At 69.6% G+C, this 56,651-nt stretch carries 49 protein-coding genes and 1 pseudogene (2 of these 50 only partly in view); 28 read left to right on the plus strand and 22 right to left on the minus strand.

The annotated features are described in order from the left end of the window. Positions 1–422: the 3' portion of a DNA-3-methyladenine glycosylase gene (locus tag Q5H91_RS14435; protein ID WP_305174145.1), read on the plus strand. Its footprint begins 133 nt before the window's first position; the window shows 422 of its 555 coding nt (coding positions 134–555); the start codon falls outside the window, past its left edge; it ends in the stop codon at positions 420–422. Positions 423–531: 109 nt separating this feature from the next. Beyond that, positions 532–1,002 carry an NUDIX domain-containing protein gene (locus Q5H91_RS14440; protein WP_305174146.1) on the plus strand — a complete coding sequence of 157 codons (471 nt, stop codon included), beginning with the start codon at positions 532–534 and terminating at the stop codon, positions 1,000–1,002. Between the two features lie 313 nt (positions 1,003–1,315). Here Q5H91_RS14440 and Q5H91_RS14445 read toward each other — a convergent pair whose 3' ends face one another. The 3 genes from Q5H91_RS14445 to Q5H91_RS14455 form a co-directional block, all read right to left on the minus strand. After that, positions 1,316–1,516 (minus strand): DUF1289 domain-containing protein, encoded by a 201-nt coding sequence (locus tag Q5H91_RS14445; RefSeq protein WP_305174147.1) that lies wholly within the window; start codon positions 1,514–1,516, stop codon positions 1,316–1,318. Beyond that, on the minus strand, positions 1,513–2,886 hold the full coding sequence (locus Q5H91_RS14450; RefSeq protein ID WP_305174148.1) for a DEAD/DEAH box helicase: 1,374 nt from the start codon (positions 2,884–2,886) through the stop codon (positions 1,513–1,515). Before Q5H91_RS14450 ends, Q5H91_RS14445 begins: the two co-directional genes overlap by 4 nt. Positions 2,887–3,022: 136 nt before the next feature. Then, complete coding sequence (locus tag Q5H91_RS14455; RefSeq protein WP_305174149.1) at positions 3,023–4,909, minus strand: gamma-glutamyltransferase family protein; 1,887 nt, start codon at positions 4,907–4,909, stop codon at positions 3,023–3,025. Between the two features lie 185 nt (positions 4,910–5,094). Here Q5H91_RS14455 and Q5H91_RS14460 point away from each other — a divergent pair, with 185 nt between their 5' ends. The 5 genes from Q5H91_RS14460 (at position 5,095) to Q5H91_RS14480 (ending at position 13,528) form a co-directional block, all read left to right on the plus strand. Further along, a complete protein-coding gene (locus Q5H91_RS14460) occupies positions 5,095–8,535 on the plus strand; it encodes an amidohydrolase family protein (RefSeq protein WP_305174150.1) in 3,441 nt (1,146 codons plus the stop codon). A gap of 73 nt (positions 8,536–8,608) precedes the next feature. Beyond that, positions 8,609–9,367 carry a FadR/GntR family transcriptional regulator gene (locus tag Q5H91_RS14465; RefSeq protein ID WP_305174152.1) on the plus strand — a complete coding sequence of 253 codons (759 nt, stop codon included), beginning with the start codon at positions 8,609–8,611 and terminating at the stop codon, positions 9,365–9,367. Between the two features lie 98 nt (positions 9,368–9,465). After that, positions 9,466–11,052, plus strand: coding sequence for a DUF5597 domain-containing protein (locus Q5H91_RS14470; RefSeq protein ID WP_305174154.1), 1,587 nt, complete (start codon positions 9,466–9,468; stop codon positions 11,050–11,052). After that, entirely contained in the window at positions 11,049–12,512 is a 1,464-nt protein-coding gene (locus Q5H91_RS14475; protein WP_305174155.1) for a glycoside hydrolase, read from the plus strand. Before Q5H91_RS14470 ends, Q5H91_RS14475 begins: the two co-directional genes overlap by 4 nt. Continuing rightward, entirely contained in the window at positions 12,497–13,528 is a 1,032-nt protein-coding gene (locus Q5H91_RS14480; RefSeq protein WP_305174156.1) for a glycoside hydrolase family 43 protein, read from the plus strand. Before Q5H91_RS14475 ends, Q5H91_RS14480 begins: the two co-directional genes overlap by 16 nt. Here the strand turns inward: Q5H91_RS14480 and asd are convergent. Next, positions 13,518–14,387, minus strand: a complete 870-nt coding sequence (gene asd / locus Q5H91_RS14485) for an archaetidylserine decarboxylase (protein ID WP_305174157.1) — start codon at positions 14,385–14,387, stop codon at positions 13,518–13,520. The genes Q5H91_RS14480 and asd overlap by 11 nt on opposite strands. Positions 14,388–14,419: 32 nt before the next feature. On the opposite strand from asd, the gene Q5H91_RS14490 reads away from it, so the two are divergent. Continuing rightward, positions 14,420–16,072, plus strand: a complete 1,653-nt coding sequence (locus tag Q5H91_RS14490) for an aminotransferase class III-fold pyridoxal phosphate-dependent enzyme (RefSeq protein WP_305174158.1) — start codon at positions 14,420–14,422, stop codon at positions 16,070–16,072. Between the two features lie 3 nt (positions 16,073–16,075). On the opposite strand, the gene Q5H91_RS14495 is transcribed toward Q5H91_RS14490, so the two are convergent. Next, positions 16,076–16,675 (minus strand): hypothetical protein, encoded by a 600-nt coding sequence (locus Q5H91_RS14495; protein WP_305174159.1) that lies wholly within the window; start codon positions 16,673–16,675, stop codon positions 16,076–16,078. Further along, positions 16,672–17,331 carry a class I SAM-dependent methyltransferase gene (locus tag Q5H91_RS14500; RefSeq protein WP_305174160.1) on the minus strand — a complete coding sequence of 220 codons (660 nt, stop codon included), beginning with the start codon at positions 17,329–17,331 and terminating at the stop codon, positions 16,672–16,674. The genes Q5H91_RS14495 and Q5H91_RS14500 overlap by 4 nt, the downstream gene beginning before the upstream one ends. Before the next feature lie 196 nt (positions 17,332–17,527). Here Q5H91_RS14500 and Q5H91_RS14505 point away from each other — a divergent pair, with 196 nt between their 5' ends. Next, entirely contained in the window at positions 17,528–18,463 is a 936-nt protein-coding gene (locus Q5H91_RS14505) for a UDP-2,3-diacylglucosamine diphosphatase (protein WP_305174161.1), read from the plus strand. Next, positions 18,460–19,482 (plus strand): glycosyltransferase family 4 protein, encoded by a 1,023-nt coding sequence (locus Q5H91_RS14510; protein WP_305174163.1) that lies wholly within the window; start codon positions 18,460–18,462, stop codon positions 19,480–19,482. Before Q5H91_RS14505 ends, Q5H91_RS14510 begins: the two co-directional genes overlap by 4 nt. A gap of 207 nt (positions 19,483–19,689) precedes the next feature. Here Q5H91_RS14510 and Q5H91_RS14515 read toward each other — a convergent pair whose 3' ends face one another. Genes Q5H91_RS14515 through Q5H91_RS14525 form a run of 3 tightly spaced genes read right to left on the minus strand, consistent with a single transcriptional unit; the run spans position 19,690 to position 24,048 of the window. Then, complete coding sequence (locus Q5H91_RS14515) at positions 19,690–20,817, minus strand: glycoside hydrolase family 43 protein (protein WP_305174164.1); 1,128 nt, start codon at positions 20,815–20,817, stop codon at positions 19,690–19,692. A 50-nt stretch (positions 20,818–20,867) separates the two neighbouring features. Then, positions 20,868–22,505: an inorganic phosphate transporter gene (locus Q5H91_RS14520; RefSeq protein ID WP_305174165.1), complete on the minus strand. Its 1,638-nt coding sequence runs from the start codon at positions 22,503–22,505 to the stop codon at positions 20,868–20,870. 43 nt (positions 22,506–22,548) lie between these two features. After that, positions 22,549–24,048, minus strand: a complete 1,500-nt coding sequence (locus tag Q5H91_RS14525; RefSeq protein ID WP_305174166.1) for a glycerol-3-phosphate dehydrogenase — start codon at positions 24,046–24,048, stop codon at positions 22,549–22,551. A 75-nt stretch (positions 24,049–24,123) separates the two neighbouring features. On the opposite strand from Q5H91_RS14525, the gene glpK reads away from it, so the two are divergent. Beyond that, positions 24,124–25,623, plus strand: a complete 1,500-nt coding sequence (gene glpK, locus Q5H91_RS14530; RefSeq protein ID WP_305174167.1) for a glycerol kinase GlpK — start codon at positions 24,124–24,126, stop codon at positions 25,621–25,623. Positions 25,624–25,762: 139 nt separating this feature from the next. Here the strand turns inward: glpK and Q5H91_RS14535 are convergent, their stop codons facing one another. Both Q5H91_RS14535 and Q5H91_RS14540 read right to left on the minus strand, forming a co-directional pair. Beyond that, a complete protein-coding gene (locus tag Q5H91_RS14535; protein WP_305174168.1) occupies positions 25,763–26,890 on the minus strand; it encodes a sensor histidine kinase in 1,128 nt (375 codons plus the stop codon). Then, a complete protein-coding gene (locus Q5H91_RS14540) occupies positions 26,880–28,055 on the minus strand; it encodes a sigma-54-dependent transcriptional regulator (RefSeq protein WP_305174169.1) in 1,176 nt (391 codons plus the stop codon). The genes Q5H91_RS14535 and Q5H91_RS14540 overlap by 11 nt, the downstream gene beginning before the upstream one ends. Before the next feature lie 141 nt (positions 28,056–28,196). On the opposite strand from Q5H91_RS14540, the gene Q5H91_RS14545 reads away from it, so the two are divergent. From Q5H91_RS14545 to Q5H91_RS14560, 4 genes are read left to right on the plus strand one after another with little or no spacing between them, the layout of a single operon-like run. After that, entirely contained in the window at positions 28,197–29,477 is a 1,281-nt protein-coding gene (locus Q5H91_RS14545) for an efflux RND transporter periplasmic adaptor subunit (RefSeq protein ID WP_305174170.1), read from the plus strand. A gap of 9 nt (positions 29,478–29,486) precedes the next feature. Next, on the plus strand, positions 29,487–30,164 hold the full coding sequence (locus Q5H91_RS14550; RefSeq protein ID WP_305174171.1) for an ABC transporter ATP-binding protein: 678 nt from the start codon (positions 29,487–29,489) through the stop codon (positions 30,162–30,164). A 13-nt stretch (positions 30,165–30,177) separates the two neighbouring features. Then, positions 30,178–32,586, plus strand: coding sequence for an ABC transporter permease (locus tag Q5H91_RS14555; protein WP_305174172.1), 2,409 nt, complete (start codon positions 30,178–30,180; stop codon positions 32,584–32,586). Next, positions 32,579–33,991, plus strand: coding sequence for a TolC family outer membrane protein (locus Q5H91_RS14560; RefSeq protein ID WP_305174173.1), 1,413 nt, complete (start codon positions 32,579–32,581; stop codon positions 33,989–33,991). The genes Q5H91_RS14555 and Q5H91_RS14560 overlap by 8 nt, the downstream gene beginning before the upstream one ends. Here Q5H91_RS14560 and Q5H91_RS14565 read toward each other — a convergent pair. Continuing rightward, positions 33,901–34,824, minus strand: a pseudogene (locus Q5H91_RS14565) (LacI family DNA-binding transcriptional regulator); the annotation flags it as partial. The gene Q5H91_RS14560 and the pseudogene Q5H91_RS14565 sit on opposite strands and share 91 nt — an antisense overlap. 116 nt (positions 34,825–34,940) lie before the next feature. Here Q5H91_RS14565 and Q5H91_RS14570 point away from each other — a divergent pair. From Q5H91_RS14570 to Q5H91_RS14610, 9 genes are read left to right on the plus strand one after another with little or no spacing between them, the layout of a single operon-like run. After that, on the plus strand, positions 34,941–36,191 hold the full coding sequence (locus tag Q5H91_RS14570) for an MFS transporter (protein ID WP_305174174.1): 1,251 nt from the start codon (positions 34,941–34,943) through the stop codon (positions 36,189–36,191). Then, complete coding sequence (locus Q5H91_RS14575) at positions 36,188–37,255, plus strand: sugar phosphate isomerase/epimerase family protein (RefSeq protein ID WP_305174175.1); 1,068 nt, start codon at positions 36,188–36,190, stop codon at positions 37,253–37,255. Before Q5H91_RS14570 ends, Q5H91_RS14575 begins: the two co-directional genes overlap by 4 nt. After that, a complete protein-coding gene (locus Q5H91_RS14580; protein ID WP_305174176.1) occupies positions 37,242–38,414 on the plus strand; it encodes a Gfo/Idh/MocA family protein in 1,173 nt (390 codons plus the stop codon). The genes Q5H91_RS14575 and Q5H91_RS14580 overlap by 14 nt, the downstream gene beginning before the upstream one ends. Continuing rightward, on the plus strand, positions 38,411–38,797 hold the full coding sequence (locus Q5H91_RS14585; protein WP_305174177.1) for a c-type cytochrome: 387 nt from the start codon (positions 38,411–38,413) through the stop codon (positions 38,795–38,797). Before Q5H91_RS14580 ends, Q5H91_RS14585 begins: the two co-directional genes overlap by 4 nt. A gap of 13 nt (positions 38,798–38,810) precedes the next feature. Continuing rightward, entirely contained in the window at positions 38,811–39,746 is a 936-nt protein-coding gene (locus tag Q5H91_RS14590; protein WP_305174178.1) for a hydroxypyruvate isomerase family protein, read from the plus strand. A gap of 11 nt (positions 39,747–39,757) precedes the next feature. Next, positions 39,758–40,600, plus strand: coding sequence for a 3-keto-disaccharide hydrolase (locus Q5H91_RS14595; protein WP_305174179.1), 843 nt, complete (start codon positions 39,758–39,760; stop codon positions 40,598–40,600). Beyond that, entirely contained in the window at positions 40,597–41,166 is a 570-nt protein-coding gene (locus tag Q5H91_RS14600) for a gluconate 2-dehydrogenase subunit 3 family protein (RefSeq protein WP_305174180.1), read from the plus strand. The genes Q5H91_RS14595 and Q5H91_RS14600 overlap by 4 nt, the downstream gene beginning before the upstream one ends. After that, complete coding sequence (locus Q5H91_RS14605) at positions 41,163–41,996, plus strand: sugar phosphate isomerase/epimerase family protein (RefSeq protein ID WP_305174181.1); 834 nt, start codon at positions 41,163–41,165, stop codon at positions 41,994–41,996. Before Q5H91_RS14600 ends, Q5H91_RS14605 begins: the two co-directional genes overlap by 4 nt. A gap of 25 nt (positions 41,997–42,021) precedes the next feature. Continuing rightward, on the plus strand, positions 42,022–43,701 hold the full coding sequence (locus Q5H91_RS14610) for a GMC family oxidoreductase (RefSeq protein ID WP_305174182.1): 1,680 nt from the start codon (positions 42,022–42,024) through the stop codon (positions 43,699–43,701). 55 nt (positions 43,702–43,756) lie between these two features. Here Q5H91_RS14610 and Q5H91_RS16560 read toward each other — a convergent pair whose 3' ends face one another. Both Q5H91_RS16560 and Q5H91_RS14620 read right to left on the minus strand, forming a co-directional pair. Beyond that, complete coding sequence (locus tag Q5H91_RS16560; RefSeq protein WP_370655270.1) at positions 43,757–44,422, minus strand: cell wall hydrolase; 666 nt, start codon at positions 44,420–44,422, stop codon at positions 43,757–43,759. 22 nt (positions 44,423–44,444) lie between these two features. Continuing rightward, positions 44,445–45,536, minus strand: coding sequence for an alpha/beta fold hydrolase (locus Q5H91_RS14620; protein WP_305174183.1), 1,092 nt, complete (start codon positions 45,534–45,536; stop codon positions 44,445–44,447). An 89-nt stretch (positions 45,537–45,625) separates the two neighbouring features. Between Q5H91_RS14620 and Q5H91_RS14625 the strand changes: the two genes are divergently transcribed. After that, entirely contained in the window at positions 45,626–46,183 is a 558-nt protein-coding gene (locus tag Q5H91_RS14625; RefSeq protein WP_305174184.1) for a 3'-5' exonuclease, read from the plus strand. A 1-nt stretch (position 46,184) separates the two neighbouring features. Here Q5H91_RS14625 and Q5H91_RS14630 read toward each other — a convergent pair whose 3' ends face one another. The 3 genes from Q5H91_RS14630 to Q5H91_RS14640 all read right to left on the minus strand — a co-directional run bounded on the left by Q5H91_RS14630 (position 46,185) and on the right by Q5H91_RS14640 (position 47,677). After that, complete coding sequence (locus Q5H91_RS14630; RefSeq protein ID WP_305174185.1) at positions 46,185–46,511, minus strand: Rap1a/Tai family immunity protein; 327 nt, start codon at positions 46,509–46,511, stop codon at positions 46,185–46,187. Between the two features lie 33 nt (positions 46,512–46,544). Then, positions 46,545–47,270, minus strand: a complete 726-nt coding sequence (locus tag Q5H91_RS14635; protein WP_305174186.1) for a hypothetical protein — start codon at positions 47,268–47,270, stop codon at positions 46,545–46,547. 95 nt (positions 47,271–47,365) lie between these two features. After that, complete coding sequence (locus tag Q5H91_RS14640; RefSeq protein WP_305174187.1) at positions 47,366–47,677, minus strand: hypothetical protein; 312 nt, start codon at positions 47,675–47,677, stop codon at positions 47,366–47,368. 344 nt (positions 47,678–48,021) lie between these two features. On the opposite strand from Q5H91_RS14640, the gene Q5H91_RS14645 reads away from it, so the two are divergent. From Q5H91_RS14645 to Q5H91_RS14655, 3 genes are read left to right on the plus strand one after another with little or no spacing between them, the layout of a single operon-like run. Next, positions 48,022–48,780: a hypothetical protein gene (locus Q5H91_RS14645; RefSeq protein ID WP_305174211.1), complete on the plus strand. Its 759-nt coding sequence runs from the start codon at positions 48,022–48,024 to the stop codon at positions 48,778–48,780. After that, the gene (locus Q5H91_RS14650; protein WP_305174188.1) at positions 48,777–49,961 is read left to right on the plus strand and encodes a M48 family metallopeptidase; all 1,185 of its coding nucleotides are present in this window, start codon (positions 48,777–48,779) and stop codon (positions 49,959–49,961) included. The genes Q5H91_RS14645 and Q5H91_RS14650 overlap by 4 nt, the downstream gene beginning before the upstream one ends. 2 nt (positions 49,962–49,963) lie before the next feature. Next, positions 49,964–50,566: a hypothetical protein gene (locus Q5H91_RS14655; protein WP_305174189.1), complete on the plus strand. Its 603-nt coding sequence runs from the start codon at positions 49,964–49,966 to the stop codon at positions 50,564–50,566. 83 nt (positions 50,567–50,649) lie between these two features. Here the strand turns inward: Q5H91_RS14655 and Q5H91_RS14660 are convergent, their stop codons facing one another. The 5 genes in view from Q5H91_RS14660 to Q5H91_RS14680 are tightly spaced (at most 55 nt apart) and all read right to left on the minus strand, a layout consistent with a single transcriptional unit that may run on beyond the window. Beyond that, the gene (locus Q5H91_RS14660; protein WP_305174190.1) at positions 50,650–52,335 is read right to left on the minus strand and encodes an alpha-L-fucosidase; all 1,686 of its coding nucleotides are present in this window, start codon (positions 52,333–52,335) and stop codon (positions 50,650–50,652) included. Between the two features lie 26 nt (positions 52,336–52,361). Further along, complete coding sequence (locus Q5H91_RS14665) at positions 52,362–52,727, minus strand: L-rhamnose mutarotase (RefSeq protein ID WP_305174191.1); 366 nt, start codon at positions 52,725–52,727, stop codon at positions 52,362–52,364. Continuing rightward, positions 52,727–54,001, minus strand: a complete 1,275-nt coding sequence (gene fucP, locus Q5H91_RS14670; RefSeq protein ID WP_305174192.1) for an L-fucose:H+ symporter permease — start codon at positions 53,999–54,001, stop codon at positions 52,727–52,729. The genes Q5H91_RS14665 and fucP overlap by 1 nt, the downstream gene beginning before the upstream one ends. Before the next feature lie 55 nt (positions 54,002–54,056). Beyond that, a complete protein-coding gene (locus tag Q5H91_RS14675; RefSeq protein WP_305174193.1) occupies positions 54,057–55,550 on the minus strand; it encodes a UxaA family hydrolase in 1,494 nt (497 codons plus the stop codon). Next, a protein-coding gene (locus Q5H91_RS14680; RefSeq protein WP_305174194.1) for a mannitol dehydrogenase family protein crosses the window boundary here: on the minus strand, positions 55,547–56,651 show its 3' portion. 17 nt of this gene lie beyond the right edge of the window; 1,105 of the gene's 1,122 nt are visible here — the last part of the coding sequence; its start codon lies beyond the right edge, outside the window — the gene reads right to left on this strand; the stop codon is at positions 55,547–55,549. Before Q5H91_RS14680 ends, Q5H91_RS14675 begins: the two co-directional genes overlap by 4 nt.

Genomic DNA, 56,651 nt, shown 5'->3' on the forward strand with positions numbered 1-56,651 from the left:
ACAGCTTCGCCGGCCCGCGGCCACGCACGGCGGCGATGTTCGGGGCGAAGGGACGCGCCTACGTCTATCGCAGCTATGGCCTGCACTGGTGCATGAACGTGGTCGGCGGGGCGGAGATGGCGGCAGCGGTGCTGCTGCGGGCGATCGAACCGACCGATGGGGTGGCGGCGATGATCGCGCGGCGGGGCCTGTCTGATCCGCGGCTGCTGTGCGCCGGGCCGGGGCGGCTGTGCCAGGCGCTGGGCATCACCGACGCGCTCGACGGCGCGGCGCTGGACGCACCGCCCTTTTCTCTGCTGCCGTGCGAGGGCGAGGCGCCGGCGGTGCTGGTCGGTCCGCGGATCGGGATCACCAAGGCGGTGGCGGAGCCGTGGCGGTTCGGACTGGCGGGATCGCGGTTCCTCAGCAAGCCGTTTCGGTAACGCGATCCCTTTCCGTGTTCCCGCGAAGGCGGGAGCACAAGGTGGGGGACGCGATTGCTCCCCTGCCCACCGCCGTGCATCATTCTCCAGAGAAACAGGAGGACACTGCGTGGCTCTACATCATCGGCTGATCGGCAGGGCGGCGCGGCTGGTGTGGCGGGTCACACGGCCGCGGACGATCGGGGTGCGCGCGGTGCTGCTCGATCAGGACGACCGCGTCGCGCTGGTGCGGCACACCTATACCGACGCCTGGTACCTGCCCGGTGGCGGCGTGAAGAAGGGCGAAAGCGTCGAGGCCGCACTGTTCCGCGAATTGCGCGAAGAGGTCGCGGTCGCCGATGCGGCGATCGAGCGGGTGCTTGGCATCTATCACAGTCGGGCCGAGGGGAAGGACGACCATGTCGTCATCTACGTCTGCCGCACGCGATCGCGCGGCGATGACCTGGCGCGCGCCGACCTGATGGAGATCGCGCAGGCCGGCTGGTTCCCGCTCGACACGCTGCCCGCCTCCCTGTCGGCGGCGACCGGACGGCGGGTGGCGGAGTATCGCCGCGGCGCGACCGGCAGCGGCGCCTGGTAGCGTTCGGACGCTTGATCCACGCGGTTCGAACCAGCCACTTTGCCTCCCCGACGAAGGCCGGCGTGACGAAGGGCGATGCTCATCATCAACGCCCCCAACTGGACCCTGACCGGCTCGGGAGCTTTGCAAAACTCACCTCGTCATGCCGGGCCTGTCCCGGCATCCACCGAGCCACACTCCCTCAAGCCGCGGTCTTTGCGAAACAGTGGATGCCGGGACGAGCCCGGCATGACGGGAGGAGAGGCACGGGCACGGACTTTTGCAAAGCTCCCGCCTGCCTCGGCGAGGTGCTTCGATTTCGCGGGATCACGCTCTACCCGCGCATCGCCTTCAGCCGCGCGGGCAGTTGCGCACGGATCGCGCGCTTCTCGTCGGCGGGGCGGGCGCCCCAGCCCGCGATCTCGTCGATCGTGCGCGCGCAGCCGCGGCACCAGCCGGTAGCGGGGTCGACCTCGCAGATGTTGACGCAGGGGCTCGCCGTGTCGGCGGGCTCGACCTGGACATATTCGATCACGGCTGGATGACGAGCTTCACGGTCAGGAAGTCGGGGATCGGGCCGTTCCAGCCCTCGTCCGGGCCGTCCTGCGGCACGTCGCGGCGGGGGCGGCGGTCGTCGCGCGGCGGACGTGCCTCCTCGCGGCGGGCTGCCTCCTCGCGGCGGGGCACGGGCTGCGCGGCAGGCGCCTCGGCGCGGGCGGGACGACGGTCGCGCCGTTCGCGACGGGGGCGCTGCTCGGGCTCGGCCGCGTCCGCAGCGGGCGTGGGCGCCGCCTCGAGCCGGGGGATCTTCTGGCCGGTCAGCTTCTCGATATTGTCGATATTCTCGACATCGTCGGGAGCGACGAAGGTATAGGCGGTGCCGGTCGCGCCCGCCCGGCCGGTCCGGCCGATCCGGTGGACATAGTCGTCCGGGTGCCAGGGCGCGTCGAAGTTGAAGACGTGGCTGACGCCCTTGATGTCCAGCCCGCGCGCCGCAACGTCGGAGGCGACCAGAATGGTCACGTCGCCACGCTTGAACAGGTCCAGCTCGGCCAGGCGCTGCGGCTGTTCCATGTCGCCATGGATCTCGCCCGACTTGAACCCGTGGCTCTTCAGCGACTTGTTCAGCTCGCGCACCGTCGTCTTGCGGTTGCAGAAGATGATCGCGTTGGTCACCTCGGGCTGGGCAAGCAGCTGCCGCAGCCGATCACGCTTCTCGAACGCCGATGCCTTTACCGGCACCAGCCACTGGGTGATGTTGGTGTTGGTCGAGGCGGGGCGCGCGACCTCGATCTGCTTGGGATTGTCGAGGAACTTGTCGGCCAGCTTCTTGATCGGCGGCGGCATCGTCGCCGAGAACAGCAGGGTCTGGCGCTGCTTGGGCAGCTTGGTGCAGATCTCCTCGATATCGGGGATGAACCCCATGTCGAGCATCCGGTCCGCCTCGTCGATCACCAGCAGCGAGCAGCCGGTGAGCAGGATATTGCCGCGCCCGAACAGGTCCATCAGCCGGCCCGGCGTCGCGATCAGGACGTCGACGCCCTTTTCCAGCGCCTTGATCTGGTCGCCCATCGACACGCCGCCGATCAGGAGGGCCATCGAGAGCTTGTGCCGCTTGCCGTACTTCTCGAAATTCTCGGCGACCTGCGCGGCGAGTTCGCGCGTCGGCTCAAGGATCAGGCTGCGCGGCATGCGTGCGCGGCTGCGCCCGTGCGCCAGGATGTCGATCATCGGCAGCACGAAGCTGGCGGTCTTGCCCGTCCCCGTCTGGGCGATGCCGATGATGTCGCGCATCATCAGCACCGGCGGGATCGCGGCGGCCTGGATCGGCGTCGGCTCGGTATAGCCAGCGTCGGTGACCGCCTGCAGGAGTTCGTCGGAAAGGCCGAGATCGGCGAAGGGCATGCAGTTGTCCGAAAACGAGGCGCACCCATGCGCGCGCGGGCTCTCCGGCGCTTGCCCATGAGGGGCGAAAAGTCAAGCGATCACGCCTACGCAATCACCTCAACTCCCCTCTCCGGAAAGGAACGGGCCCGGTACATCAATACGCCAGCGCACACCCGTCGGCGCGCATCTCGCTGGCGGCGGCGTAGACGCGGGTGGCGCCGTCCATGCGGTGCTCGACGCACTCGTACCTGCCGAAACCGCCGTCCGGGTCGCCGATCGTCCAGCCGATCTCCGCCAGCTGCCGGCGCGTCGCCATCGGCACGCCGCTCTCCAGCCGAAGCAGACCAGTGGCGCCCAAGCCCGGCGAGTCCTCGCCCATCGACTGCGACGATCCCTCATGGTGCCAGCGCGGCGCGTCGCCGGCGGACTGGATCTCCAGCCCGTAATCGACGCGGTTGACGATGATCTGGGTCTGCCCCTGCGGCTGCATGTCGCCGCCCATCACGCCGAAGCTCATCCACGGATCGGCCCCGCGCGTCGCGAAACCGGGGATGATCGTCTGGAACGGGCGCTTGCCCGGCGCATAGATGTTGGGATGGCCGTCCTTCAGGCTGAACAGCTGGCCGCGATCCTGGAACATGAAGCCCAGCCCGTCTGCGACCAGCCCCGATCCCATGCCGCGGAAGTTCGACTGGATCATCGACACCATCATCCCATCGGCGTCGGCGCAGGAGAAATAGGTGGTGTCGCCCTTCGACGGGGCCTGCCCCGGATGGACCGGGGTCAGGATGCGGTCGGGCCGGATCAGCTTCGCGCGCTGGGCGGCATAGTCCTTCGACACCAGCCACTCGACCGGCACCTTTGCGAAATGCGAGTCGGCATAGTAGCGGGCGCGATCCTCGTACGCGAGGCGCTTGGCCTCCGCCTGGAGGTGGATCGAGCGGGCGGACTGGAAGCCGGCGGCACCCAGGTCGAAATGCTCGAGGATGTTGAGCATCTGGAGCGTCGCGATGCCCTGCGTATTGGCGCCAAGCGCGTGGACGGTGGTTCCGCGATAGTCGGTGCGGTTCGGCTCGATCCACTCCGACCGGTGTGCGGCCAGATCCTCGCGGCGCAGCCAGCCGCCGATCTTCTTGAAATAGCGGTCGATCGTGGCGGCGATCTCGCCGGTGTAGAAGGCGTCGCGCCCACCCGCGGCGATGGCGCGATAGGTGCGCGCGAGGTCGGGGTTGCGGAATACCTGCCCTGCCTGCGGCCCCTTGCCATCGGCCATGCCCCAGGTGCGGATGGCGTTGGCGGTTTCCTCGACGCCGTTGCCGGGCCGGGCGAAGGCGGCCATGCTGCGGCGGATGTAATAGGCGATCATGTCGGGCACCGGCGTCCCCGCCTCGGCCATCGCGATCGCCGGCTCGAACAGCGTCGCCCAGGGCAGCTTGCCGTAGCGCTTGTGCATCGTCCACCAGCCGTCGACCGCGCCCGGCACCGACACGGTGACCGCGCCGAGCGGCGGCAGCGCGCCGTTCTTCGCCCGCGCCCGCACCGTCTCCAGCGACAGACCGCGGGGGCTCGCGCCCGAGCCGGCGAGGCCGACAACCTTGCGCGCCTTGGGGTCCCAGATCATCGCGTAGACGTCGCCGCCGATGCCGCTGCTCGTCGGCTCCAGCAGGCCGAGGCACGCGTTGATCGCGATCGCCGCATCGACCGCGGAGCCGCCGCGGCGGAGGATGTCGATGCCCGCCTGCGTCGCCAGCGGGTGCGCGGTGCCGGCGGCGCCGTTCAGGCCGTAGACCGCGGTGCGCGAGGCGAAGCTGGCGCCGACCGGGCGGTCGCCGGCATGGACGTCGGGACGGATGAAGCGGTCGGCGCCGGGTGCCCAGCGGCCGGGCAGCGGGGCCTCCGTCGCGGTGGCGGGCTGCGGCGCGCCGCCCTGGCCGGGGCCGGCGGTGCCGCGCTCGGGTGCCGTCGTGCCCTGCTGCGCGGCGGCGAGCGAGGGTGCGAGGGCGGCGGCGGGCAGGCTGGCGAGGAAGGTGCGGCGGCGCATGGGCTTGGTTCTCCGGAGATGCGCCATAGTCGCGGCAAAGCGGGCGGGCGGCAAGCGTCTGGCGGGGAGCGGTTTTTGCGAGGCGCCTGTACCCCGGCGAAGGCCGGCTCCGTTTTCACGCCGCGCTTTTCCCGTGCGTCCCCCGTTGCTTCGGCTACAGTCCGCGCCAGACCAAGGGGATATTCATGATCGCTCGCACGGCCACGGCCATCGCACTCTGCCTCTACGCCACTGCCACGACCGCGCAGGTCACGCCGCCGGTCGACAAGCCGGTCGAGCAGACCCAGGCGCCGGAGAACGAGGCGACCCAGCCGCAGCCCGACGTCGGCTCGCCACTGCCCCCGACCGCGCCGCCCGCCACGCCACCCACGACGCCCTCTGCCCCCGCCGCCACGCCGACTGCCGCAGCCAAGCCGCCGAAATGGGACGTGTCGGCACCGCCGGGCATGCGCACGCGCGAGATCCGGATCGACACGGACGAGGGCAGCTGGATGAACGTCGACGTCTCGCCGGACGGGCGGATGCTGGCGTTCGACCTGCTCGGCGACATCTACACCATGCCCGTAGCCGGCGGCACGCCGACACGGATCGCGGAGGGGCTGCCCTACGAGCATCAGCCGCGCTTCTCTCCGGATGGCAGGCGGATCGCCTTCACCAGTGATCGGGGCGGCGGCGACAATATCTGGGTGATGAACGCCGACGGCAGCGACAAAAGGCAGGTGACCAAGGAGGATTTCCGCCTGCTCAACCAGCCGAGCTGGAGCCCGGACGGCCGCTTCATCGCCGCCAAGAAGCACTTCACCACCGGCCGCAGCCTGGGGACGGGCGAGGTGTGGCTGTATCACGTCACCGGCGGCGACGGCGTCCAGCTGGTCAAGCGCGCCAGCGAGCAGCTGCAGAAGGAGCTGGGCGAGCCGATCTACGCGCCGGACGGCAAGAGCATCTTCTATACCCGCAACGTCACGCCCGGCCCGATCTTCGAATATGCGCAGAACTCGCGCACCGACCTGTTCGATATCGAGCGGTACGACATGGAGTCCGGCGAGGTGGAGACGGCGGTCACCGGCGTCGGCGGATCGGTGCGGCCGACCCCCTCGCGCGACGGCAAGCGCATCGCCTTCGTCCGGCGCGAGGCGAACAAGACCAAGTTGTGGGTCAAGGATTTCGCCACCGGTGTCGAGCGGGTCGTCTATGACGATCTCGACCGCGACGTGCAGGAAACCTGGGCGATCACCGGCGTCTATCCCGACATGGCCTGGACCGGTGACGACAAGGCGATCGTGTTCTGGGCGGGCGGCAAGCTGCGCCGGGTCGGCGCGGACGGGTCGGGCGCGGCGGTGATCCCGTTCCGCGTCGCCGACACCCGCGTGGTGATCGACGCGACGCACCCGGCAGTCGAGGTCGCGCCGGCCACGGTGGTGACGAAGATGCCGCGCTGGGCAAGCGTGTCGCCCGACGGCCGGCAGGTGGTGTTCGAGACGCTGGGCAAATTGTGGGTCAAGCCGATGGCGGGCGGCACCGCACGGCGGCTGACCCGCGGGACCGACGAGATGGAATTGTGGCCGAGCTGGTCGCGCGACGGACGCCAGGTCGTCTTCATCGGCTGGACCGACGCCGGCCTGGGCCAGGTGAAGACGGTCGCGGCGGGCGGCGGTGCGGCCAAGGCGGTGACGACGGTGCCAGGCCATTACCGCCGCCCGCGCTTCTCGCCCGACGCCAGGACGATCGTGTTCGAGCAGGGCCAGGGCGGCGAGCTGACCGCCGCGCGCGGCAATCCCGGCAGCGGCGCGTACCGCGTAGCCGCATCGGGCGGCGCGCCGGTCAGGATCGCCAAGGATGCGGCGGCCCCGCAGTTCGGCGCGACGTCGGACCGCGTCTTCCTCATCACCACCGACAAGGACAAGCGCCAGCTGGTCAGCACCGACCTGAACGGCGAGGCGCAGCGGGTGCACGCGGCCGGCGAGCTGGTCAGCGATTACCAGCTGTCTCCGCGCGGCGACTATGTCGCGTTCCGCCAGAACTACGAGGCGTTCGTGATGCCGCTGCTGCCCGGAAAGCAGTCGGTCGAGGTCGACAAGAAGGGTGGCCCCCTGCCCGTCACGCGGGTCAGCGCGGAGGGCGCGGACTTCATCAACTGGTCCGACGACGGCAAGCGGTTGCACTGGAGCATGGGGCCGACGCTCTATTCCGCCGACACCGCGCAGCTGTTCGCGTCCGCGCCGGTCAAGGTCGCCGAGGGGCAGGAGGCGCCGACCTTCCCGACTCCGCGCAGCGGCGTGTCGCTGTCGATGACCGTGCCCGCGGCGAAGCCGACCGCCACCGTGGCGCTGACCGGCGCGCGGGTGGTGACGATGGCGAGCGCCGATGGCGGCATCGTCGACGACGCGACGATCCTGATCCGCGGCGACCGCATCGTCGCGGTCGGCCCGCGCGCGCAGGTCGCGATCCCGGCGGGGGCGATCCGGGTCGATGCGACGGGCAAGACGATCATCCCCGGCCTGGTCGACGCGCACGCGCACGGCAGCCAGGGCGAGGACGAGCTGGTGCCCGAGCAGAACTGGAACGCGATGTCCAACCTGGCCTTTGGCACCACCACGATCCACGATCCGTCCGCACGCTCGGCGGAGATCTTCCCGGCGGCAGAGATGCAGCGCGCCGGCATGCGCCTGCAACCGCGCACCTTCTCGACCGGCGAGATCATCTACGGCGCCAAGGCGGCGGACGTGTACGCCGAGATCAACAAGTACGAGGACGCGCTGTCCGACGTCCGCCGGCTGAAGGCGCAGGGCGCGCATTCGGTGAAGAACTACAACCAGCCGCGCCGCGAGCAGCGCCAGATGGTCGTCGCCGCCGCGCAGGCCGAGGGGATGGAGGTCGTGCCGGAGGGCGGCTCGCTCTACACCATGGACGTCACGCTGGTGCAGGACGGCAATTCGACCGTCGAGCATAATGTCCCGCTCGAGCATTTCTACGGCGACCTCGTCCAGTTCTGGACCCAGACCAAGACTAACTACACGCCGACTCTGGTCGTCACCTATGGCGGGCCGGCAGGCGATCCGTACTGGCGGGCGCATACCGACGTGTGGCGCCACCCGCTCCTCACCCGCCACGCCCCGCCCGCCGCACTGGCGGCGCAGAACGCCCGCCGCGAGATCGCGCCCGAGGGCGACTATGTCGACGGCGAGAGCGCGCGCGAGGCCAAGAAGCTGGTCGACAAGGGCGTGCAGGTGTCGATCGGCGCGCACGGCCAGCAGCCGGGGCTGGGCGCGCACTGGGAGATGTGGAGCTTCGTGCGCGGCGGCTGGTCGCCGGTCGAGGCACTGCGCGCGGGCACGATCATGCCGGCGACCTCGCTCGGCTATGCCAGGGACGTGGGCTCGCTGGAGGTCGGCAAGCTCGCCGACCTGGTCGTGCTCGACGCCGATCCGACTACCGACATCCGCAATACCGAGAAGGTGCATCAGGTGATGCTGGGCGGGCGGCTGTACGACGCGGCGACGCTGAACGAGGTCGCGACCGGCAGCTTCAAGCGCAAGCCCTATTGGTGGGAGGGTGCGAATGGCGGGCGCAGCACCGGCGCGACGCTGACCACCGGCCACGGGCATGGCGACTGGGCACGCGATTGAGCCAGCCCCGAGCCGGCGGACATTGCCCGCGCCTGTTCGTCGCCCTAGTCTCTTCCGATCAGGAGAGAATAGCATGACGACGGCCAAGCGCGGGCAGCCCGCGCATGTCGCGCTGGCGGAGCAGTTGGGCGTGGCGATCGTCACCGGGCAGCGGGCACCCGGATCCACCCTGCCCGGCGAGATCGAACTGGCAGAGACGTTCGGCGTGTCGCGCAGCGTGATCCGGGAATCGTTGCGCATGCTGTCCGCCAAGGGGCTGGTCGAGAGCCGACCCAAGGCGGGCACGAAGATCCGCGACCGGCAGGCGTGGAACATGCTCGATCCGCAGCTGCTGAAATGGATGTTCGAGGGCGCACCGCCGCTCGACTTCGTCCACAGCCTGTTCCAGTTGCGTCTGATCGTCGAGCCGGCCGCCGCCGAACTCGCCGCCGCCGGCCGCACCGCGCGGCAATTGTCGCGCATGGGCCACGCGCTGGAGGAGATGGGCAAGCACGGCCTGACCAGCGAACTGGGCCGCGCCGCCGACCAGCGTTTCCACGCGCTGATCCTGGAGGCGACGGGCAACGAGCTGCTCGTCAGCCTGTCGGCGAGCATCTCGGCGGCGGTACGCTGGACCACCTTCTTCAAGTATCGCAGCACCCGCAAGCCGCGCGACCCGATGCCACAACATCAGGCGCTGTTCGAGGCGATCGCCAACAGCAACGCGAACGCCGCCCGCGACGCCACCGCCGCGCTGGTCCGCCAGGCGCAGATCGATACAGAGGCAGTGCTGGCGGCCGAGGCGCATCGTGCCGGCGCACGCCCGGTCGAGGACGCGGCGGCCACAAGATAATCCTAAATCCAACGCGCGTTGACCACCGATTAATCGGCATATAAGTCAGACTTAATAATCGGCCGGATCGATCGGCCGAGCGCGTCTGGAGAGTGTGGATGGACCGTCGTCGTGCCCGTTGCATGATGTTCGCGCTGTTGCTGGGCGCGGCGGCATCGCCACTCGCCGCGCAGGACAGCCGCTTCGTGCCGACGCCCGCGGGCAAGCCTGCGCTGCAGGTCGACGGCAAACCGTTCCTGGTGCTCGGCATTCAGCTGAACAACTCCAGCGGCTTTCCCACCGAATTACGCCGCCTGGCCCCCGCAATCGCGCGCAGCCACGCCAATGTCGTGATGGCGCCGATCGGTTGGGAGACGATCGAACCCGAGGAGGGGCGGTTCGACTGGGCGGTGGTCGATGGGCTGATCGCGGAGGCGCGCGCGCAGAAGGTGCGGCTGGCGCTGCTGTGGTTCGGCACCTGGAAGAACGCGAACATGAGCTACACCCCCGCCTGGGTGAAGCGCGACACCGCGCGCTTCCCACGGGTGATGACGGCCGAGGGCAAGCCGATCGAGGTGCTGAGCCCGATCGCAGCCGCCAGCCGCGATGCCGACGCCCGCGCCTTCGCCGCGCTGATGGCGCACCTGAAGGCGATTGACGGGCGCCAGCGCACGGTGGTGATGGTGCAGGTGCAGAATGAGGCGGGCACGCTGGGTGCCGACCGCGATCATTCTCCCGCCGCGGAGGCGCTGTTCCGGGCGGCGGTGCCGGCCGACATGCCGGGTGCGAAGCCGGGCAGCTGGACCGCCAGTTATGGCGCCGACGCCCCCGAGGCGTTCATGGCGTACCACACCGCACGCTATATCGGTGCGGTCGCGGCGGCGGGGAAGCGGGCATACGACCTGCCGCTCTACGCCAATGTCTGGCCGCGCGAGCAGCCGGGGCTGCTGCGCCCCGGCGACAGCTCGCCCTCGGGCGGGGCGGTGTCGTGGCTGTTGCCGCAGTGGCGGGCGCTGGCGCCGGCGATCGACGTGATCGGGGTCGACAATTACGATACCAACGTCGCGCCCTATACCGCGATCGCCGAGGCGTATGACGTGCCCGGCAACCCGCTGTTCGTGCCGGAAACCGGGGGCAGCATGGCGCATGCCCGCCACGCGTTCTGGACGATCGCCCGCCCGCACGCGCTGGGCATCGCCAAGTTCGGGATCGGCGAGGATTTCGGAATGCGCGACGGGAAGGAGGCCGAGGAGCCGATTGCGCTCGATTACCGCCTGCTGGCCGGTGCCGCACCCGTCCTGATCCCCCTGCGCGACGCCGGCAAGGTGCGTGCGGCGGTGGAGGAGGACGGCATGGCGAACGTGCCGATGGCGTTCGACGGCGTCGATCTGGTCGCCCGCTTCGGCGACGTGCGCGACGGCTATGGCGGCCCGCGCGGCCAAGGCAATCGCGACCTGTCGGGGCGGGTGATCGTGGCGCAGGCGGCGCCGGACCGGTTCCTGCTGACCGGCGCATCGGCCAATCTGAAGTTCGCGACCAAGCTGGGCCAGCCCGGATCGGTGCAGCTGGTCACGGTCGAGCAGGGCCATTTCGAGGACGGGCGCTGGGTGCGCGAGCGGCTGCTGAACGGGGACGAGACCGCGTTCGGGCTGATCCTGCCGGGCGAGGGCCGCTCGCTGATGGTGACTGTGCAGGTGAACAAGTGAAGGCGCTGCTCACCCTGGCCCTCGCCGCCTCCCCGGTCGCAGCGCAGGAACCTGCGGTCGAGGTGACGCTGCGTCCCGCGATCGACCGCCCCTCGACGGCGTTCGAGGGCTGGGGCACCGCGCTCGCCTGGTTCGCCGACGTGACCGGCGGCTGGCCGGCGGCAGAACGCGAGCGGCTGGCCGACCTGTTCTATGGCCGGCGCGGACTGGGCTGGACGATCGCACGCTACAATATCGGCGGCGGCAACGCGGCGGGCACCCCGCCCTATCTGCGGGTCGGCGGCGCGGTGCCGGGGTTCTGGCGGCAGCCGCCGGGCACCACCGGGCGCGACTGGTGGCGTGCCGACGATGCAGGCATGTGGGACTGGTCGCAGGACGCCAACCAGCGCTGGTGGCTGGATGCGGTGCGCGACCGCGTGTCGCGCCCGATCTTCGAGGCGTTCTCCAACTCGCCGCCCTGGTTCATGACCGTGTCGGGCCGGGTATCGGGCGCGGAGAAGGCGACCGACGACAACCTCCGCCCCGGCTTCGAGGCACCGTTCGCGGCCTATCTGGCGCGCAGCGTCGAGGAGTTGCAGCGGCGCCACCGCATCACCTTCCGCACCCTGTCGCCGGTGAACGAGCCGAACACCGATTACTGGTACGCTGCGAACAAGCAGGAGGGCGCGCACTGGTCGCCGGCGCGGCAGGCGGCGATGATCGACGCGACCGACGCGGCGCTGAAGGCGCGTGGGCTGAAGACGGTGATCGCGGCGCCGGATGAAACCAACTCTCAGATCTTCGCCCTCGACTGGGCCGGGTATCCGGCGGCGACACGGGCGCGGATCGGGCAGCTGAACGTTCACAGCTACGGCACGCTGCACCAGACCGGCGTGCGCGACATCGCGCGCGCCGCGGGCATCCGGCTGTGGATGAGCGAGAACGACACGCCGCTCGACAAGGACCCGGAGGATTTCGCGGCCATGCCCTCCGCCCTCGCCTTTGCCGAGCATGTCGTGGCCGACCTGAAGCGGCTGGAGCCCGCCGCCTGGGTGTTCTGGCAGGCGGTCGAGGACCTGAGCGCGCGCGACGGTAGCAAGGGATCGAACTGGGGGCTGGTCAAGGCGGACCTGCGCAGCCCGGCGGCGGGGCCGCATGCGATCCACGTCACCGCCAAATACTGGGCGATGGCGCAGTTCAGCCGCTACATCCGTCCTGGTTACCGGCTGGTGCCGGTCGACGACATGGACACCGCCGGCGCGCTGTCGGCGGACGGGCGGACGCTGGCACTGGTCCATGTCAATGGCGGCATCACCCCGCGCCGGCTGGTGCTGCCGGCCGGGTGGCGCGCGCAGCTGGTGGTCACCGACGCCGCGCACCAGGCCGCCTGCGTGCCCGGCACCACCGTGCCGTCGCGATCGATCGCGACGATCGTGCTGACCCGCGGACCTGCGAAGGAGAGCCCATGTTCCGTCGACTGATCGCGCTCGCCGCAGCGCTGCTCGCGCCCGTCGCCGTCGCCGCGAAGCCGGCGCCGCCGACGCCGCCCGCGCCGCTGCTGATGCCCGACATGCCGCTCCACGATCCGTGGATCGTCACCGACCGGGCGACCGGCACTTATCACCTGTTCACCCGCAACGAGCGGGCGATGACCAAGGACGCGCGGCTGGGCATCATGGCCTATACCAGCCGCGACCTGAAGCATTGGACGCGGCCGCGCATCGTCTTCGCGCTGCCGCCGGGCACCTGGGCGAATGACGGTGCCTGGGCGCCGGAGGTGCATCGCTGGCGCGGGCGCTGGTACCTGTTCGCGACCTTCTACAACGACGCGGCGAAGCTGTCCCCGGTCAGCGGGCGGCAGGCGGTACGGCGCGGCACGATCCTGGCGGTAGCGGACACGCTGGGCGGGCCGTTCGAGGTGGTGCGAAATGCCGCGCCGGTGGTCGATCCGGGCACGATGACGCTCGACGGGACGCTCCATGTCGATCCCGCCGGCAAGCCGTGGATGGTCTATGCGCATGAGTGGGTGCAGATCGGCGACGGCACGATCGAGGCCGTGCCGCTGACCGATACGCTCGCCGCCGCCGGCCCGCCGCGCCTGCTGTTCAGGGCGTCCGACGCGGACTGGGCCAAGCACGAGGATCTGACCGATCCCAAGGCGGGCAACGTCACCGACGGGCCGGAGCTGTTCCGGACCCGGACCGGTACGCTGCTGATGCTCTGGTCGAGCTATGACAAGGACGGGTACGTCCAGGCGCAGGCGCGATCGCGGAGCGGCCGGATCGAGGGGCCGTGGGAGCAGCTGCCACCGTTGGTGCGCGCCGACAGCGGGCACGGCATGCTGTTCCGCCGGCTCGATGGCGCGCTGATGATGGTGCTGCACCGCCCGTTCAACAATGCGCGCGGCAAGCTCTATGCAATGCGCGACCTGGGCGACCGGGTCGAGGTGGTGCGCGAGGCGACCGAACTGGACGGCGAGACGCGGCCTACGCACTGACCGTCCGTGCTAGCGCCTGCCCCGCCCGGATCGCCTGCCCCTCGATCAGCGCCGGGTTCAGCGTCGCAGCCGGCGGCAGGAAGACGATGATCGTCGAGCCGTGCTCGAACCAGCCCATCTCGGCGCCGCGTGCCAAGGCGACGTCGCAGCGCCGCTTCGCCGGCCCCTGTTCGCGCAGCAGCGCGGGGGTATCGAGAAAGGTGAGCCGGATGCTCGCCACCAGGATCGCGGCAACCGGCACCAGCATCAGCGGGGTGCCGTCCGCCAGATGCGCGGCGATCACCGCGCGCTCGTTGCGGCAGAACAGCCGCTCGACCCGCTTCAGCGCGATCGGGTTCACGTTCCAGCAGTCGCCCGACAGATAGGTGACACTGTCGACGATCAGGTCGGCGGGCGCGTGGAAGCGGTGGTACATGCCCGCGGTCAGCCGCAGCGTGACGAACGATCCGTCGACGAAGGGCGCCGCCAGGGCCGGATCCGGGACCAGCTCGTCCAGCCGGTACGGAAACCCCTTCACCTGATAGAGCGCGCCGTCCTCCACCCGGCCATGCGCGCCGACGATCGCGTCGCACGGGGCGGCGATCACATCGGGACCGGCGGCGAAGGATCGCGCTCCGGGCACCAGCGCGCGGGTGAAGCCGTCGCGCAGGCTGCGGAACCGGGTGGTTGCCGCGTCCGACAGGTCGACGCCTGCGAAGAACCGCCACAATGCCACCGCCGGGCGCGCGACCAGCGGATGTTCGACCGCGGCGATGTGGCCGACCAGCCGCGTCGCGAAACGCCGCGGCAGGCGGTTGGTCAGGAGGAAGTTCAGGTCCTCCTGCATCAGCACGCGCATCAGTGCCTTGGCGACTGTCATGACGGCGTCACCCGCGCGCGGTGAGAAGCGGCATGAACCCGATACTGACTGGCGCGCTCGGCGCCTCTGCCGCCTTGCTGGTCGCCGCCAAAGGCCATCAGCGGCTGACCCTGTCGCGCGCCAAGCACCCGTCGCTCGGCGGGCATGTCCGCATGGCGAAACGGGTGGCGGGGCAGATCCCGGCGCTGGCGCATGCCGCGGACCGTTTCTTTCAGGTCGACGGCGCCGACGACACAGTCGCGGCGCGGCGCGCGGCGGGCTTCGCGCGGCTGGAGGCGCTGTATGCAGGGCGCTTCGCAAAGACGCTGGCGATGACGCGCGAGGCGCGCACGCTGCTGTCCGACCTGCAATTCACCGGCGCCTACCGCGTCCCCTTCCCCTTCGCAGGCCGGGTGCGGCAGACGCTGGGCACCGGGGCGTTCCTCCAGCGGTCGGAGGGGCCGGTGGTGATCGATCTCGACGGCAACCAGCTGATCGACCTGACCGGATCCTACGGCGTCAACCTGTTCGGGTACGAGGCGTACAAGGCGATGATCGCCGAGGGCGCGGCGGCGGTCGGCGAGCTGGGGCCGGTGCTGGGCAGCTATCACCCGCTCGTCCTGGGCAACGCGCGGCGGCTCTGCGCGCTGTCGGGGATGGACGAGGTCAGCTTCCACATGTCGGGCACCGAGGCGGTGATGCAGGCGGTCCGGCTGGCCCGCTATCACACGCGGCGCAAGCGGATCGTGCGTTTCGCCGGCGCGTACCACGGCTGGTGGGGCGAGGTGCAGCCCGGCATCGGCAACCCCGTGCCCGCCGACCGCACGCTGACGCTGGCCGACCAGTCGGAGCGGACGTTGAAGGTGCTGGCCAGCCGCAAGGACATCGCCTGCGTGCTGGTCAACCCGCTCCAGGCGCTGCATCCCAATGGCGGCGCGCCGTCGGACAGCCAGCTGGTCGACAGCAGCCGCCGCGCGGGTACCGACCTGGCCGCCTATCGCGACTGGCTGCACCGGCTGGCGGATACGTGCCGCAAGGCCGGCATCGTCCTGATCATGGACGAGGTGTTCGTCGGCTTCCGCCTCGCGCCCGGCGGGGCGGCGGAGTATTTCGGGGTGCGGCCGGACCTCGTCACCTATGGGAAGACATTGGGCGGCGGGCTGCCGGTCGGGGTGCTGGCGGGACGCGCGGAGCTGATGAAGCGGTGGCGCGACGACCGGCCGCTGGACATCTGCTTCGCGCGCGGCACCTTCAACGCGCACCCCTATGTCATGGGCGCGATGGACGCGTTCCTGCGTCGGCTGGAGACGCGAGAAACGCGCGCGCTGTACGACGGGCTCGACGCGCGCTGGGATGCACGCGCCGCGCAGTTGAACACCGCGCTGGACGCGGCTGGCGTGCCGGTTCGCGTCGCGCATCTCCAGACGATCTGGACGATCCTCTACACCCGGCCCGCGGCCTATAACTGGATGCTGCAATATTATCTCCGCGCGGAGGGGCTGGCGCTCAGCTGGGTGGGGACCGGGCGGCTGATCTTCAGTTTGGACATCGATGACATGCTGTTCGCCGAGATCGTCCGCCGCTTCGCCGCCGCAGCCAGCGCGATGAAGGCGGACGGCTGGTGGGACACGCCGGCCGGGCTGACCGACAAGGCGCTGCGCCGCGCGATGCTGCGCGGCGCGATACGGATGCGGCTGGGACGGTAAGCGTCAGGCGGTGGCGTGGTCGTCCATCCGCTCGCCCTTCAGCAACCGGCGCGGCGCGCCCTTGTAGAGGCGAAAGTCGCTGAACGGGTCGGTCATGATCTTGGTCGCCCAGACCAGCCCGGTCTCCACGTCGCGGATGAAGAACAGCTGGATCGACCGGAACGCGATCGCGCCCAGACCCAGGACCAGCCAGCCGATGCCGACATGGCGCAGATACGCCTCCCACCCGTCCGGCCGGACCAGCGTGCCGAATAATGTCGGCTCAATCAGCAGCACGACCGGCACCGACGCCCACAGGCTCATCAGCACCCATTTGCGGAACAGGTTATAGCCGATCTTGATGTCTTCCTTGTGCGCGTGGGTCGCGTCGTTGACATGGTCGTAGCCTTTGGGCTCGAAGAAGAAATGCCCCGCCTGCCGGCTGGTCATCGCCACGCCCCATGCCAGCAGGCTGGCGACCGCCGGGTCGATCCACACGATCAGATAGGCGGTGATGAAGGTGCAGGCGCTGACGAAGTGCAGGCTCTGGTTGACCAGGCTGTGGTGATAGAAACGGTGATCGTCCCACCGTTGTTCGGCGAGCTGGGCGCGAAAGGCGGTCATCGGGCGGTTACCTCTGCACTGATCTTTGCATAACGGACGAGTGAGAAATGGCCGAGCGGCGGCAGCGGGCGGTGCTCGACCAGCCGCACGTCGCCGCGGGTCGCCGCCCAATCGGTGTAGCGGCTCCACGGGAATTCGACGCGGAAGCCCAGCCGGCTGGTCACCGGCATCAGCGCCCGCTCGATCGCGCCGCGCAGGCCCTGCCCCGCACCGACGCGGGTGGTGATGATGATCTCGCCGCCCGGCCGACAGACGCGGACGAACTCGTCGAGCGCCCGTTCCGGGTGCGGGCAGGCGGTGACGACATATTGCGCGACGACCACGTCGAAACTGTCGGTGGCGAATTGCAGGTTTTCCGCGTCGCCGACCGCGATCAGCTCGACATGGTCCAGCCGCTGTTCGCGGACGCGGGCGCGCGCCTTGTCGAGCATCGCGTCGGACAGGTCGACCGCGACGATGCGGTTGCCGGGCGCATATTGGGGCAGCGAGATGCCGGTGCCGACCCCGACCTCGATGATCCGCCCGCCGATCCGCTCCGCCGCGGTGATCGCCGCCGATCGCCCGCGTTTGAACACCGGGCCGAACACCAGGTCGTAGACCGGCGCCCATCGGTCATAGGCACGGGTCACCCCGGCCGTACTCATCTGCGTTGCCATCGCGCTCCGCTCCGCCACGTTTCGGATATCGCCCGTATTCGCAGCGGCTGATTGCAGTTTCGGGTCGCCACGATGACGGGGTGACACACTATTGCCACCGATCCGTCACGTACATTTTGCCGTACTGACTTGATCGTCGTTTAATGGGCACCGGCAGTCGAGGAAGCGCATCCCGCTCTGATGGGGAGAAGAGTTCATGGCTTCGCTGCCGATACTGCCGACCGCGCGGCTGCGCGGGTCCGATCCGGTCCACCGTCTTGCCCGGCAGTTGCCGGCATGGCTGCAGCACGATGGCGACGACGGCACCGCACCGGTGGAGCGGACCCGTTACCGCACCATCTTCATCTCGGACTCGCACCTGGGCACGGCGGGCGCCAACGCGCAGCTGCTGCTCGATTTCCTGAAGCGGCACGAGTGCGAGACGCTGTACCTGGTCGGCGACATTGTCGACGGGTGGCAGCTGCGCAAGGGCTGGTACTGGCCGCAGGCGCACAACGATGTCGTCCGCGCCGTGCTGAAGATGGCCAAGCACGGCACCCGCGTGATCTATGTCCCCGGCAACCATGACGAGCATTTCCGGGACTATGTCGGGCTGGATTTTGGCGGGATCGAGCTGATCGACAGCGACGTCCACGTCACCGCCGACGGACGGCGGCTGCTGGTGATCCATGGCGACCAGTTCGACAATGTCGTCCTCTACCACCGCTGGCTCGCCTTTCTGGGCGATGGTGCCTACACGCTGCTGCTCAGGAGCAATCGCTGGGTGAACCGCTGCCGGCGGCTGTTCGGCCTGCCCTATTGGTCGCTCGCCGCGCACATGAAGAAGCGGGTGAAGAACGCCGTCCAGTTCATCTCGCGCTTCGAGGAGGTCGTCGCCCACGCCGCCGCCGAGCGCGGCGTCGACGGGGTCGTTTGCGGCCACATCCATTCCGCCGAGATCCGCCAGTTCGGCGACGTCACCTATTACAATGACGGCGACTGGGTGGAGAGCTGCACCGCGCTGGTCGAGGAAGCGTGCGGCGCGATGCGGATCATCGATTGGGCAGAGACGGTGCGCGCCGAACAGATGCAGGAGCGCGCCCGCCCCCGGCTGGTGGTGACAGAGCCCCTGTCGGCGAGTGAGCCGGCGTGAGGATCGCGCTGGTCAGCGATGCGTGGAGCCCGCAGGTCAACGGCGTCGTCCGCACGCTGACCACCACCGTCGCCGAGCTGCGCCGGCAGGAGCATGCGGTCGAGACGATCACGCCCGACGGTTTCACCACCGTCCCCTGCCCCAGCTATCCCGAGATCCGGCTGGCGATCGCGGCCGGGCGCGGCGTGCGACGGCGGCTGGAGGCGTTCGCGCCCGACGCGGTGCACATCGCGACCGAGGGGCCGCTCGGCTGGGCGGCGCGGCGCTGGTGCACGGGCGCGGGTCTGCCCTTCACCACCTCGTTCCACACCCGCTTTCCTGATTACCTGGCGGTGCGAACCGGGCTGCCGGCCGACCTGTTCTGGGCGTCGCTGCGGCGGTTTCACGGGCGGGCGGCGCGGGTGTTCGTCGCGACGCCGATGCTGGCGGCAGAGCTGCGCGCGCGCGGGTTGCCGCACACGCATCTTTGGGGTCGCGGCGTCGACCTGGCGCTGTTCCGGCCAGAGGGCGAGCGGTTGCCCGAACTGGCCGGAGTGGCGGGGCCGATCCTCCTCCATGTCGGCCGGATCGCACCGGAGAAGAATATCGAGGCGTTCCTGACCACCAACGTTTCCGGCACCAAGGTGATCGTCGGCGACGGACCCGCGCTGGCGACGCTGCGCCGGCGCTACCCCGACGCGCTGTTCCTCGGCGCGCTGCATGGTGAGCGACTGGCGGCTGCGTATCGCAGCGCGGACGCGTTCGTCTTCCCCAGCCGCACCGACACGTTCGGACTGGTGATGGCCGAGGCGATCGCCAGCGGCACGGCCGTCGCCGCCTATCCGGTGGCGGGGCCCCTCGACGTCGTGGAGGCGGACAGCGGCGTGCTGGACGCGGATCTGGCCGTGGCCATCGCGGGCGCGCTGCGGCTCGATCGCGCCAGGGTGGCGGAGGCGGGTCGGCAGTTCGACTGGGCGCGCTGCACCGGCCAGTTCCTCGACGGGCTGACGCCGTTCAGCGCACTGGCGCAGGCGGCCTGAGCGAAGGGTCAGAGCGGGTGGGGCACACCGAGCGTCACCCGCATGACCCTGGTCTACTTCGCTCGCTGGACGGTTGGTTGCCAGGATCCATGTCTTGCCACCTTCGTCATGCCGGGCTTGTCCCGGCATCCACCGTGCCGCAGGAGCATCCGATTGGGTGTTAGCGGAGCCGTGGATGCCGGGACGAGCCCGGCATGACGAATCGCGTTATTCCTTCTGCCCGAACCATCCCTCCAGCTTCGTCGCCTCGTCCGGGGTGATCGCCATCACCGCGCCGTGCTTGGGCCGCTCGAAATTGGTGGCCTTCATCCGCGATCCCGCCTCGTTGAAGCGGCCGATGTTGCGGAAGGTCTTGAAGTCGCTCGTCTCGGCGAAGCCCATATTGTTGGGCGTGATCCCGAACACGTCGTACATCAGCACCCAGGTCTTCGTGCCGTGGCGGTGCCACAGGTTCGGTGCTTCGGCCGCCTTCGTTTCCGGATCGACCTTGGCCGGCTGGGGAACGTAGCCGCTCGTCAGCGTGGTCGACACGGCTTGGCGGATATTGCCCGGCTTCTCGTGCGCGACGTAGAACATGCGGTACTTGCCGCCGACGCGGGTGATGTCGGCGTCGAGTACGTTCACCTTGGGATCGGGATGATGGAGCAGCTGGCGCGGCGTCGCGGTCAGGCGGCGGAACGCCGGGTCGGCATGGGAATAGACCATGAAGTTCGGACCCGCGCCGTGGCGGGTGGTGAAATAGACCATCGGCGCCTTCTTCGCCGCATCCCAGATCACCTCTGGCGCCCAGGCGCAGCCGGCATCGGCAAAGGCGGGGAACTCGGCCGAGATCGCGACTTTGGCATGGGTCCAGTGGACCAAGTCCCAGGACTTCATGAAGATCATGTTGCGGTTGTTGCCCCAGCTATACTGGTCGCCCGGCCGCTCCCACTCGGTGGCGCGCAGCCCCTCGCGCTGGGCGAAGATGTGGAGGTCGGTCATCGCCATGTAGAAGGCGCCGTCGGGCCCGCGCATGATGTATGGATCGCGAATGCCCTTCTGGTCGGCGAGGTCGCGGCCCAGTGCGATCGGCTGGCCACCATTCACGTCGGTGAAGCTGTACCCGTCGCGCGAGGTCGCGAAATAGAGCGAGTGGGTCTCGTCCTTGAAATAGACCAGCAGATAGGCGCTCCGCTTCGCCTCTGCCGGAACGCGCGCGTCGCGGGGGCGAACGGCGTCGGCGACGATGGCGATCCGGCGGGCGGCGGCCGGCGCCTGCACCATGTCCGCCACGGCTGGGGCGCCGCCGGCAGCCGCCAATGCCAGTAACGCCAACGCCTTGATAGCCTTCATCATTCCGCTCCCGATCGTTATCGGGAGAGGGTTAGCGGCCACCGATCTATTTGTCAGTCAAAACCCGCCATGCGCAGGACGGTGAGCAGCAGCAGGTACAGCCCGCCTGACAGCAGCATCGCCACCGGCAGCGTCATCACCCAGGCGAGCGCCATGTTGCGCACCGTGCGCGCCTGCAATCCGGCGCCGTTGGCGACGGAGGCGCCGGCGACGCCCGAGGACAGGATGTGCGTGGTCGACACCGGCATGCCGAACCGCACCGCCAGCAGGATCGTGCCCGCCGCGACCAGCTCGGCCGAGGCGCCCATGCCATAGGTCAGGTGGGTCTTGCCGATCCGCTCGCCGACGGTCACGACGATGCGCCGCCAGCCGACCATGGTGCCGAGGCCGAGCGCCAGCGCGACGGTCAGCTTGACCCAGCCGGGGATATAGCGGGTGCCATCCTCCAGCCGGCCGGCATAGGCGTCGACCGCGTCGATCTCGGTCGCGGTCAGCCGCGCCCGCACCGCCTCGTCCTCCTTGGCCAGCCGGGCGGCGTCGAGCACCAGGTACATGTCGTTGCGCAGGTTCGGCGTCTCGGCGGCGGGCACCGCGCGCAGCGAACCATAATCGTCGATCCGCGCCGCGACATTGCCGGTCAGTGCCGCGAGCGCGGCGAAGTCGCGCGGCCGCTCGACCCGGCGGACGCGGATCGCGTCGGTCAGGGCGGTGCGCGCCTCCGCAGGCGTCACCCTGACCGATCCGGCCTGCCGCGCAAAGGCGCTGCCCGCCGCCTGCGCCGATGCGACGAAGGCGGGGGTCGCGGCATCGGGCACGGTGCGATTGAGCGCGTAGGCGGTGGGCGCGCAGCCGATCAGGATCAGCATGATGAGACCCATGCCCTTCTGCCCGTCGTTGCTGCCATGCGCGAAGCTGACCGCGGTGCAGGTGAAGACCAAGAGCGCGCGGATGCCGCGCGGCGGCGGCTGGTTGCCGCGCGGCTCGCGGTAGAGCGCGGGGTCGGGGGCCAGCCGCTTCATGACGAGCAGCAGCACGAATGCGGCGGCGAAGCCGACCAGCGGGCTGAACAGCAGCGCGGCCAGCACCTTTTCCGCCTGCGTCCAGTCGACGCCGGCGGTCCCGCCGCGGCCCGACAGCAGCTGGTTGGCGACACCGACGCCTAGGATCGATCCGATCAGCGCGTGGCTCGACGAATTGGGCAGACCGACCCACCAGGTCGCCAGATTCCACGTCACCGCCGCCAGCAACAGCGCGAAGATCATCGCATAGCCGCCGGCGCTGCCGACGTGCAGGACCAGGTCGACGGGCAGCAGCGTGACGATCGCATAGGCGACCGTCCCCGACGACAGCAGCACGCCCAGGAAGTTGAACGCCCCCGACCACACCACCGCCAGCGGCGCCGGCATCGAGTGGGTATAGATCACCGTCGCCACCGCGTTGGCGGTATCGTGGAAGCCGTTGACGAACTCGAACCCCAGCGCGATCAGCAGTGCGAGGCCCAGGAACAGGAAGACGCCGGTCGCCAGCTGCTCGCCGACCTGCGCGGTGTCGGCAACGATGCTGATCCCGGCATAGGCGAGGCCGCCGACGATCAGCGCCGCGAACAGCCAGCGGCCGGCCGGATGCGTCGGCGCGTCGAGCGCCGGTCCTTTCGAAAGGGGTGCATCAGCGATCACCGCGGTACTGGACATCGTTCCTCCGGCCCGACCCCGACCGCCATCGGTCGCAAGTCGGTCAGCTCGCGGATATGTCGGATTTATGATGACTCGATGACAGTGGATAGGTGGCGAGGCAGTCGGCGAGCCGCTCGGCGGTGCCGGGCGGGACATGCAGTCCCAATTTGCTACGCCGCCACAGCACATCCTCCGCGGTCCGCGCCCACTCTTTCGCGACGAGATAGTCCAGTTCGGCGGTGTGCAGCCCGCCGCCGAGGTCCGGCCCCAGATCGCCGTCGAGGATCGCCGAAACCCGCGTGCCATAGGCGCGGCACAGGCGGCGGAGCAGCGGGCGTGGCACGTCCGGATGCTCCGCCTCCACGCCGCGCAGGAAGGCGTCGAAATCCGCCATGTCGCCGCCCGGCAGCGCCGCGCCCGCGGTCCATGCCGGCGCCATCGGCACGAGCGGCGCCAGCTCCGCCAGCGCATGTTCGGCGAGCCGGCGATAGGTGGTGATCTTGCCGCCATAGATGCTCAGCAGCGGCGCGCGGCCCACGCCGGCATCCAGGTCGAGCACATAGTCGCGCGTCACCGCCGACGCGCTCTTCGCCTTGTCGTCGTGGAGCGGGCGGATGCCGGCATAGCTCCAGACGATGTCGGCCGCGGTTAGGTCGCGGGTGAAATAGCGGGCGATGGTGGCGAGCAGATACTCGGTCTCGCCCGCGTCGATCGCGGCCGGGCCGGGCGCGGCGGTCCAGGGCTGGTCGGTGGTGCCGACCAGCGTGAACGCGCCCTCATAGGGGATGGCGAACACGATGCGCCGGTCCGGGTTCTGGAGCATGAAGGCGTGATCGCCCGGATAGAGGCGCGGCACGACGATGTGGCTGCCCTTCACCAGCCTTATGCCATGATCGTGCGCCGCGCCGCCGCTGCGCCCCAGCACGTCCGCGACCCAGGGGCCGGCGGCGTTGACCAGCGCGCGGGCGGCGACGGCATGGGTGCCGGCCGCATCCTCGATCGTGACGGTCCAGCCCTCGCCTTCGCGCCGCGCGGCGATCAATCGCGTGCGGGTGCGGATCGTGGCGCCCCGCTCCGCCGCGTCGAGCGCGTTCAGCACGACGAGCCGGCTGTCCTCGACCCAGCAGTCCGAATAGACGAACGCCCTGCCCGCGCGATCCGCCAGCCCCTCGCCCAGACCGGCCGACAGCGGCACCGTCTCGGTACCCGGCAGCCGCCTGCGCCCGCCGAGATGATCGTAGAGGAACAGCCCCAGCCGCACCATCCAGGCCGGGCGCGGCGAGCGGGTCTGCGGCAGGACGAAGCGCAGCGGCCAGATGATGTGCGGTGCCATCGCCCACAGCCGCTCGCGCTCGGCCAGCGCCTCGTGGACCAGCCGGAACTCGCCATATTCCAGATAGCGCAGCCCGCCATGGATCAGCTTGGTCGACGCCGAGGAGGTGTGGCCGGCCAGATCGTCCTGCTCGACCAGCAGCACCGACAGCCACCGCCCGGCCGCGTCGCGCGCGATCCCGGCGCCGTTGATGCCGCCGCCGACGATCAGCAGGTCGTACCGGTCCATGCTGTGCGCTGCTCCTGTCATTGACGCCGACGCAAAAACGCATGAGCCTCACGATCGGAACAGCGAGGGAGCGTCATGGCGGCCAAGCATATCCTGGTCGTCGACCAGGGCACCACCTCGACGCGCAGCATCGTCTTCGACGGGCACGCGCACCGCGTGGCCATGGCCCAGACCGAATTCGCCCAGCATTATCCCCGCCCCGGCTGGGTCGAGCACGACCCGGAGGATATCTGGCGCGACACGCTGGCCACCGCGCGCGAGGCGCTGGCGAAGAGCGGCGTCGCGGCGCGCGACATCGCCGCGATCGGCATTACCAACCAGCGCGAGACGGCGGTGGTGTGGGACCGCGCCACCGGCGATCCGATCCACCGCGCGATCGTGTGGCAGGACCGGCGCGGTGCAGGGCGCTGCGCCGAACTGCGCAGCGACGGCGCGGAGGAGCTGGTGCGGGCGCGAACCGGGCTGCTCCTCGATCCCTATTTCTCCGCCACCAAGATCGCCTGGATATTGGACGAGGTCGCTGGCGCCCGCGCGCGGGCGGAGCGGGGCGAGCTGGCGTTCGGCACGATCGACAGCTTCCTGCTGTGGCGGCTGACCGGTGGCGCGGTCCACGCGACCGATGTGACCAATGCGTCGCGTACCTTGCTCTACGACATCCACCGACAGTGCTGGGACGCGGAGCTGTGCCGGCTGCTGCGCGTGCCGATGGCGATGCTGCCACAGGTGCACGACAATGCCCATGTCTATGGCACGACGCTGCCCGACCTGCTCGGCGCGGCGATCCCGGTGGCGGGGATCGCGGGCGACCAGCAGGCGGCGCTGTTCGGGCAGGCGTGCTTCGCGGCGGGCAGCGCGAAGTCGACCTATGGCACCGGCTGTTTCCTGCTGCTCAACACCGGCGAGACGCCGATCGCCTCGGCCAACCGGCTGCTGACCACGCCCGCCTACCGGCAGGATGGGCGGATGACCTATGCGCTGGAGGGTTCGATCTTCATCGCCGGCGCGGCGGTGAAGTGGCTGCGCGACGGCATCGGCGTCATCACCCATGCCAGCCAGACCGACGATCTGGCGACCCGCGTGCCCGACAATCACGGCGTCTATATGGTGCCGGCGTTCGTCGGACTGGGCGCGCCGCACTGGGACGCGGAGGCGCGCGGCGCGATCTATGGCCTGACGCTGGGCGCCGGCGCCGCGCATCTGGCGCGCGCGGCGCTGGAGGCGGTGGCGTTCCAGACGATGGACCTGGCGGATGCGATGGCGGCCGATGGCGGCGGCCGGCCGGCGACCTTGCGCGTCGACGGCGGAATGGCGGCGAACGACTGGCTGTGCGGTTTCCTGGCGGACATGGTCGACACGCCTGTCGAGCGGCCGGCGGAACTGGAGACGACGGCGCGCGGCGCGGCATTCCATGCCGGGTTGGCGACGGGGGTGTGGCCCAGCCTGGACCATCTCGCCGGGCTGTGGTCGCGCGAGCGGTGCTTCGAGCCGACGATGCCGGGCGACGACCGGGCGCGGCTGGCGGAGGGATGGCACGACGCGGTGCGGCGAACGTTGAGTTCTCCGGGCGGAGGCTGATCGGGTTCGCGCTAAGGCGCTAAGGCGCGAAGATGGTGCGTCCCGCCGCGCCAGCGGCTCGCAATCTGCGATCGTGAAGGGTCAGGTGCGCTGCCGCGCACGAGACATCGTCGCGCCTTAGCGCCTTAGCGCGAACAATTTAAACCGGCACGGACGGCAGCAGCAGCCGGAACATGGTCCCCGCGCCCGGCTCCAGCGTCAGCGTGCCGCCATGCGCGTGCGCGATCTGGCGCGCGAGGCTGAGGCCGACGCCGGTCCCCTCTGGCTTGGTGGTGTGGAACGGGCGAAAGATGCGCGCGGCATCGTCGGCGTCGATGCCGGCACCGTCATCGGCGACGTCGATCGCCAGCCCGCCATCGGTCATGCGGACCGCCAGAGCAACTCGCGTCGCGCCGTCCGCCTCGGCCGCATTCTGGAGCAGCGCCCAGAGCGCCTGGGTCAACTGGTCGCGGTCGATCGGCCAGGGCGGCACGTCCGCCACCTCGACCGCCAACGCGATATGGGGAAAACGCCCCGCGAACAGGCGGGCAAGGTCGTCGGCCAGCACGGCGACCGGCACTGGGCGAAGCGCCGGCTCTGGCAAACGAGCGAGCGCGCGATACGCCTCGGTGAAGCGCTGCAATCCCTCGGCCCGCCGGGCGAGCGTGCCGAGCACCTCGCGCAGCAGCGCCGGGTCGGGATCGGGGCGCTCGACCGCCGCCAGCCCGCTTTCCGCCAGCGAGACGATCGGGGCGAGGCCGTTCAGCAGCTCATGGCCGAGGACGTGGATCAGCTCGGCGGTGGCGCGTGCCTCGGCGGCGCGCTCCTCGCGCGCGATGTCGATCAGCGCGACGACCATGCGCCCGGCGCCGGGCAGCATGACCCGGTCGAGCCGCCAGTTGCTGCCCTCATACGCGAAGTGGGTCGCCGCCGGATCGGCGAGCGCTGGTGGCAGCGGCAGTACGCGGTCGTCGGTGGCGAACAGCCGCCGCGCGGCGCGGTTCAGCGCGCGCGCCGCCCCGGCTTCGATCCCCAGCATCGGCGTCGGCGCGGCGTCGAGCAGCACGCGCTGCGCAGTCAGTTCCCCCGCCGCCACCGTCGCGGCGGTCATCCGGACGGGCGGCCGGGGCCAGACCGCCGCCCACCAGTTCAGCACACCCAGCCACAGGGCGACCAGCAACGCACCGGTCAGCAGCCCCCACAGTCCATAACGCCACGCCGCACCGCCGGCGAAACCGCAGGCGACCAGGCACAGGCCGACGAGGATCGAACCGCGGCTAGAGTTCATAGCGCGCCATCCGTCGATAGAGCGCACCGCGACTGAGTCCCAGCGCGGCGGCGGCGTGGGTGACGTTATGGCGATGCTCGCGCAACGCGGCCTCGATCATCGTCCGCTCCGCGCCGGTCAGGTCGAAATCGATCTCCGCCGCTACGGGCAGCGGCGCGGCGACCGGCAGCGCGAGTGCGGCGGCGTCGATCACCGCCTGGTCGGCGAGCAGCACCGCCCGCTCGATCGCCAGCGCCAGTCCGCGCACCTCGTCGGCCCAGCGCGTCGCGCGCACCGCGGCCTCGGCAGCGGGCGTCAGCCGCACCGCCGCCCGGCCGAAACGCGCCGCGGCGGTGCGGGCGAAATGGCGGGCGAGCAGCACCGCATCGTCGTCACGCGCGGCGAGCGGCGGCACCGCGACTTCGACCGTCGCCAGCCGCCGCCGCAGCGCCGGCGACAACGGCGCGCAATCGTCGGCGATGGCGATGCAGCGCAGCGCGGCCGGCAGCCGGTCGAGCAGCCGCGCCTGCGCCACCGCATCCAGCCGGTCGGGATGGCGCAGGATCGCGGTGCCGCGCGCGCCGGCCAGCGGCGCCCAGGCGGCATCGTCGCGCAGGTCGACGCGCAGCGGCGGCTCGCCGGCCCCTTGCGAGGCGGCGTGGATCGCCGACGCGGTCAGCCCCCGGCCGCTGCCGGGCGGACCGGTGACGGTGACGCCGGCCGGGGTCGGGCCGACCCGGCGGACCAGATCGCGCAGCCGCTGCATCGCCGCGCTTTCGCCCAGCAGCCGGGCCGGCTCCTCACTCGCATCGCCGGCCGGCGCGGCGCCGCCGCGCGCCATCGCTGCCTCGACCTTGGCGATCAGCTCGGCATTGCGCCACGGCTTCATCAGGAAATCGCGCGCGCCTGCCTGCATCGCCGCGACCGCGATGCGGATGCCGCTATGCGCGGTGATGACGACCACGCAGGCGCCAGGATCGTCGGCGACGATCCGCGCCAGGCAGGCCAGCCCCTCCTCGCCATCGGCACGCCCAGCGGTGAAGTTCATGTCGAGCAGGATCGCGTCGTAGCGGCGCGCGGCGAGGCACGAATACGCCTCCTCCGCCCCGCCCGCGGTGTCGAGCCCGTGTCCCGCCAGTCGAAAGGCGATGCCCATCGCCTGCGCCACCGCCGGATTGTCGTCCACGAGGAGGATTGACGCCGTGTTCGGCTGTCCATTCGTGGACGGTGCGTCCGGCGATGGACGGTCACCGCGTGGCGCTGTTGGCTCAAGCTGTTCAATCATAACGCTTTCGTCTTTCCGGTCGGGATCCGCGACACTGGCGCCATGATGACCGAACAGCCCGAACACGCAACCGCACAGCCTGGCGCCGCGATGGACCGCCGGGTGGAGCGCCCACGCGCGCCCTGGTGGCGACGGCGCGCGACGCTCGTCGCGGTGATCCTCGCGCTCGCCGCGATACTGGTGTGGCGGATGCTCCCGGCAAGCGGATCGACCGACATCGCCGCCGCCGACATCGAGACGGGCGAGGTGACCCGTGCCCCCTTCGCCGATTACCTGCCGGTGCGTGCCACCGTCGCGCCGCGGGTGACGACGCTGGTCGGCGTGCTATCGGGCGGGCAGGTCGAGACGCTGATCGTGCAGGACGGCGCGATGGTCGCGGCGGGGCAGCCGCTGGCGACGCTCGCCAATCCGACGCTCAAGCTCGACGTGCTGACCCGCGAGGCGCAGATCGCCAGCCAGCTGGGCAGCGTCGCGGGCGAGAATCTGGGCATCGAGCGCAACCGGCTCGATCGGGCGGCGCAGATCGCGCAGGCCAATTACGACCTCATCAAGGCGCGCCGGGATCTCGGCATCCGCCAGCAGCTCCACGACAAGGGCTTCCTGTCGGATGCCGGGGTCAAGAGCTATGCCGAGGAGGCCGCCTATCAGGAAAAGCGCCTCGCCCAGTTGCAGACCGGCGGCGCGGCGGAGGCGCGGATCACCGCGACACAAGGGGCACGGCTGGACGACACGCGCGGGCGGCTCGAGCGCAACCTGGCCGCGGTGCGCGCCGGGCTCGACGCGCTCACCATCCGCGCGCCGATGGCGGGGCGGCTGACCAACTTCACCATCCAGCCGGGCCAGACGCTGAAGCCCGGCGACCCCGCCGGCCAGGTTGACAGCGAAGGGTCGTGGAAGCTGACCGCCGATGTCGACGAATATTACCTCGGCCGTGTCCGCGTCGGGCAGAAGGCGAGCGCGGACGGCGCGGTGCTGACCGTGTCCAAGGTGCTGCCGGCGGTAAAGGACGGCCGCTTTCGCGTCGAGCTGACCTTCGACGCCGCGCCAGCCGGGCTGAACCGGGGCCAGGCGCTCGACATCCGCATCACGCTCGGCAGCACCGCGCCCGCACTGGTCGCGCCGGTCGGCGGCTGGCTGGAGGCGGGCGGCGGCACATCGGCCTTCGTCCTCGACGCCGATGGCAGCCATGCCCGCCGCCGCGCGGTGAAGACCGGCCGGCGCAATCCCGAACAGGTCGAGATCCAGTCCGGCCTGACCGCCGGCGAGCGCATCGTCACCAGCAACACCGCGTCCGTGAAGGGCGACATCCTCAACATCCGATAGGGCCAGGCCATGATCCGTCTCGAAAACATCCAGCGCCGCTATGTCTCCGACGAGGTGGAGACGACCGCGCTCCACGACATCGACCTGCACGTCCAGGCGGGCGAGTTCGTCGCCATCATGGGCCCGTCGGGCTGCGGCAAGTCGACGCTGCTCAACACGCTGGGCACCGTCGACCGGCCGACCGGGGGCCGCTATCTGTTCGGCGAGCGCGACCTGGCGGCGCTGGACGAGAAGGCGCTGGCGCAGTTCCGGGGCAGCACCCTGGGCTTCGTCTTCCAGAGCTTCAACCTGATCGACGAATTGACGATCGAGGAGAATATCGCGCTCGGCCTCGCCTATCGCAAGGATGCGGGCGACCGGCGGGGCCGCGTTGCCGCCGCGATGGACAAGGTCGGCATCGCCCACCGCGCGCGCCATTTCCCGCACCAGTTGTCGGGCGGCCAGCAGCAGCGCGCCGCCATCGCCCGTGCGATCGTCGGCGATCCCAGGCTGATCCTGGCCGACGAGCCGACCGGCAACCTCGACACCGCGAATGGCGAGCAGGTCATGAACATCCTCGCCGGCCTGAACGCAGAGGGCGCGACGATCGTGATGGTCACCCACTCGCCCAGCCACGCCGACATGGCGAAGCGCCGCATCGACATGCTTGACGGCCGCATCGTCGCCAGCGCCATGCGCGCGATCTGAAGGGACCGCACCGATGAACAGCTTCGCGCTCCTGTCGCTCTACCGCTCGCTCACCCGCCACAAGCTGTATGCCGCGCTCAACATCGGCGGCCTGGCGGTGGGAATCGCGGTATTCCTGATCCTGTCGCTCTACGTCCGGTTCGAGACGAGTTTCGAGCGATGGCTGCCGGGTTATGACGGCATCTATCTGGTGCAGACCGAGAACAAGGGCATCGATAGCCCGTTCACCGGCACCTATCCCAACACGATGGGTGGCCTGCTGGAGCAGATGAAGCAGGACTTCCCCGATATCGTCGGCACGCGGTTCAACAGCGGCAGCGGCACCGTCCTTCGCGACGGCACGGCGAGGGAGGAAGACATCGCGCGCGTCGATGCCGATTTCTTCAAGGTGTTCGACCTGCCGATGGTCGTCGGCGACAAGGCATCCGCGCTTTCCGATCCGACTGCGATCATCCTGAGCCGATCGGCGGCGCGGCGCTATTTCGGCGACGTCGATCCGGTCGGGCGGACGCTGACGCTCTCGTTCGACAAGCCCGCGACCTATCACGTCACCGGCGTGTTCGAGGATCTGCCGCGGAACTCGGATTTCAAGGTGTCGATCATCGCGCGGCAGGGCAAGGATTTCAGCTCCTGGTGGTATCACTGGGGATCGACGTCGCTCTACACCTATCTCCGCTTCGACACGCCCGCCGCAGCGCGCGCGTTCGAGCAGCGCATGCCGGCTTTCATCAAGCGGCGCGGCACCCCCGACATGGGTGACAAGGTCGTCGAGCAGATCGGCCTGCCTCTGCTGCCGCTCGCCGACGCGCATCTCCAGCCCGCGGGCAAGGCGGTTGCCGCCAAGAAGATGACGATCATCACGCTCGGCATCGTTGGCGTGCTGACGCTGCTCATCGCGGTGGTCAATTACGTCAACCTGGCCACTGCGCGCGCCGGGCTGCGCGCGCGGGAGGTGGCGATGCGCAAGGTGCTCGGCGCCGATCACGGAATGCTGGTGCGCCAGTTCCTGGGCGAGGCGGTGATGACGGTCGCGCTGGCGGCGCTGGCGGGCCTGATCCTCGCGGAACTGGGACTGCCACTGGTCAACGCTGCGGGCGGCCTGACGCTTGGCATCCCCTACGCCGTGGTCGTGCCGGCACTCGTGATACTCGCGCTCGTCATCGGGACGCTGGCTGGCATCTATCCGGCGCTGCTCCTCGCGCGATGGCCCGCGAGCCAGGTGCTGTCGTCGGCGCGGGCGCCCGGCGGGGGGCGAGCGGGCACGCGCGTGCGGGAGGCGCTGGTGGTGTTCCAGTTCGCGCTCGCGATCACCTTCCTCGTCGGTACGACGGTGCTGGTCGCACAGACGCGCCATATCCGCAGCACCGACCTGGGCTTTCGGCGTGAGGGGTTGCTGGTCCTGCGCGGGTTGAGCGACGACAGCCTCGACAAGGGTCGGCGACTGGCGCTGGTGGCAGCGCTGCGGCGCCTGCCGGGGGTGGAGGCGGTTACGACGGCCAACAGCGCCGTCGGCAACACCGACACCAACAATTTCGACAATCTCGACGTGCCGGGCAAACCCAAGCCCGGGCCGTCGCTTCGCGAGATCGAGGTCGGACGAAATTTCTTCGAGACCTATGGCACGCGATTGATCGCCGGACGTGTGTTCGACGACGCGCACCCCGCCGACGATGCGGGGGCACTGGCGAAGGGAAGCACGCGCAACATCGTCATCAACCGCCTCGCCGTCGCCAAGCTCGGCTATGCCTCGCCGCAGGACGCCATCGGCAAGACGGTCGGCGGCGGTTCTCAGCGCACCATCATCGGCGTCGTCGACCAGCTTCGCTTCTTCTCCCCGCGTCTGCCGGACGATCCCACTTACTACACCTATTACGGCGATCTCGCTCCTTATCCGATCGTCACGCTGCGCTTCACCGGCGATCCGCGGCCGTTCAAGGCCGCCGTGCAGACACTGTGGCAGAAGATGGCGCCGCAGGTGCCGTTCATGGCCGACACCGGCAATCAGGCGCTCGCCAAATTCTACGAGGACGACGATCGCGCCACCCGGCTGTTCGGGATCGGTGCCGGCCTCGCCGTGCTGATCGGCTGCGTCGGATTATGGGGTCTCGCGTCGTTCAACACGGCGCGGCGGATCAAGGAGATCGGCATCCGCAAGACGCTGGGTGCGTCGTCGGCGGATATCGTCAGGCTGCTGGTCGGGCAGTTCCTGCGCCCGGTGCTGATCGCGAACCTGGTCGCCTGGCCGCTCGCCTTCGTCGCGATGCGGACGTGGCTGGCGGGGTTCGACGACCGGATCGCGCTGTCGCCGCTCTATTTCGTCGGGGCCAGCCTGCTCGCCACGGCGATCGCGGTGCTGACCGTGCTCGGCCAGTCGCTCCGCGCCAGCCGTGCGGCACCAGCCTGGGCGCTGCGCCATGAATAGGTGGCTCGCGGCGGCGGCGACGCTGCTGCTCGCCGCGCCCGCCCCGGCGGAAACGCTGGGCGAGGCGATCGCGGCGGCATACCGCACCAATCCGCAGCTCGCCGCCGCCCGCGCCCGGCAAGAGGCGCTGGCCGAGACGCCGGAACAGGCACGCGCGCTCGGCCGGCCAACCGTGTCGGCGAGCGGCGGCGCGGGCTATGACGAACTCGGCGCCGGGCGCGCCGCGTCGGCGGCAGCGACGGTCAGCCTGCCGATCTGGACAGGGGGTCGCGTCTCCTCGGCGGTGCGCGCCGCCAGCGGTGACGTGCTGGCAGGCGCGGAGGGGCTGCGCGATACCGAGGCGGCGATCCTGGAGGGCGTCGTCATCGCCTATGCCGACCTGCTCTACAACCAGCAGGCGGTCGAGGTGGCGCGGGTCGGGATCGAGCGGCTCGACCGGCAGGTGGCGGAGGCGCAGTCGCGCTTCGGACTGGGGCAGGCGACCCGCACCGACGTCGCCCAGCTGGAGGCGCAGCGCGCCAGCGTGGTCGCCAATCTGGCCGATGCGGAGGGCGCGCTGGCGACGGCGGCCGCGGCCTATCGCGCGGCGGTGGGGCAGGATGCCGGCACGCTGTCCGCCGCCATCACGCCACCCGACACCCTGCCCGCCGACCGCGATGGCGCGCGCCGCGCGGCCGAGGCGGCAAACCCGCTCCTCCTCCAGCAGCGCCGCTTGGTGGAGGCATCGGCGGCGCGGATCGATCAGGCCCGCGCCGACCGCGCGCCCGCCATCGACTTGGCCGGCGGCTATGGGCGCGGCGGGCGCTTCGTCGATGGCGACTGGCGGGGGTTCGAGACGGCCGCGAGCGTGGGGCTGGCGCTGCGCGTGCCGCTGCTGACCGGCGGGCTGGTGCCGTCGCGCATCCGCCAGGCCGAGGCAAGCTACCGCGCCGAGCGGTTCCAGGCCGATGCCGCCGCGCGCGAGGCGGTGCGGTCCGCCGACGCCGCCTGGGCTTCGCTGGCCGCGGCGCAGGCACGCGGGCGGGCGGCGACCGAGGGGCTCGCCGCCGCCGACCTGGCGCTTCAGGGCGTGCGCGCGGAATATGGCTTCGGCCTGCGCTCGACGATCGACATCCTCGTCGCCGATCAGAGCCTGCGCGCGGCGCAGCTGGCACTGGCGGCGGCACGGTCGGACACGCTGGTCGCACAGGCGGCGCTGCTCCGCGCCACCGGGCGGCTGGACGCCGTGGCCTATGCGGTGACGCGATACGGTGCCGTGCTGCCGCGGACGATCAGTTCGTGGCGCAGCGTCACCTGCCGCACCGGGCTCTCGACGCTGCGCAGGATATCGACGAGCAGTTCCACGGTGCGGCGGCCGATCATCGCCTTGGGCTGGGCGACGGTCGTCAATCCGGGCTGGAAATAGCGGGCGAAGGGCAGATCGTCGAAGCCGACCACCGACACGTCGGCGGGGCATGACAGTCCCGCCGCGCCGACTGCGCTGATCGCGCCCAGCGCCATCTCGTCGCTGAAGCAGAACAGCGCGGTCGCGCCCTCTGCGATCAGGTCGCGCGCATGGGCGAAGGCGGAGCCCGCCGAATAGTCGCCGATCCGCGTCCGCAGCCGGTCGGCAAGCCCGTGGCGCCGCGCCGCCGCCTCTGCGCCCGCCAGCCGGTCGCGGCTGATCGGGCTGATCGTCGGCCCGGTGACGACGCCGATGTTGCGGTGGCCGAGTGCGATCAGGTGCGCGACCGCGTCGCCGCTGGCGGCGGCATTGTCGATATGGACGCTCGGCACGCCCAGCTCGGGGCTGTACTCGCAGCCGTTGACGATCGGCGCGGCCGGCCCGTGGCGGGACAGCAACGGGGACAGGCTGTCGGGCAGGCGGTGGCCAAGGAAGATCAGCCCGTCGACCTCGCGCCGCGACAGCATCTCGGCATATTGATCCTCCACGTCCGGATCGTGGCGGGTGTCGCCGACCACCACCGCATAGCCAGCGTCGCGCGCCGCCTCCTCCGCGCCGCGGATTACGCTGGCGAAAAAGGGGTTTGAGATGTCGGGGACGGTCAGCAGGATCTTGGCCGCGCGCAGCGTGCGCAGCGTGCGCGCCGCGACGTTGGGGCGATAGCCGAGCACGTCGACCACCTCCAGCACCCGCCGCCGGGTCTGCTCCGCGACGCGCTCGGGCCGGCTCAGCACCCGCGACACGGTCGCGGTCGATACCCCTGCCCTTGCGGCGACGTCGATGATCGTCGGCATCGCGGGGTCATGGATCGAAACGGCGGCGCTGTCGATGTAATCCTTTACATCATCGACGGACCTGCCTAGCCTTTGGGGTATCAGGCAGGCAAACTGCGCGGTGAGAGGGTGGGCAAATGGCCATTGCGGACAAGGCGATCGGCGCGGACCTGCGCCCGGCGGACGGTTGGCTGACCGGCCGGCTGAGCGCGCTGATGTTCATGCAGTTCTTCGTCTGGGGCGCCTGGAACGTCACGCTGGGGCTGGCGATGCAGACGGTCGGCATCGGCGAGCTGATCGGCAACGCCTTCTCGATGGGGCCGATCGCGTCGATCGCGGGATCGTTCCTGCTCGGCATGGCGGCGGCACGCTATGTCAGCCCCAAGATGCTGATGGTGATCCTGCACCTGGTCGGTGGCGCGATCCTGTTCGTCATGCCCGGGCTGGTCACGCCGGAGAACGGCACGACCTTCGTCTGGGTGCTGCTCGGCTACATGATCCTCTACATGCCGACCGTCGGCCTGGCGAACACCATAGCGCTGAAGAGCTTCGGCGAGCGGACCGACAATTTCCCCTTCGTCCGCGCGTTCGGCACGCTCGGCTGGATCGCGGCCGGACTCATCATCGGCTGGGCCGGCCTGTCCGCCAGTCCCGAGATCTTCCGCGTCGCCGCGGTCGTCTCGGTCGCACTCGGCCTCTACAGCTTCACCCTGCCGAGCGTCGCGGCCGACGCGCCGCAGGGCGGCAGCATCGCCGCACAGGTCTTCTGCGTCGAGGCGTTCGGCCTGCTGAAGCAGCGCTCGTTCCTGATCTTCATCCTCTGCGCGACCCTGATCTCGATCCCGCTAGCGATGTATTACGCCTATGCCTCGCCCTATGTCGGCGCGGCGGGGATCGAGAATGTCGGCGGCACGCTGGCAATCGGGCAGATGTCGGAACTGGTCTTCATGTTCTCGATGCCGTGGCTCTATCGCCGCTTCGGGGTAAAGCCGCTGCTGCTGGTCGGCATGGCGGCCTGGGCGCTGCGCTATGCCCTGTTCGCGATCGGCGACGGCGGCGCGGGGCTGTGGGCGGTCTATCTGGGCGTCGCGCTGCACGGCGTCTGCTACGACTTCTTCTTCGTCGCCGGCGCGATCTACACCGGCACGATCGCGACGCCCAAGGGCGTGAACGCGCAGGCGCAGGGGATGCTGACGCTGTTCACCTATGGCGTCGGCATGCTGCTGGGCTCGCAGATCGGCGCGCTCCTCTACGCGCAGCTGCCCGCCAACCCGAGCATCGCCGACTGGCACGCGATGTGGTGGTATCCGGCGATCGCCGCCGCGGCGATCGCGCTGCTGTTCCAGCTGACCTTCCGCGACGATCGTCGCGCGGAGGTGGCGGCATGAGCACCGGCATGAAGGGTCCCGGCATCTTCCTCGCCCAGTTCATGGGCGACACCGCGCCGTTCGACACGCTCGATCACATGGCCGAATGGGCGGCAGGGCTGGGCTATGTCGGCGTCCAGATCCCCTGCAACGACCGGCTGATCGACCTGAAGCAGGCAGCGGAAAGTCGCAGCTACTGCGACGATCTGCGCGGGATGCTCGACCGGCACGGCATCCAGGTGACCGAACTCTCGACGCACCTTCAGGGACAGCTCGTCGCGGTCCACCCCGCCTATGACACGCTGTTCGACGGCTTCGCCCCGCCAGAGGTGCACGGCAGGCCCGCCGAGCGCCAAGCCTGGGCGGTCGAGCAGGTTAAGCTGGCCGCCCGCGCCAGCGCCAATCTGGGGCTGAAGGCGCATGCCACCTTCTCGGGCGCGCTCGCCTGGCCCTATGTCTATCCCTGGCCGCAGCGCCCCGCCGGGCTGGTCGAGGAGGCGTTCGCCGAACTGGCGCGGCGCTGGCTGCCGATCCTCGACACGTTCGAGGAAGCCGGGGTCGACTGCGCGTTCGAGGTGCACCCGGGCGAGGACCTGCACGACGGCGCGACATGGGAGCGGTTCCTGGCCGCGGTCGGCGAGCATCCCCGCGCGCGGCTGCTGTTCGATCCGTCGCATTTCGTGCTGCAACAGCTCGACTATCTCGACTTCATCGACCGCTATCACGACCGCATCTCCTGCTTCCACGTCAAGGATGCCGAGTTCAACCCGAGCGGGCGCACGGGCGTCTATGGCGGGTATGAGAATTGGGTCGACCGCGCCGGCCGGTTCCGCTCGTTGGGCGACGGACAGGTCGACTTCTCGTCGATTTTCAGCAAGATGGCCCAATATGGCTATGACGGCTGGGCGGTGCTGGAATGGGAATGCGCGCTGAAGCGGGCAGAGGACGGCGCGCGCGAGGGGGCACCCTTTATCGACGCCCATATCATCCGGGTGACCGACCACGCCTTCGACGACTTCGCCCGCAGCGGAGTCGACCAGGCAGCGATCCGCAAGCTCCTCGGCCTGTCCGATGGCGCGGCCTGAAGTGACGGTGCGGCAACCCCTTCAGCTCGGTATGGCCGGCGGCGGCGAGGGCGCGTTCATCGGCGCCGTCCACCGCAAGGCCGCCGCGCTCGACGGCGACTGGCGGCTGGTTGCGGGCGCGTTCAGCACCGATGCGGAGCGCAGCCGCCGCAGCGGCGCGGCGCTCGGCATCGCAGCCGACCGGTCCTATGCCGCGTTCGACGCGCTGATCGCGGGCGAGCGGGCGCTGCCGACGGGCGAGCGGATGGACGCGCTGGCGATCGTGACGCCCAACCACCTCCACGCGCCGATGGCGATCGCGGCGCTGGAGGCGGGTTTCCACGTCTTCTGCGAGAAGCCGATGGCGATGAGCGCGGCCGAGGCGCGCGCGATCGCCGCCACGGCCCGGGCGAGCGGGCGGCTGTTCGCGCTCGCCTTCACCTATAGCGGCTATCCGCTCGTTGAGGAGGCGCGGGTCCGCGTCGCGCGCGGCGACCTGGGCACGATCCGGCTGGTGCAGGTCGAGTATCTCCAAGGCTGGCTCAGCCTGCCGATCGATACCGACGGCAACAAGCAGGCGGCGTGGCGCACCGATCCGGCGCAGGCGGGGCTCGGCGGCTGCCTGGGCGATATCGGGACCCACGCCTTCCAGCTGGCCGAGCATGTCTCGGGCCTGCGGGTCGAAGCGGTATCGGCGGACCTGACCACCCATGTCGAGGGGCGGCGACTGGATGACGACGTGTCGGCGCTGCTGCGCTTCGTCGGCGGCGCGCGCGGCACGCTGAAGGCGAGCCAGGTCGCGGCAGGCGAGGAGAACGGGCTGAGGCTGCGCGTCCATGGCAGCAGGGGCGGGCTGGAATGGTCGCAGATGGAGCCCAACACGCTGACCCTGCGCTGGCTCGACCGTCCGGCCGAGGTGGTGCGGGCGGGCGGCCCCGGCCTCGACCCGCGTACGACGGCACTGCTCCGTACACCCGCGGGTCATCCGGAAGGGTATATCGAGGCATTTGCGAACCTTTACCGTGCCTTCGCCGCCAAAATCGACGGTGCGGCCGATGACGGACGCTGGTTTCCGGGAGTCGCCGACGGGCTGCGCACCATGGCCTTCATCGAAGCGGTGATCGCCGACGCGCAGTCCGACCGGAAATGGACCCCGGTGGATTTGGGAGAGAGTGAATGAAGCTGGTCATCGGTCTGGGTGCCGCAGGTGTCGGCGCAGCGGCGCTGCTCGCGGTCGCGGTGCCCACCATCGCGCAGACCGCCCCCGCAGCTCCGGCCGCCTTCGCCGCGTGCCGTGCGTGCCACACCGTCAACCAGGGCGACCGCAACGGCATCGGTCCCAACCTCTACGGCGTGGTCGGCCGGCCGGCGGCGTCGGTCGCAGGCTTCAACTATTCGCCCGCGCTGAAGGCGTCGAAGCTGCGCTGGGACGAGAAGACGCTCGATGCGTATCTGGCGGCACCGTCGAAGAAGGTGCCGGGCACCCGCATGCCGATCGCCACTCCCGATCCCGCCAAGCGCGCGGCGATCATCGCCTATCTGAAGGGCGAAGGCGCAAAATGACGGGAACGGCCCCATGGCGCGCGGTCCTTTGACGATGTCGCGGCGGGCGGTCATCGCGTCGGGCGCGGCGGCGGCAACGGTCGCGTCGGGGCTGGTCGCCGCGCAGCGGCGGCGCGGGTCGAACGCGGCGCGCTTCTCGCTCGGCTTCGCCCCGCACGAGGGCAGCTTCGCCAGCCGCGGCGGACGGCTGGAGCAGATCGCCTATGCCGCCGACCAGGGTTTCACCGCCTGGGAAGATAACGAAGCCGCAGGCCGCACCGTCGCCGAGCAGGAGGCGATGGCCAGGGCGCTGCAACAGCGCGGCATGACGATGGGCGTGTTCGTCGCCAGCATGCCGAGATGGTCGCAGTCGCGCCCGATCCTCGGCGCCAACGACGATGCCGATCGGGAAGCATTCCTGGCCGATATCCGCCAGTCGATCGATGTCGCCAAGCGGCTGTCGGCGACGCGGATGACGGTGGTGACCGGATTTCTGGATGCCAAGCTGCCGCTCGACATCCAGACCGCGCGCGTCATCGACGTGATGCGTCGCGCCGCCGACATCGTCGCCGCGCATCCGGGCCTCGCGATGGTGATGGAGCCGCTGAACACCCGCACCAACCATCCCGGCGTCTATATGCAGTCGATCGCGCAGGGCTATGCCGTGGCGCGCGGGGTGAACAGCCCGGCGGTGAAGATCCTGGCCGACGTGTATCACGAGCAGATTCAGTCGGGGAACCTGATCCCGACGCTCGGCACCTGCTGGGACGAGATCGGCTATATCCAGTTCGGCGACAATCCCGGCCGCAAGGAACCGGGGACCGGCGAGATCAACTTCGCAAACGTGGTGAGATGGCTGCGCGCGAAACGCTATGCCGGGGTGATCGGCATGGAACACGGCAATTCGGTCGACGGGCGTGCGGGCGAGGATCGCCTGATCGCCGCCTACCGCATGATCGATCAGGCATGAGGGGAACAGGGATGACGGGACGGATGATCGCCGCGCTGCTCGCGGCCACGGCACCCTTGCTGGCGGCGCCCGGGGTGGCCCAAGATAGGCCGGCGGACAAGCCGGGCTTCCGCGACACGCCGATGCTGCCCGGCGGGCAGTGGCGGGTCCACGACGCCGACCGCCCTGCCCCCAGTGTCGTCACCCCCGCCGCCGCTCCCGGCGCCGCGCCCAGCGACGCGGTAGTGCTGTTCGACGGCCGCTCGACGGACCAGTGGCAGGCGCAGCGTACACCCTGGCCGGTCAGCGGCGGCGTGATGACGGTGCCGTCGCGCGCCAGCAGCGGCGGCGAGAACGCGCTGGTGTCGAAGCGCAGCTTCGGCGACGTCCAGCTCCACCTGGAATTCCGCTCACCCAACCCGCCGACCAAGACGTCGCAGGACCGCGGCAACAGCGGCATCTGGTTCATGCAACGCTACGAGGTGCAGATCCTCGACGGCTATCAGAACCCGACCTATGCCGACGGCACGGTCGGCGCGGTCTATGGCTGGAAGCCGCCGCTGGTGAACGCCGCGCGCAAGCCCGGCGAGTGGCAGAGCTACGACATCGTGTTCGAACGACCCCGCTTCGCCGCCGACGGGTCGCTCCAGCGCCCGGCCTATGTCACCGCGTTTCTGAACGGCGTGCTCGTCCAGAACCATCAGGAGATGCTGGGCACGACGATCTGGCGCAAGGTCGCCCATTACGAAGCCCATGCCGACGCCGCGCCGCTCCAGTTGCAGGACCATGACTCTCCGGTCAGTTTCCGCAACATCTGGGTTCGCCCGCTGACCGAGGCCGCCATCGCGCAGGATTTGAGGAACGACGCCAAGTGATTCATCGGAGAACTGCTCTGGCCGGCATCGCGGCGATGTTCGGCACCGCGCTCTACGCGCCGATCGCGCGCGCGGCAGGCATGGCGCCTGCCGGCACCATACCGACGATCAGCGAGGGACCACCCAGCACCGCCGTGTTCAGCGCGCCCCAGCGCGCGCTGATGACCGGGCTCAGCGAGCGCATCCTGCCCACCACCGACACGCCCGGCGCGATCGCGGCAGGCGTTCCGGCCTTTATCGAGAAGCTGCTCGCCGACTGGGCGCTGCCGGCCGATCGCCTGCCGATCCTGGCCGGGCTTGACGCGATCGAGGCGCGCAGCATGCAGGACTATAAGCTGTCGGCCAGCCGCGCGACGCCGGCGCAGCAGGACGCGCTGCTGACCCTGGCGATGACGAACCTGATCCCCGGCGGCGGCGATTTCTTCGAGGCGTTCCGCCAACTCGTCATCACCGGCTATTTCACGTCGGAGATCGGCGTGACGCAGGAGCGCGAATATCTGCCGGTGCCCGGCGAATATAACGGTGCCTTCCCCTATTCCCGCGTGAACAAGGTCTACAGCTCATGATCGTCAATCGCAGGCATCTGCTAGCCGGCGCAGGCGGCGTCGCCGCGCTCGGTCTCACCGGCACCGCGTTCGCCGCGCGGCTGGGCGCGATCGGGTTGCAGCTCTACACGGTGCGCGAGACCTTCGAGAAGGATCCCGTCGCCACGCTGCAGGCGGTGGCGAAGATCGGCTATCGTGAGGTCGAGTTCGGCGGCGGCGGTTACGAGGCGATGGACCCGGCGATGCTGCGCCGGACGATGGACCGGTTCGGCCTGCGCGCGCCGTCCGTCCATATCGGCTATGACGCGCTGCTCGGCCAGTTCGACAAGTCGGTGGCGATGGCGAAGACGCTCGGCGCTGACACCGTCGTCCTGCCCTATATGACCGACGAGCATCGGACCGAGCAGGGCTGGCAGGCGGCGCTGCCCAATTTCAACCGCTTCGCCGCCGACCTGAAAAAGGCCGGGCTCGGCTTCGCCTATCACAACCACGACTTCGAGTTCACCAATCGCCCCGGCGGCGTCAGCCTGTACGACCGGTTCCTGAAGGAAACCGACCCCGCGCTGGTGAAGGTCGAGCTGGATCTCTACTGGGTCAAGCATGCCGGGGTCGATCCGGCGGTGCTGATCGATCGACTGGGAAGCCGGCTCTACGCCTATCACGTCAAGGACACCCGCGCCGACGGCAGTATGGCCGCGGTGGGCGCCGGCCAGACCGACTTCGCCAAGCTGTTCAAGCTGAAGGCGGGGGCCGGCGTGCGCCATTTCTACGTCGAGAACGATCAGGCGCCCGCGCCCTATCTGCCCGACATCACCACCAGCTTCCGGACGCTCCGCGCGCTCCGTTTCTGAACTATAACGCCGGAGAGGGCGAATAATGGCTGCCACCAACAGGTTCGACGCGATCGTCATCGGCTCCGGCGTCAGCGGCGGGTTCGCCGCCAAGGAACTGACCGAAAAGGGACTGCGCGTCCTGATGCTCGATCGCGGCATTATGGTCGAGCATGGCGAAGGCTATCCGTATGACGGCAAGCCCGCCTATGAGGTGCCGGCGCGCAACATCATGCCCAAGCCGCTCACCGAGAGCGATTACTTCATCGCCAAGCACGGCTATGTCGCGCCTAGCAACCGCAGCTTCTACAATGACGACCGGCTGAACCCTTATGCCTATGACGAGGGGGAGAAATTCTACTGGATCCGCCCCGCCGCGGTCGGCGGCAAGTCGCTGATCTGGGGCCGCTGGTCGTTCCGCTGGAGCCCGGACGATTTCGCCGCCAACAAGCGCGACGGCATCGATGGCGAGTGGCCGATCGGCTATGACGACGTCGCGCCCTGGTACTCCTGTGTCGAGAAATATATCGGCGTGTCGGGCTCGCGCGAGAACCTGCCCTATCTGCCCGACAGCGAGTTCCAGCCGCCGATCCCGATGAACGTCGCCGAGCAGTGGCTGAAGCCGCGGCTGGAGCAGCAGTTTCCCGGCCGCAAGCTGATCCACACCCGCCTGTCCAACATGACCGAGGACAAGCCGGACCAGAACCGCACCAAGTGCCAGTTCCGCAACCAGTGCAGCAACGGCTGCTCGTTCGGCGCCTATTTCTCGACCCAGGCGGTGACCCTGCCGGCGGCACGCGCGACCGGGCGGCTGACGCTGCGCTCCGACGCGGTGGTCACCAACCTGACCTATGACACGCGGCGCAAGCGGGTGACGGGCGTGCGGCTGGTCGACGCGAAGACCGGGCAGGCAGAGACGGTGGAGGCCGACCTGGTCTTCCTGTGCGCCTCGGCGATGGCGTCGACCCAGATCCTGATGAACTCGCGCGATCCGGCGACCGGGCGCAGCTACTTCGACACCAGCGGCACGCTCGGCCGCTATGTGATGGACCACATCTTCCGCGTCGGCATCCAGGGCGAGATCCCCGGGATGGAGGATCTGATCGAATATGGCCGCCGACCGGGCGCCGTCTACATCCCCCGCTTCCGCAACATCGGCGGCGACGAGGGGGTCGGGTTCAAGCGCGGCTATGGTTATCAAGGCGGCGCCTATCGCTCACCGGCCGAGCCGGTCGGCTTCGGCGCGACGATGAAGCACGGCATGCGCCGCTATGGTCCGTGGCGGTTCAGCATGGGCGCGTTCGGCGAATGTTTGCCCTATGCCGACAACCGCGTGTCGCTTCACGCCAGCAAGGTCGACCGTTTCGGCATGCCGTTGATGCGCTTCGACGTGACCTTCCGCGACAACGAGCTGCGGATGATGGCCGACGCGCGTCGCCAGGGCGAGGCGATGCTGAGGGCCGCGGGTCTGGCCAACGTCACCAGCAACGAGGACGAGCACGTCCCCGGCGACGCGATCCACGAGATGGGCGGCGCGCGCATGGGTCGCGACCCGCGCAAGTCCGTGCTGAACAGCTGGAGCCAGGCGCACGACGCGAGCAACCTCTACGTTACCGACGGTGCGCAGATGGCGTCGATCTCGTGCGTGAACCCGTCGCTGACCTTCATGGCGCTGACCGCCCGTGCCGCCGACCACGCGGTCAAGGGGCTGAAGGCGGGCGCATAGGGAGAAGGCCGTCATGCCGGGCGCGTCCCGGCATGACGATCGAACCGCACCCGCCTCAGCGTCGCTGGTAGAACAGGTGCGGCCCGACGCGGGCGACCTTGGTCAGGGTCGGCCGCCAATAGGGCACCACCCAGTCGGCGTGGTAGTGGGTGGCCCGCCCCACCGGCGCGAAGACGCGGCCTGACAGTGCGCGGTTGGCCGCACGCCGCGCCGCCGCCCAGCCGAGCCGTATCGGCCGGCGCCGCACCGAGCCGTCGCAGGTGAACGAGAACTGGCAGCCGGTCGCCCGCGCCGCACCCTGATACACCACGCCGCAGATCGTGCGGGGAAAGCCCGGTGCGCGGACGCGGTTCAGGATCACCTGCATCACCGCCCGCTGCCCGCGCGCGTCGCCGCCGATCTCATAGAGCGCGGCGGTGGCGAGGCAGTCGACCGCCTGTGCCCGCGCCGCCGGACCGCCGCGGAACCGGTAAGGTTCGGCTCGGCTGCGGCGGCGCCACTGCACGGCGACCTTCGCATTCGACGCGCGCGCCTCCGCCATCGTCATCGGCCGCGCGACGTTCGGCGGCGGTGCGGCGGCGAAGCGCCACGGGCCGAGGATGCCGACACCCGCGACGATGAAGACGGTGATGCCGAGCAGCAGCAGCCAGTATTCGGCCGCACCGGCACGCTGTCGGCGGCCGTTTCCCCCGCGCCGCCTGCCCGTCCTCCGCCTGGCCATGATGGATCGCCGACGCTGCCGCTCAGTCGGTCCGCCGCAGCAGCGCAGCCAGATCCTGCTTCCAGAAGCGGGCAGCGGTGTGGGTGCCGTGCCCGCGCGTGTCGTCCGTTTCCGGGATCAGGCGGAAACTGGCATCCTTCATCCGCGCGATCGCTTGGCGCGGATAGTCCAGCCCACGTGGATTGATGAAGTCGTCGGCGGAGTTGATCCAGCTGGTCGGCGCGGTGATCGCCTCCAGCCGCGGCCAGGGATCATAGGTGCGCGACGCGTCGATCTGATAGAGCAGGTCGTTGGCGTCGATCTGCGCCATCGATGCCGCCACCCGCTGGCGCGCGAACGCCGCCGCGGTCTCCCGCGTGGGATATTGCGCCTGGTAATAGAGCGGCGCGGCGCCGGCGACGAACAACAGGCTGGCGGCGGTGCGGATACCCTGCACCGGCGGCGACCGGTACTCGCCCGCCGCCCAGGCGGGATCGGCCCTGATCCCGTCGATCGCGAGCTGTCGCCACATCCGGTTCAACCCGGCGATCTCGACCGGTTCGCAGGCGAGCGGCATCAGCGCGCGGGCGAAATCGGGATGCGTCTCGCCCCAGACGAAGCTGTGCATGCAGCCCATCGACGTGCCCATGATGAGGCGCATGCGCCGGATGCCCAGCCCGTCCTTCAGCAGCCGGTACTGCGCCTCGACCATGTCGTCATAGTCATAGGCCGGAAAGCGCATGCGCAGCCCGTCCGACGGCTTCGACGATTTCCCGTGGCCGATGCCATCGGGCAGGATGATCCAGTAGCGCGCCAGGTCGAGCGGCTGCCCCGGCCCGTACAGCTCGTCGGCGAAGGACGGCGCCAGGAACTGGCGGCCGGTGCCGCCGGTCCCGTGCAGGATCATCACCGCATTGTCGATCTCGCCGTGCGCGTCGCGATGCGGCTTGCCGAGGGTCGTGTAGTTGATCCTGAGCGCCGGCAGCGACTGGCCCGACCGGAAGCGGAAGTCGCGGATGACGAACTGCGCATCGCGCGCCGGCCACCGCGACGCGGCCGCCACGGGAGTCGTGGCGGGCGCGAGCGGCGGCACCGGGGCGGCCTGGGCGAGGAGAAGCAATAGCGTCGAGAGCATGGCGCCACCCTGCGCGCGTTGTGGGCCGTCGCCAAGCCATCCGCGCAAATCCGCTGGCGCATCGGACGAAATCCGCCGATCCTGCGGCGATGAAGGTCTTTCTCGATTTCGAGGCGTCGTCGCTGTCCGACCGCAGCTATCCGGTCGAGGTCGCCTGGGTGCTCGAGGATGGCGGGTCGGAAAGCCACCTGATCGCCCCCGCAACGGACTGGGACGACTGGGACCCGGTCGCCCAGTCGATCCACGGCATCGCCCGCGAGCAGCTGGTCCGCGATGGCACCCCGCACGACCGCGTCGCGCACCGGATGGTCGAGGCGCTGACCGGCCACGACCTGTTCGCCAGTGCCCCCTCGTGGGACGGCAAGTGGCTGAGCCACCTGCTCCGCACCGCCGGTCTGCCACGCCACAGCCTGAGGCTGCGCGACACCGACGAGGCGCTGCGGGACAGCTGCACCGCGATCCTGCAACCGGTCCTCGATCCCGCACGGCTGAAGATCGAGGTGCACAATATCGTCGCGCGGGCGAGCGCCGCCAAGACCGCCACGCCCGCGCACCGCGCCCTGGCCGATGCCATGGGCGAGCATGACACCTGGCGCCGCGCGGAGCAGGCCGCGCGCGCGCTCGCCGCCCGAATGGCGGACGGTTAGGCTAGCGCCGCGTCTTGCAGGGAAAGCTGGCGCGCAGCGCGTCGCGCACCACGAAGGAGGGCGCGCTGTCGGACTTCCTGCCCTTCTTGCGCAGATACCTGCGCACGGCGGCGACCACCTCGATGTTCGAGGACCGGGTCGGCGAGGGGCAGATCTGGTGCGCCAGCGACAGGCCATCGAAGATGCCGAGGATATAGCCGGTGCAGAAGGTCGCCGCCGGATCGGCGTCCTTGCCGCGACACTGCTGGACAAGCTGCGGCGTCTGGAGGGCGCTTACCACCACCGGCGGCTCCTTGGCCGCCAGCGCGGCGAGCAGCAGCACGAGCATGTTCACTCCTCCGGCTTCGGGAAACGGGTCAGGTCATCGCCCGGCCGACGCGGTCGTCAGATACGGCAGCAGCCGTAGCCGCGGGAACACGTCGTCGACCGGCCTGGTGTCGGGCAGGATATAGACCACGCCGCCATGCTTCTGGAACACCGGCCGCAACGTCCCGGTGTAGAAACGGGTGCCGACATTGATGCACCCGAAGGTGACGCGATTGTCGTCCGGCGTCGGCGTCAGCAGCCGTTCGACCCGGTGTTCGCTCTTGTTGGTGGTGATGACCGCGTGGAGCGCCACCGAGTTGGCATAATCCACCCAGATCACGCGCTGGTTGCCGAACGCCCGCCCGAATTTGGCGACGAAGCGTCCCGCCGGCGTCGTCCGCTCCGCCGGGCCGATATCGGACAGCTTCTTCGCGCCCACGCCCGGTGACGAGTCGTCGCCCACGCCCATGCCCAGCAGCACTGGTGTGGTGCCGAGCAGCGTGCTGTCGGCATCGAACAGGAGGAGCGAGGCGGTCTGCTTGTCGATCACGGCATAGGGCAGCTTGCCGTTGTCGCGCGCCGCCGCGACCCAGGCGATCAGGCGGCTCGCCTCTGCCGATGGCTCTATCGCCGGCACCACCGGGGCGTCGGCCGGTTTGGCCGGCTTGACGCGGGCAGCGGTGGGCCGGGCCGCCGCCTTTGGCGGACGCGACGTCGCGCCCGCATTGGCCGCGAGCGCCGGCGCTGGTGCGACGAGCACCAGCGCCAGCGCCGCGGTCACGCAGGCGCGACGATCGAAACGGAACAGCTTTGTGGGCACCACGGCCTTTTCGACGGACCTAATCGCCGATGCAAGCCCGTTGCGCCACGCCGCGTTCAGCCGCGCGGGCGACGCTGGCGCTGCTGCGCCTGCTGCTGGACCCGCTGGTCGATCCCGTCGACGCGCCCGGTCAGCTGGTCAAGGCGCTGGCCATTCTGCTGCGCCTGACCGGCGGCGGCCTGTGCCTGGCTCAGCGCCTCGCCCGACGTACCCTCGACCGTCCGCAGGCGGCCGTCCATGCCGTCGATGCGTGAGTTGACCGTCGCGATCTGCTCGTTGACATAGCCCTTGGTAGCGCAGCCGCCGAGCATGGTCGCTCCGCCCAGGATCATCGCGGCCACGGCCGACCGGTACATATTGGACTTCATCTACTCGCCTCTCGCGACGTTGGTAACGCATGGATGAAGCTCGGGGCCGTCAGGATTGGCAATCGTTATCGGTCGAAATGTGCCCGATTCGGGACAGGAAGGCGGGATGATTATGCGATTTTTCTCTTATCGGGCATGCGACTCGGCATCGTCATCCACGACTCGGTCCCTTCAGGGACCGCGCCGCGCCTAAACTGAGCGAATAGGGGCGCAGTCGGAAGGAAGCCATCGATCGGTCGACCGACCGTCCCACTTTTCGAGTTTATCAGGCTTTGCAACACAGTCGGCACTGTGCAGACTGCCAATGTCGGCGGGGGCCGGCGATGACTGTTCGGGGGGACATGATGTTCGGGAAGCTGACCGCTGCCGTTCTGGCAGCTGCCGTAATCGCTGTGCCTGTAGGTGCGCAGGAACGGACGGCGGTCAGGAACGGTTTCGATCCGGCCACGGCGACCGGCAAGACCATACTCGTGATGAGGCCGACGGTACGGGTCGGCGCGCAGTCGACGGGCGGCATGTTCGAGCCGAATGGCGACTGGACCGAACAGGCCCGCAAGAACATCGACGTCGCCCTGGCCAAGATCCAGGGCAAGCTGGGCAACAAGGTGATCGCTGCGCCCGAAGCGTATGGCGATGACGCGCAGCTGTCCGAGGAATATGCCGCGCTGTTCGCCGCCGTGTCGCAATCGGCGATCACCTATCAGTTCTTCAAGGGCAATCGTCTGCCCACCAAGAAGCGCGACAACAGGGACGACGTGTTCGACTGGTCGCTCGGCTCCGGCGTCGCTGCTCTGCCTGGCGCCAGGGACGCCGATTATGCGCTCTTCATCTACAACAAGGATGCCTACGGTTCGACCGGGCGCAAGCTGTTGCAGGTCGTGGCGCTGCTGGGGCCGGGCATGGCGGTCAAGTCGGGAGAGCATGCCGGCTATGCGGGCCTGGTCGACCTCAGGACCGGCGACCTGCTCTGGCTGAACGCCGATGGCGCGATGGGCGGCGACGTGCGCACGGCGGAAGGCGCCGACAAGCGGGTCGGCCAGCTGCTCGAGGCGTTTCCGGGTAGCCAGCTGGCACCGGCGCCGATCGCGGGGGTCGCACCGTGAAGGCTTGGTTGGCAGCGGCGATGCTGCTCCCTTCTGCGACGCCCGCAGCGACAATAAGATATGCACCGCTCCCGCCGCCTTATGAGGGTGTCTATCAGCCGCACGGTGTCGACGAGATCGGGATGTGGCGCGACGCCGACGAGGATGAGCGGCAGCTTGCCAACTCGCCGCTGGTCATCCGCGACGAGGCGCTGAACGGCTATGTGAAAGGCGTGCTCTGCGCCGCCGTCGGCGCGGACCGCTGCAAGGCGGCGCGCGTCTATATCCTGCGCACGCCGGTCTTCAACGCGACCATGACGCCTAACGGCACGATGCGGGTCTTCACCGGGCTGCTGCTGCGGATGCGCAACGAAGCCGAACTCGCCGCCGTACTCGGCCATGAGTTCGGGCATTTCGAGAGGCGCCACGGGCTGAGCCGCTTCAAGGCGCAGCGCGGCGGCACCGATCTGCTCAGCTGGGCGACCGTGCTGACCGCGATGGCCGGCACCTATCAGGCGCAGTCGAGCCTCAGCAGCATGCGGACCTCGATCTATGGCGGGCTGTTCCACCATCAGCGTGACAGCGAGCGCGAGGCGGACCTGCTCGGGATCGGCTATCTGAACGCCAGCCGGTTGCGCCCGCAGGCAGCGGCGCAGGTATGGCAGAACGTCATGGCAGAGGCCACCGCCTCCGCGGCCGCCCGCGGTCTGCGGAAACCGCGCTTCGACGCGATCGCCTTTGCCGCCTCTCACCCGCCGGATGCGGAGCGGGCCGCCTATCTCGATGCGCTTGCCGTGCCCGACGGCGCCGCGCGCGAAGACGGCGCCGCGCGCTATGCGCAGGCGATGGCGCCGTGGCTGCCGCTGTTCCTGGACGACCAGATCAAGCTGAACGACTTCGGCGGCAGCGAATATATCATCACCCTGTTATCAGCCGGCGGCTGGAGCGCGCCCCTGTGGCTGGCCCGCGGCGACCTTTACCGGGTCCGCGGCAATCCGCGCGACCTGGTCGCCGCTGCCGATTTCTACGCCCATGCCGTCGCGCTCGATCCCCGGCTGGCAGAGGCACAGCGCGGGCTTGGCCTTTCGCTCCTGAAAACGGGGCATCGTGCCGAGGGGCAGGCGGCGCTCGGCCGTTATCTGGCGCTGAAGCCCGAGGCCCCCGACGCCGCGATGATCGGCATGTTGACGAAGGATTTCTGACGATGCGTCGTACCGGAACCACCACGCTCCTCCTGGCACTCGCCCTGTCCGCCGCGGTGACGGTGCCGGGCTTCGCGGCCAATGCCTTTCGCGAGCGGGGCAAGGCCAGCACCATCGCCGACTCGCTGTTGACGATAACGCCGACGCGCGATTGGAACCGGCTGGGCATCTCGCCGGGCAAGAAGACCGAAGTCTGGACACTCGATGGAGAGGAGCTGAACGACGTCACCTTCTTCGCCGGTATAGAGCCTGGCAAACCGTTGATCCGCGAGGTCAGCAAGAAGCGGAAGCCGCTGCCGAAATTCACCCGCGACACGCTGCTGGTCGACATTCCCGAACTGCTCGAGGGCACCTATCGCGCCAGCCGGAACATCGCGACCTTCACCGTCTCGGGCGCCAGGCCGGACCGGTTCCTCGACCGCGACGGCATCCGCTTTACCTTCGACTATGTCGATGAGGACAATCTGCCACGCCGCGGCGAGGGGCGGGCGAGCCTGGTCGACGGCCTGCTTTACATGGCGACGTTCAGCGCGCCCCGGCTATACTATCATGATCGCACCTTGGCCGATTTCCATGCCTTAACGGACGCTGCCAGACTTAACTGATCCGCCGGAGCGGCAAGGGACACGGCCTGATCGATGGCGATGTCGGACGAAGGCAGGACCGACGCCCCACGCCGGAGCAGCGATCACGCCGTTATCCCCTGCCCCGACAGGATCAACGCGACGCCGATCGGGTTGCGTGATGCCTCTGGCAACGTCACCTCCAGCGCCTGACCGGTCCGGCGGAACCGCAGCGGGGTCGGATCGCCCGGCAGGGTCACGCGGTGGACGTCGCCGAGCAGGGTCGGGCTGTCGCGACCGAGCAGCGTCAGGCGGGCGACATTGTCGTCCGGCCAGCCCAGCACCAGCGCGTGCAGCGCGTCTCCCCTGGTCACGTAGCGCACGTCGCGCGCGGTATAGCGCGATGTCGGGCCGCCTTCCGAGAACAGGCCCGAGCCGCCGCCGGTCGACCCCTCGCCGTACATCTTCCAGGGGCGGGTGGCGTAGATCGCCTCGCCATAGCGTTCCATCCAGCCGGCGATGTCCTCGACGATCCGCTCCGCCTTGTCGTCGATCGTGCCGTCGCCGCGCATCGGCACGTTGACCATTAGATTGCCGTTCTTCGACACCACGTCGCACAGCGTATGCAGCACCGTGGCTGCCGACTTGTAGCCGCTGCGGGCATAGAGGTCGGCGTCATAGTGCCAGTTGCCGATGCAGGTATCGGTCTGCCACGGGAACCGCTCGATATAGCTTTTCCCGCCGCGTTCGACGTCGTCGACGATGCCGGTGCGCCGCTGCGGCGGCGTCATCTTGGCGGTGACCACCGCCTCCAGCCGGCCACCGTTCCACTGCATCGACCGGTTGTAGTACCAGGCGGTGAAATCCAGCCCATATTGTTCGAGCGGCAGGTCAAAATTGTCGAAATAGATCATGTCGGGCCGGTATTTCTCCGCCAGTTCGCGACAGCGTAGCACCCAGGTGCGCGCGAAATCGGTGTCGGCAGGCACGCCCTCGCTCCAGAGCCGGTCGGTCGCCTCGTGCCACTGATCCGCCTGGGCGTTCGTGCGGATGCCGTCCGGCATCGGCATGAAGCGACCGGTATAGAGCTGCTGCGGATCGAGCCCCTGCCACCATTTGCCCCGCCCTTGCGCGGCGGTCAGCGTGTAGGCGTCATAGCGCTGCCCGGCGCGCGGACCTTCGGGGTCGTAGCCATAGGCGGGCTGGTTCCAGTGCCAGGCATGCGCCGAGTGGTTCGACACCGCAAACCGCAGACCGCGTTCGCGCGCCAGCTTGGCCCAGGTGCCGACGATATCCCTGCGCGGGCCGACCCGCATGGTGTTCCACGGATGATGGCTGGAGGCATAGGCATCAAGATTGTCGTGGTGATTGGCCAGCGCCATGAAATATCGGGCGCCCGCCCGCTTGTAGAGGTCGAGCAGCCGGACCGGGTCCCAGCGCTCCGCCTTCCACAGGTTCTGGATCTCCATGAACCCGACATCGGCGGGGTGGCCGTAATGCTTCAGATGGTGCGCATAGGCGCGCGATCCGGGCAGGTACATCTCGCGCGCGTACCAGTCGCCCGCCTCGGGCACGCACTGGGCCGTCCAGTGCGCCCACATGCCGAACTTGGCGTCGCGGAACCAGTCCGGCACGCTATAGCCGGCGGTCAGCGAGGCCCAGTCGGGTGTGAAGCGTGCGGGCGGCGGCACCTTGACCGCGCGCCCGGCGCCAGCGGGGGTCGGCAGCGTGGTCACCGCCTTCGCCGCAGCCGGCACGACGGCGGCTGTCGCCAGGCTGCCGGCGATCATCTCGCGTCTGGTCGGCTTCACGTCATTCTCCCTGTCTTTGCCTCGGCCTAGGCCCTGCCTGCGTCCGTCGGGGATATGGCGGTGGCGAGATCGAAGATCTGCGTGGCGCGCTGCCACTTCTCGCCGTTCGGGCCGGTCTGCTGGAACCGCGCCATCAGGGCCTCCCAGCGCTGCACCGCCGGATCGGCGGCATCGGCGGCGGCCTTGGCAGCGAAGTCGAACGTCTCGTCGACCCGCATCACCATCACCAGCCGGGTGCCGAGCCGATAGATGCGCATCTCCTCGATCCCGCTACGCCGGATCGATGCCGCGATCTCGGGCCGGCCGGCGCCGGGCGCGTGATACCGCTCATACGCCGCGATCAGCTCGGCATCGTCGCGCAGGTCGAGCAGCAGGACATGTTCGACGGTCATCAGTGCGCCGGTGCCGCGGTGAGATCGACCGCCACCCCCGCCCGCCGCATCGACAGGGCAAAGGCCAGCACCGCGACGAACGCCGCTGCCGGCACCAGCATCGCCACGTTGATCCCCGCCCTGTCGGACACCGCACCCATCGCCGCGGTCAGCACCGCCCCGCCGATGATCGCCATCACGATCAGCGAGGCGCCGGCGCGGGCGAGCGGCCCCAGCCCGGCCATGCCGAGTGCGAAGATCGTCGGGAACTGGATCGACATGAAGAAGCTCGCCGCGGTCAGCGCGATCAGCCCGGCCTGGCCGCCCAGCATCGTCGCCGCGACCGCGAGCAGCAGGCTGATCCCGGCGAACACGGCCAGCAGCAGCGCCGGCGCGACCCGCCCCATCAGCCACGCACCCACGAAGCGGCCCAGCCCGAACAGCACCAGGCTGGCGAACAGCCAGTCGGCGGCGGTCCGCTCGCTCGTGCCGGGCAGGTTCGCCTGCGCGTAGCGGATGGTGTAGCTCCACAACCCGACCTGCGCGCCGACATAGAAGAATTGCGCGCCCGCCGCCTTCAGCAGGCGCGGCTGACGGAATATCGCCGAGAAGGGCACACTCTCCCGCGGTCCGTCATCCTCGACATGGCCGGGAAAGCGGATCAGCGCCGCCGCGATCGCGAAACCCAGCACGACCAGCCCGATCACCAGATAGGGCGCCTGCACCGCCACCACCTCCTGCCGCAGCAGCGCGTCGCGCGCGGCCGGCGCCATGGCGGACAGCGCACGCTCGTCGTGCGCGATCTCGGACAGGATGAAATATTTACCGATCAGCACGCCGGTGACGGTGCCGACCGGATTGGCCGCCTGCGCCCAGTTCAGCCGCCGCGCGGCACCCGCCGGATCGCCGATCTCGGTCATCAGCGGATTGGCCGAGGTTTCGAGGAACGCCAGCCCCGCCGCGATCACGAACAACGCGGCGAGGAAATAGCGATACTCGCCGAAATGCGCGGCCGGATAGAAGAGCAGCGCGCCGATCGCATAGAGCAGCAGCCCGGTGACGATCGCCGCCTTGTAGCCGCGCGTGCGCGTCACCATCGCCGCCGGCACCGCGAGCAGGAAATAGCCGAGATAGAAGGCCTGCTGAACGAAGCTCGTCTCGAAGTCCGACAGGACGAACGCCTTCCTGAACTGCGCGATCAGGATGTCGTTCAGGTTGTTCGCCATGCCCCATAGGAAGAACAGGCACGTCGTCAGCACGATCGCGGCCCTGAAATCCTGTTTAGCCTGTCGCATCGGACCCCTCCAAACCTGCATGCCGCGCCGGTCTCTGCCGGCGTCGACCCGTCGCTTACATCCAGGCGCCCAGTTGCCAGGGCACGAATTCATGATCGCCGAGGCCGTGCGCCTCCGACTTGGTCGGTCGGCCGGACGCCACCGCCAGCAATGCATCGAAGATCGCCCGTCCCGCATCTTCGAGCGGCCAGCCGTCCAGCACCGGCGAGCAGTCGATATCCATGTCGCCGCTCATCCGCCGTGCAAGCGGCGCATTGGACGCGATCTTCAGGCACGGCGTCGGCTGCGCGCCGAACACCGATCCGCGACCGGTGGTGAACGCCAGCAGGTTCGCGCCCGACGCGATCTGTCCCGTCGCCGAACAGGGATCGTAGCCGGGGGAATCCATGAAGATCAGCCCGCGCGTACCGTCGCGCTGCCCGGCATAGGCAAGGACACCGTCGAGCGGCGCGTTGCCCGCCTTGGCGACCGCGCCCAGCGACTTTTCGTAGATGGTGGTCAGCCCGCCCGCCTTGTTGCCGGGCGAGGGATTATTGTCGAGGCTGGCGTCGTGCCGTGCAGCATAGGCTTCCCACCATGCCACCCGCTCGGCCAGGGCATCCGCCACCGCCGGGCTGGTCGCGCGGGCGTAGAGCAGATGCTCGGCGCCATAGATCTCGGGCGTCTCCGACAGATAGGCGGTGCCGCCGGCCGCGATCAGCAGGTCGCTCGCTACGCCCAGGGCAGGGTTGGCGGTGACGCCGGACCAGCCGTCGGAACCGCCGCATTGCAGCCCCAGCACCAGGTCGCTCGCCGGTCGCCGCTGACGCCGGTCGGTACGCGCGATCTCGATCAGCTCGTGGACGATGGCGGTGCCGCGCTCGATCGCCTCGGCCGTGCCGCCCGCACCCTGGATGGTCAGCGTCCGCAGCCGCTCGCCGGGCGCCAGCCCGTACCGCGCCAGCATCTCCTCGATCTGCGCGACCTCGCAGCCCAGCCCGATCATCAGCACGCCGCCGAAATTGGGATGGCGGGCATAGCCAGTCAGCGTCCGTTCCAGCGTCTCGATACCCTCGCCGGTCTTGGCCATGCCGCAACCGCGCGAGTGGGTGAACGGCACGACCGCGTCGATCCCCGCCGGTACGGCGTCCTCGAATGTGCGGGCAATCCGGCGCACGACCGTCGCGGAGCAGTTGACGCTGGCGATGATGCCGATCGTATTGCGCGTGCCGACGCCGCCATCGGCCCGGACATAACCGTCGAACCACGCTTCTCCGCCCCGCCGGCGGGCCACCGCTGCCGCGATATCGGGATGGGGGATGCCCTCTATCGGCAGCGCCAGATTATGGTTGTGGACATGCTCGCCCGGGCCGATTGCGCGCGTGGCCACACCGATCGGCTGGCCGTATTTGTGCACCACGGCGCCCGTCGCGATCGGCCGGAGCGCCATCTTGTGTCCGCTTGGGATCGCGTCGCGCGCGGCGACGCCCAGCACCGCGTCGCCCGGCGCGGCGGCGTCGATCAGCACTGCGACCTCGTCACGGTCGGACAGATGGAGCGCGCCGGTCATGCCGCCGCCATCACGCGATCGGCCAACGCGCGCAGTTCGGGCATCGCCGGCGGATCGCCCGGCGCCTCGTCCACCCAGCGGACGAATCCACCGACCCGCTTGTCGACCTTCGCCGCGTGATGGACGTGGATGTCGGCGATCAGATGGTCGAGAAAGGGATTGGCGAACCGCTCGAGCGTCGTCGCCACATACGCCCCTGCCGCTGCCGCCATGCCATGCGCGGCGAAGCCCGCTACTATCTCGTCCCTCATCACTCTCTCCAACGCGCCCCGTGTCCCCGGATCGGCCAGTGCCTGTCGTACCGTTGCATCTGCCGCACCGCCGGCCTGACGCCACCGCTCCGCCAGCCAGCTGTGACCCAGGTTGAGGATATATAGTTTGAGGCGCTCGAACGGCACCAGATCGTCTGTCAGGGTGATCGCCGGATGCGCGAACGGCAGCGCCAGTCCCGGTACGCGCCGGATCGCCCACAAGGCATAGGGCTCGGCGATCGCACCGGCGGGGTCCAGCGGGCTGCTGACGATGCGATCGACCAGCGTATCCGCCCATAGGCAGGTCTCGCCCAGCCACGCGACGAATGCGGCCTCGCGCCCCTGTGTCCGCGCCAGCCCGGTCACGACGTCGCGCAGCACCGATGCGTTACGCTGGACCAGTTCGCACGGCAGCACCGTGATCCCCGATCGTCCGGCTGCCCAGCGTGCGTGGAGCAGCGCCACCAGCATCGCGGGGAAGCTCGCCGGCGCCACGTCCGCCCTGCCCGCGATCCGGTCGGCTGCCGCGACATCATAGCCGGTGTCGCCGGTGTTTGAGACGATGTGCGTCGCCGCGTTGCGGACGATCATGGTCAGCGCGTGCCAGTCTATCGCCGCCTGCATCCCGCCCACGACGCTGCGCACCTGAACCGTCCGCTCGACCGGATGTCCTGCTTCCATCCCGCGGACGATCACGGGAAAGCCGGCGGGATCGGCGAACGCCGCGAGACGCCTGGCGCGCGCCGGGTCGCGCGTCGTCTGCACCACCACAATGCCGGGCACCGCCTGCCCGGCGTCCCGTGCCTCGGACGCGAACAGATCGACATGCGCCTGCAGGAACCGGCTGGTG

This window comes from Sphingomonas aurea (genome assembly GCF_030678875.1).
Lineage (GTDB): Bacteria > Pseudomonadota > Alphaproteobacteria > Sphingomonadales > Sphingomonadaceae > Sphingomonas > Sphingomonas aurea.

Excerpts from the sequence above, each read along its gene's own strand:
- Q5H91_RS14450 (WP_305174148.1), bottom strand. The coding sequence starts at position 2,886 with ATGCCCTTCGCCGATCTCGGCCTTTCCGACGAACTCCTGCAGGCGGTC.
- Q5H91_RS14455 (WP_305174149.1), bottom strand. The coding sequence starts at position 4,909 with ATGCGCCGCCGCACCTTCCTCGCCAGCCTGCCCGCCGCCGCCCTCGCA.
- Q5H91_RS14460 (WP_305174150.1), top strand. The coding sequence starts at position 5,095 with ATGATCGCTCGCACGGCCACGGCCATCGCACTCTGCCTCTACGCCACT.
- Q5H91_RS14465 (WP_305174152.1), top strand. The coding sequence starts at position 8,609 with ATGACGACGGCCAAGCGCGGGCAGCCCGCGCATGTCGCGCTGGCGGAG.
- Q5H91_RS14470 (WP_305174154.1), top strand. The coding sequence starts at position 9,466 with ATGGACCGTCGTCGTGCCCGTTGCATGATGTTCGCGCTGTTGCTGGGC.
- Q5H91_RS14480 (WP_305174156.1), top strand. The coding sequence starts at position 12,497 with ATGTTCCGTCGACTGATCGCGCTCGCCGCAGCGCTGCTCGCGCCCGTC.
- asd (WP_305174157.1), bottom strand. The coding sequence starts at position 14,387 with ATGACAGTCGCCAAGGCACTGATGCGCGTGCTGATGCAGGAGGACCTG.
- Q5H91_RS14490 (WP_305174158.1), top strand. The coding sequence starts at position 14,420 with ATGAACCCGATACTGACTGGCGCGCTCGGCGCCTCTGCCGCCTTGCTG.
- Q5H91_RS14495 (WP_305174159.1), bottom strand. The coding sequence starts at position 16,675 with ATGACCGCCTTTCGCGCCCAGCTCGCCGAACAACGGTGGGACGATCAC.
- Q5H91_RS14500 (WP_305174160.1), bottom strand. The coding sequence starts at position 17,331 with ATGGCAACGCAGATGAGTACGGCCGGGGTGACCCGTGCCTATGACCGA.
- Q5H91_RS14505 (WP_305174161.1), top strand. The coding sequence starts at position 17,528 with ATGGCTTCGCTGCCGATACTGCCGACCGCGCGGCTGCGCGGGTCCGAT.
- Q5H91_RS14515 (WP_305174164.1), bottom strand. The coding sequence starts at position 20,817 with ATGATGAAGGCTATCAAGGCGTTGGCGTTACTGGCATTGGCGGCTGCC.
- Q5H91_RS14520 (WP_305174165.1), bottom strand. The coding sequence starts at position 22,505 with ATGTCCAGTACCGCGGTGATCGCTGATGCACCCCTTTCGAAAGGACCG.
- Q5H91_RS14525 (WP_305174166.1), bottom strand. The coding sequence starts at position 24,048 with ATGGACCGGTACGACCTGCTGATCGTCGGCGGCGGCATCAACGGCGCC.
- glpK (WP_305174167.1), top strand. The coding sequence starts at position 24,124 with ATGGCGGCCAAGCATATCCTGGTCGTCGACCAGGGCACCACCTCGACG.
- Q5H91_RS14535 (WP_305174168.1), bottom strand. The coding sequence starts at position 26,890 with ATGAACTCTAGCCGCGGTTCGATCCTCGTCGGCCTGTGCCTGGTCGCC.
- Q5H91_RS14545 (WP_305174170.1), top strand. The coding sequence starts at position 28,197 with ATGATGACCGAACAGCCCGAACACGCAACCGCACAGCCTGGCGCCGCG.
- Q5H91_RS14550 (WP_305174171.1), top strand. The coding sequence starts at position 29,487 with ATGATCCGTCTCGAAAACATCCAGCGCCGCTATGTCTCCGACGAGGTG.
- Q5H91_RS14555 (WP_305174172.1), top strand. The coding sequence starts at position 30,178 with ATGAACAGCTTCGCGCTCCTGTCGCTCTACCGCTCGCTCACCCGCCAC.
- Q5H91_RS14560 (WP_305174173.1), top strand. The coding sequence starts at position 32,579 with ATGAATAGGTGGCTCGCGGCGGCGGCGACGCTGCTGCTCGCCGCGCCC.
- Q5H91_RS14570 (WP_305174174.1), top strand. The coding sequence starts at position 34,941 with ATGGCCATTGCGGACAAGGCGATCGGCGCGGACCTGCGCCCGGCGGAC.
- Q5H91_RS14575 (WP_305174175.1), top strand. The coding sequence starts at position 36,188 with ATGAGCACCGGCATGAAGGGTCCCGGCATCTTCCTCGCCCAGTTCATG.
- Q5H91_RS14580 (WP_305174176.1), top strand. The coding sequence starts at position 37,242 with ATGGCGCGGCCTGAAGTGACGGTGCGGCAACCCCTTCAGCTCGGTATG.
- Q5H91_RS14585 (WP_305174177.1), top strand. The coding sequence starts at position 38,411 with ATGAAGCTGGTCATCGGTCTGGGTGCCGCAGGTGTCGGCGCAGCGGCG.
- Q5H91_RS14590 (WP_305174178.1), top strand. The coding sequence starts at position 38,811 with ATGGCGCGCGGTCCTTTGACGATGTCGCGGCGGGCGGTCATCGCGTCG.
- Q5H91_RS14595 (WP_305174179.1), top strand. The coding sequence starts at position 39,758 with ATGACGGGACGGATGATCGCCGCGCTGCTCGCGGCCACGGCACCCTTG.
- Q5H91_RS14605 (WP_305174181.1), top strand. The coding sequence starts at position 41,163 with ATGATCGTCAATCGCAGGCATCTGCTAGCCGGCGCAGGCGGCGTCGCC.
- Q5H91_RS14610 (WP_305174182.1), top strand. The coding sequence starts at position 42,022 with ATGGCTGCCACCAACAGGTTCGACGCGATCGTCATCGGCTCCGGCGTC.
- Q5H91_RS16560 (WP_370655270.1), bottom strand. The coding sequence starts at position 44,422 with ATGGCCAGGCGGAGGACGGGCAGGCGGCGCGGGGGAAACGGCCGCCGA.
- Q5H91_RS14620 (WP_305174183.1), bottom strand. The coding sequence starts at position 45,536 with ATGCTCTCGACGCTATTGCTTCTCCTCGCCCAGGCCGCCCCGGTGCCG.
- Q5H91_RS14625 (WP_305174184.1), top strand. The coding sequence starts at position 45,626 with ATGAAGGTCTTTCTCGATTTCGAGGCGTCGTCGCTGTCCGACCGCAGC.
- Q5H91_RS14630 (WP_305174185.1), bottom strand. The coding sequence starts at position 46,511 with ATGCTCGTGCTGCTGCTCGCCGCGCTGGCGGCCAAGGAGCCGCCGGTG.
- Q5H91_RS14640 (WP_305174187.1), bottom strand. The coding sequence starts at position 47,677 with ATGAAGTCCAATATGTACCGGTCGGCCGTGGCCGCGATGATCCTGGGC.
- Q5H91_RS14645 (WP_305174211.1), top strand. The coding sequence starts at position 48,022 with ATGTTCGGGAAGCTGACCGCTGCCGTTCTGGCAGCTGCCGTAATCGCT.
- Q5H91_RS14655 (WP_305174189.1), top strand. The coding sequence starts at position 49,964 with ATGCGTCGTACCGGAACCACCACGCTCCTCCTGGCACTCGCCCTGTCC.
- Q5H91_RS14665 (WP_305174191.1), bottom strand. The coding sequence starts at position 52,727 with ATGACCGTCGAACATGTCCTGCTGCTCGACCTGCGCGACGATGCCGAG.
- fucP (WP_305174192.1), bottom strand. The coding sequence starts at position 54,001 with ATGCGACAGGCTAAACAGGATTTCAGGGCCGCGATCGTGCTGACGACG.
- Q5H91_RS14675 (WP_305174193.1), bottom strand. The coding sequence starts at position 55,550 with ATGACCGGCGCGCTCCATCTGTCCGACCGTGACGAGGTCGCAGTGCTG.